General features: G+C 73.1%; 48 protein-coding genes and 1 pseudogene (2 of these 49 only partly in view). 31 read left to right on the forward strand and 18 right to left on the reverse strand.

Annotated elements, in window-relative coordinates; all coding sequences use genetic code 11:
• Window positions 1–1412, forward strand: partial view of an alpha-L-rhamnosidase C-terminal domain-containing protein gene (locus tag M8330_RS13890; protein WP_250056214.1) — the 3' portion only. It extends 637 nt beyond the left edge of the window; only the last 1412 of its 2049 coding nucleotides appear in the window; the start codon falls outside the window, past its left edge; it ends in the stop codon at window positions 1410–1412.
• Between the two features lie 263 nt (window positions 1413–1675).
• On the opposite strand, the gene M8330_RS22500 is transcribed toward M8330_RS13890, so the two are convergent.
• The 4 genes from M8330_RS22500 to M8330_RS13910 form a co-directional block, all read right to left on the reverse strand.
• The gene (locus M8330_RS22500) at window positions 1676–3055 is read right to left on the reverse strand and encodes a HupE/UreJ family protein (RefSeq protein ID WP_250827816.1); all 1380 of its coding nucleotides are present in this window, start codon (window positions 3053–3055) and stop codon (window positions 1676–1678) included.
• Complete coding sequence (locus M8330_RS13900) at window positions 3052–4287, reverse strand: DUF3500 domain-containing protein (RefSeq protein ID WP_250827817.1); 1236 nt, start codon at window positions 4285–4287, stop codon at window positions 3052–3054. The genes M8330_RS22500 and M8330_RS13900 overlap by 4 nt, the downstream gene beginning before the upstream one ends.
• A 245-nt stretch (window positions 4288–4532) precedes the next feature.
• The gene (locus M8330_RS13905; RefSeq protein WP_250827818.1) at window positions 4533–5321 is read right to left on the reverse strand and encodes a GntR family transcriptional regulator; all 789 of its coding nucleotides are present in this window, start codon (window positions 5319–5321) and stop codon (window positions 4533–4535) included.
• Between the two features lie 233 nt (window positions 5322–5554).
• Window positions 5555–6025, reverse strand: a complete 471-nt coding sequence (locus tag M8330_RS13910) for a MarR family winged helix-turn-helix transcriptional regulator (protein WP_250827819.1) — start codon at window positions 6023–6025, stop codon at window positions 5555–5557.
• 61 nt (window positions 6026–6086) lie between these two features.
• On the opposite strand from M8330_RS13910, the gene M8330_RS13915 reads away from it, so the two are divergent.
• The 15 genes and pseudogenes from M8330_RS13915 to M8330_RS13985 all read left to right on the forward strand — a co-directional run bounded on the left by M8330_RS13915 (window position 6087) and on the right by M8330_RS13985 (window position 24089).
• Window positions 6087–7103 (forward strand): NAD-dependent epimerase/dehydratase family protein, encoded by a 1017-nt coding sequence (locus M8330_RS13915; RefSeq protein WP_250827878.1) that lies wholly within the window; start codon window positions 6087–6089, stop codon window positions 7101–7103.
• Window positions 7104–7761: 658 nt separating this feature from the next.
• Window positions 7762–8451, forward strand: a complete 690-nt coding sequence (locus M8330_RS13920; RefSeq protein WP_250827820.1) for a TetR/AcrR family transcriptional regulator — start codon at window positions 7762–7764, stop codon at window positions 8449–8451.
• A gap of 159 nt (window positions 8452–8610) precedes the next feature.
• Complete coding sequence (locus tag M8330_RS13925; protein WP_250056181.1) at window positions 8611–10134, forward strand: ABC transporter substrate-binding protein; 1524 nt, start codon at window positions 8611–8613, stop codon at window positions 10132–10134.
• A 53-nt stretch (window positions 10135–10187) separates the two neighbouring features.
• The gene (locus tag M8330_RS13930; RefSeq protein WP_250827821.1) at window positions 10188–11129 is read left to right on the forward strand and encodes an ABC transporter permease; all 942 of its coding nucleotides are present in this window, start codon (window positions 10188–10190) and stop codon (window positions 11127–11129) included.
• Window positions 11126–12916, forward strand: coding sequence for a dipeptide/oligopeptide/nickel ABC transporter permease/ATP-binding protein (locus M8330_RS13935; RefSeq protein ID WP_250827822.1), 1791 nt, complete (start codon window positions 11126–11128; stop codon window positions 12914–12916). Before M8330_RS13930 ends, M8330_RS13935 begins: the two co-directional genes overlap by 4 nt.
• Window position 12917: 1 nt before the next feature.
• The gene (locus M8330_RS13940) at window positions 12918–13748 is read left to right on the forward strand and encodes an ATP-binding cassette domain-containing protein (RefSeq protein ID WP_250827823.1); all 831 of its coding nucleotides are present in this window, start codon (window positions 12918–12920) and stop codon (window positions 13746–13748) included.
• 11 nt (window positions 13749–13759) lie between these two features.
• The gene (locus M8330_RS13945) at window positions 13760–14101 is read left to right on the forward strand and encodes an EthD family reductase (protein WP_250827824.1); all 342 of its coding nucleotides are present in this window, start codon (window positions 13760–13762) and stop codon (window positions 14099–14101) included.
• Complete coding sequence (locus M8330_RS13950; protein ID WP_250827825.1) at window positions 14098–14982, forward strand: arginase family protein; 885 nt, start codon at window positions 14098–14100, stop codon at window positions 14980–14982. The genes M8330_RS13945 and M8330_RS13950 overlap by 4 nt, the downstream gene beginning before the upstream one ends.
• 32 nt (window positions 14983–15014) lie before the next feature.
• On the forward strand, window positions 15015–16223 hold the full coding sequence (locus M8330_RS13955) for a glycoside hydrolase family 1 protein (RefSeq protein ID WP_250827826.1): 1209 nt from the start codon (window positions 15015–15017) through the stop codon (window positions 16221–16223).
• Window positions 16224–16322: 99 nt separating this feature from the next.
• Complete coding sequence (locus tag M8330_RS13960) at window positions 16323–17255, forward strand: helix-turn-helix domain-containing protein (RefSeq protein ID WP_250827827.1); 933 nt, start codon at window positions 16323–16325, stop codon at window positions 17253–17255.
• Window positions 17256–17415: 160 nt separating this feature from the next.
• The gene (locus M8330_RS13965) at window positions 17416–18888 is read left to right on the forward strand and encodes a purine-cytosine permease family protein (RefSeq protein ID WP_250827828.1); all 1473 of its coding nucleotides are present in this window, start codon (window positions 17416–17418) and stop codon (window positions 18886–18888) included.
• Window positions 18885–19790: an arginase family protein gene (locus M8330_RS13970; RefSeq protein WP_250827829.1), complete on the forward strand. Its 906-nt coding sequence runs from the start codon at window positions 18885–18887 to the stop codon at window positions 19788–19790. The genes M8330_RS13965 and M8330_RS13970 overlap by 4 nt, the downstream gene beginning before the upstream one ends.
• Window positions 19791–20291: 501 nt before the next feature.
• A complete protein-coding gene (locus M8330_RS13975) occupies window positions 20292–21704 on the forward strand; it encodes a DUF3500 domain-containing protein (RefSeq protein WP_250827830.1) in 1413 nt (470 codons plus the stop codon).
• A gap of 517 nt (window positions 21705–22221) precedes the next feature.
• Window positions 22222–23367, forward strand: a complete 1146-nt coding sequence (locus tag M8330_RS13980; protein WP_250827831.1) for a glycerol dehydrogenase — start codon at window positions 22222–22224, stop codon at window positions 23365–23367.
• A gap of 36 nt (window positions 23368–23403) precedes the next feature.
• Window positions 23404–24089: pseudogene (locus tag M8330_RS13985) on the forward strand (MIP/aquaporin family protein).
• A gap of 78 nt (window positions 24090–24167) precedes the next feature.
• Here M8330_RS13985 and M8330_RS13990 read toward each other — a convergent pair.
• Window positions 24168–24587 (reverse strand): nitroreductase/quinone reductase family protein, encoded by a 420-nt coding sequence (locus tag M8330_RS13990; protein WP_250056120.1) that lies wholly within the window; start codon window positions 24585–24587, stop codon window positions 24168–24170.
• A gap of 87 nt (window positions 24588–24674) precedes the next feature.
• On the opposite strand from M8330_RS13990, the gene M8330_RS13995 reads away from it, so the two are divergent.
• Entirely contained in the window at window positions 24675–25094 is a 420-nt protein-coding gene (locus M8330_RS13995; RefSeq protein WP_250827832.1) for a response regulator, read from the forward strand.
• Window positions 25095–25145: 51 nt separating this feature from the next.
• On the opposite strand, the gene M8330_RS14000 is transcribed toward M8330_RS13995, so the two are convergent.
• Entirely contained in the window at window positions 25146–25361 is a 216-nt protein-coding gene (locus tag M8330_RS14000) for a hypothetical protein (RefSeq protein WP_250827833.1), read from the reverse strand.
• A 151-nt stretch (window positions 25362–25512) separates the two neighbouring features.
• Between M8330_RS14000 and M8330_RS14005 the strand changes: the two genes are divergently transcribed.
• Window positions 25513–26865 (forward strand): NAD-dependent succinate-semialdehyde dehydrogenase, encoded by a 1353-nt coding sequence (locus M8330_RS14005; protein ID WP_250056115.1) that lies wholly within the window; start codon window positions 25513–25515, stop codon window positions 26863–26865.
• Between the two features lie 52 nt (window positions 26866–26917).
• Here the strand turns inward: M8330_RS14005 and M8330_RS14010 are convergent, their stop codons facing one another.
• Complete coding sequence (locus M8330_RS14010) at window positions 26918–27508, reverse strand: TetR/AcrR family transcriptional regulator (protein ID WP_250827834.1); 591 nt, start codon at window positions 27506–27508, stop codon at window positions 26918–26920.
• Between the two features lie 80 nt (window positions 27509–27588).
• On the opposite strand from M8330_RS14010, the gene M8330_RS14015 reads away from it, so the two are divergent.
• The 3 genes from M8330_RS14015 (at window position 27589) to M8330_RS14025 (ending at window position 31775) form a co-directional block, all read left to right on the forward strand.
• Window positions 27589–29124 (forward strand): MFS transporter, encoded by a 1536-nt coding sequence (locus tag M8330_RS14015; RefSeq protein ID WP_250827835.1) that lies wholly within the window; start codon window positions 27589–27591, stop codon window positions 29122–29124.
• Window positions 29125–29216: 92 nt separating this feature from the next.
• Window positions 29217–30614: an aminotransferase class III-fold pyridoxal phosphate-dependent enzyme gene (locus M8330_RS14020; RefSeq protein WP_250827836.1), complete on the forward strand. Its 1398-nt coding sequence runs from the start codon at window positions 29217–29219 to the stop codon at window positions 30612–30614.
• 87 nt (window positions 30615–30701) lie between these two features.
• A complete protein-coding gene (locus tag M8330_RS14025; RefSeq protein WP_250827837.1) occupies window positions 30702–31775 on the forward strand; it encodes a LacI family DNA-binding transcriptional regulator in 1074 nt (357 codons plus the stop codon).
• 69 nt (window positions 31776–31844) lie between these two features.
• Here M8330_RS14025 and M8330_RS14030 read toward each other — a convergent pair whose 3' ends face one another.
• From M8330_RS14030 to M8330_RS14060, 7 genes are all read right to left on the reverse strand, one after another.
• Window positions 31845–33032 carry an MFS transporter gene (locus M8330_RS14030; RefSeq protein WP_250827838.1) on the reverse strand — a complete coding sequence of 396 codons (1188 nt, stop codon included), beginning with the start codon at window positions 33030–33032 and terminating at the stop codon, window positions 31845–31847.
• Between the two features lie 84 nt (window positions 33033–33116).
• Entirely contained in the window at window positions 33117–33785 is a 669-nt protein-coding gene (locus tag M8330_RS14035) for a GntR family transcriptional regulator (protein WP_250827839.1), read from the reverse strand.
• Window positions 33786–33907: 122 nt separating this feature from the next.
• Window positions 33908–34759, reverse strand: coding sequence for a formyltetrahydrofolate deformylase (gene purU, locus M8330_RS14040; protein WP_250827840.1), 852 nt, complete (start codon window positions 34757–34759; stop codon window positions 33908–33910).
• A gap of 72 nt (window positions 34760–34831) precedes the next feature.
• Window positions 34832–35650 (reverse strand): methyltransferase domain-containing protein, encoded by an 819-nt coding sequence (locus M8330_RS14045; RefSeq protein WP_250827841.1) that lies wholly within the window; start codon window positions 35648–35650, stop codon window positions 34832–34834.
• 57 nt (window positions 35651–35707) lie between these two features.
• Window positions 35708–37237, reverse strand: a complete 1530-nt coding sequence (locus M8330_RS14050) for a carboxyl transferase domain-containing protein (RefSeq protein ID WP_250827842.1) — start codon at window positions 37235–37237, stop codon at window positions 35708–35710.
• Window positions 37234–38478, reverse strand: coding sequence for a CaiB/BaiF CoA transferase family protein (locus tag M8330_RS14055; protein ID WP_250827843.1), 1245 nt, complete (start codon window positions 38476–38478; stop codon window positions 37234–37236). Before M8330_RS14055 ends, M8330_RS14050 begins: the two co-directional genes overlap by 4 nt.
• Before the next feature lie 75 nt (window positions 38479–38553).
• On the reverse strand, window positions 38554–39435 hold the full coding sequence (locus M8330_RS14060; protein ID WP_250827844.1) for a fumarylacetoacetate hydrolase family protein: 882 nt from the start codon (window positions 39433–39435) through the stop codon (window positions 38554–38556).
• A gap of 98 nt (window positions 39436–39533) precedes the next feature.
• Here M8330_RS14060 and M8330_RS14065 point away from each other — a divergent pair, with 98 nt between their 5' ends.
• From M8330_RS14065 to M8330_RS14080, 4 genes are all read left to right on the forward strand, one after another.
• Entirely contained in the window at window positions 39534–40217 is a 684-nt protein-coding gene (locus tag M8330_RS14065; protein WP_250827845.1) for a FadR/GntR family transcriptional regulator, read from the forward strand.
• A gap of 102 nt (window positions 40218–40319) precedes the next feature.
• Window positions 40320–41603, forward strand: a complete 1284-nt coding sequence (locus M8330_RS14070) for a DUF3500 domain-containing protein (protein WP_250827846.1) — start codon at window positions 40320–40322, stop codon at window positions 41601–41603.
• Window positions 41600–42034: a nuclear transport factor 2 family protein gene (locus M8330_RS14075; protein ID WP_250827847.1), complete on the forward strand. Its 435-nt coding sequence runs from the start codon at window positions 41600–41602 to the stop codon at window positions 42032–42034. Before M8330_RS14070 ends, M8330_RS14075 begins: the two co-directional genes overlap by 4 nt.
• A gap of 10 nt (window positions 42035–42044) precedes the next feature.
• A complete protein-coding gene (locus tag M8330_RS14080) occupies window positions 42045–42803 on the forward strand; it encodes an IclR family transcriptional regulator (RefSeq protein WP_250827848.1) in 759 nt (252 codons plus the stop codon).
• A gap of 51 nt (window positions 42804–42854) precedes the next feature.
• Here the strand turns inward: M8330_RS14080 and M8330_RS14085 are convergent, their stop codons facing one another.
• Together M8330_RS14085 and M8330_RS14090 are read right to left on the reverse strand one after the other, a co-directional pair.
• Window positions 42855–43655, reverse strand: coding sequence for a hypothetical protein (locus M8330_RS14085; RefSeq protein ID WP_250827849.1), 801 nt, complete (start codon window positions 43653–43655; stop codon window positions 42855–42857).
• A gap of 243 nt (window positions 43656–43898) precedes the next feature.
• The gene (locus M8330_RS14090) at window positions 43899–45191 is read right to left on the reverse strand and encodes an MFS transporter (protein ID WP_250827850.1); all 1293 of its coding nucleotides are present in this window, start codon (window positions 45189–45191) and stop codon (window positions 43899–43901) included.
• A gap of 262 nt (window positions 45192–45453) precedes the next feature.
• On the opposite strand from M8330_RS14090, the gene mhpA reads away from it, so the two are divergent.
• Entirely contained in the window at window positions 45454–47082 is a 1629-nt protein-coding gene (gene mhpA / locus M8330_RS14095) for a bifunctional 3-(3-hydroxy-phenyl)propionate/3-hydroxycinnamic acid hydroxylase MhpA (protein WP_250827851.1), read from the forward strand.
• Between the two features lie 122 nt (window positions 47083–47204).
• Here the strand turns inward: mhpA and M8330_RS14100 are convergent, their stop codons facing one another.
• On the reverse strand, window positions 47205–48836 hold the full coding sequence (locus tag M8330_RS14100) for an FAD-dependent monooxygenase (RefSeq protein ID WP_250827852.1): 1632 nt from the start codon (window positions 48834–48836) through the stop codon (window positions 47205–47207).
• Between the two features lie 63 nt (window positions 48837–48899).
• Window positions 48900–49730 carry an IclR family transcriptional regulator gene (locus tag M8330_RS14105; protein ID WP_250827853.1) on the reverse strand — a complete coding sequence of 277 codons (831 nt, stop codon included), beginning with the start codon at window positions 49728–49730 and terminating at the stop codon, window positions 48900–48902.
• Between the two features lie 177 nt (window positions 49731–49907).
• On the opposite strand from M8330_RS14105, the gene M8330_RS14110 reads away from it, so the two are divergent.
• The 5 genes from M8330_RS14110 to M8330_RS14130 all read left to right on the forward strand — a co-directional run.
• Window positions 49908–51503: an ABC transporter substrate-binding protein gene (locus M8330_RS14110; protein ID WP_250827854.1), complete on the forward strand. Its 1596-nt coding sequence runs from the start codon at window positions 49908–49910 to the stop codon at window positions 51501–51503.
• An 87-nt stretch (window positions 51504–51590) separates the two neighbouring features.
• Window positions 51591–52532 (forward strand): ABC transporter permease, encoded by a 942-nt coding sequence (locus M8330_RS14115; protein ID WP_250827855.1) that lies wholly within the window; start codon window positions 51591–51593, stop codon window positions 52530–52532.
• A complete protein-coding gene (locus M8330_RS14120; RefSeq protein WP_250827856.1) occupies window positions 52529–54592 on the forward strand; it encodes a dipeptide/oligopeptide/nickel ABC transporter permease/ATP-binding protein in 2064 nt (687 codons plus the stop codon). Before M8330_RS14115 ends, M8330_RS14120 begins: the two co-directional genes overlap by 4 nt.
• Window positions 54589–55602, forward strand: a complete 1014-nt coding sequence (locus M8330_RS14125) for an ABC transporter ATP-binding protein (protein ID WP_250827857.1) — start codon at window positions 54589–54591, stop codon at window positions 55600–55602. Before M8330_RS14120 ends, M8330_RS14125 begins: the two co-directional genes overlap by 4 nt.
• Window positions 55599–57181, forward strand: partial view of a glycoside hydrolase family 43 protein gene (locus M8330_RS14130; protein ID WP_250827858.1) — the 5' portion only. It continues 139 nt past the right edge of the window; only the first 1583 of its 1722 coding nucleotides appear in the window; its start codon is at window positions 55599–55601; its stop codon lies off the right edge, out of view. The genes M8330_RS14125 and M8330_RS14130 overlap by 4 nt, the downstream gene beginning before the upstream one ends.

Consider the following 57181-nt stretch of genomic DNA (forward strand, 5'->3'; position numbering starts at 1 on the left):
TCACTGGTGTCGGGACCAGGTTCGAGGCCTATCGCGCCACGGCTGCCAAGTACGAGGGCTACTTCCTGTCGAGCTCTCGGAAGCTCAACAAGATCTGGTACAGCGGGGCCTACACCCTGCAGACCAGCATGCAGCCGGCCGGGAAGGGGGCCCACCCGGAAACCGTGCCGGTCGTGCTGGACGGAGCCAAGCGCGACCGCGCACTCTGGGCAGGTGACCTGGCGATCGAAGGTCCTGGCATCCTCGCCACCCTCGGTTCCAACGGCCAGGAGTATGTGCGACAGACACTCCTGAAATTTCTGCGCACGACCAGCGCAGGCGCGGGCATCAATGGCCAGAACGCCCGCTCCGGGGCGATGGAGCCGTACTCGAACAGCTACTCCCATTGGGCAGCCATCGCCGCGGTGGACTACGTCAAGAGGTCCGGGGACATGCGCTTCGCCCGTCGGTTCCTTCCGGTTCTTCAGGGTCAGCTCGCGTTCGACCAGACCCTCACCCGCAAGAATGGCCTCGTCGCCACGAGCGACGACTCGTGGGATGTGGCCGGCGGATACGACTGGAATCCCTACGACGGTGCGAAAAGTGGGGTGGTGACGTCCTTCAACCTGTTGTACTTCGAGGCATTGCGGCAGACCGCCTATCTGGAGCAGCGGCTTGGTGACGTTGCGGCGGCCGAAGCCCACCTGGCCACGGCCTCGAAGGTCAAGCGCTCGATCAACCGAAGCCTCTTCAACACGTCCACGGGCGTGTACGACAATTCCGCGAGCGATCGGGGCACCGTCGCTCAGGACGCCAACTCGCTCGCAGTCCTCTTCGGAGTCGTGCCTCCGACGAAGCTCGCAGGGGTGCTCGCCTCGCTGAAGGGATTGTGGGGTCCCTATGGATCTGCGCCCTACTCGGACGCCGCCCACAGCACGTTGATCAGCCCCTTCATCAGCGCCTTCACCTCTGCGGCCCTGTTCGAGCAGGGCGATGTCGCCGCGGCCAAGGACTTGGTGAAGCGCACCTGGGGGCCGATGACTGAGGCTCGCAATCCGAGCTACACCGGCACGTTCTGGGAGAACGTGGCGTCGGACGGCACGGTTGCCGACGCCTCGACAAGTCTGTCCCATGGGTGGTCGGCGGGTGCCACGGCAGTCCTGAGCGACTACGTGCTCGGGGTCAAGGCGATCGAGCCCGGCTACCGCACGTTCGAGGTCGATCCCGCGTTCGAGACCGTGCAGTGGGCGCGAGGCGCGGTGCCGACGCCGCGTGGTGCGATCACGGTTCGGTGGCAAGCCGTCGGGGCCGGCCACGAGCTCCGAGTCCGGGTGCCTGCGCACAGCACGGCAAGGGTCAGGACCGATGGCCGACGATGGGTCACCGTCAAGGGCGGACCCGCCGGCGTGAGCCGGGTGTTCGTCATCAACTGAGCGACGTCGTGCAAGACCTGTTCGGCCGGCCGACGAAAATGGACGGTCGGGACAGGGCACGCACGCTGCCGACAAGCAAGACAGACCCACCCAGGCAGAGTCGCAAACGATCCCGGGCTGGGACGCCGCACCGCGTCGAGTGCAGCGTCTCGGCCCGGGATCACCTGCGTCAGACGAGTCATGCGACAGGAAGATCCCAGCGTCTCGGCGCGTGCCGACGACGTTCGGGTCGAGGCCGATGCCTCCTCACGCCAGACTTCGGGTCAGACCGCGACGGGGCGCCGTGGGTGTGTCCATCGCACGGCCAGCAGCGCGGCGGCGCCGAGTGCGAGCAGGAGTGCGACGCGCTCGGGGCTGGCGAGCAGGACAGCGACGACGGGCTCGAGCGGATTCCCGGTCGTGAGGCCACGTTCGATGGCCCAGGACGCGGCGACGACACCGATGCACCCGGCGAGCACGGTCGTGGCCACGCGGGAGCGGGCCAGCACCAGGAGAGGTGCGAGCACGAGGACGAGGGCGAGGACCTGGGCGGCCTCGAGACCGAGGTTGAACCCGAGGAGCGGCAGGACGAGGTCGGAACCCCGCAGCGACAGCTCACCGAGCGCGCCGGCGAACCCGAGGCCGTGGACGAGGCCGAAGACGGCCGTGAGGCCGAGCTCCCAGCGCCACGACAGCCGCGGGCGAGCCGCGTGCACGGCGGTGACGAGGATGGTCAGCGCGATCGCTGTCTCGACCCACCGGCTCGGCAGGTCGACGAGACCGGTGGCGGCCAGGGCAAGGCTGATCGAGTGGCCGACGGTGAAGGTCGCCGTGAGCAGGACGAGGCGTCGGACGGTCGTTCGCCATCCTGCCTTCACGGCTCCGGTTCCTGCGTCCGAGGCCTGGACCGACAGCGACCGTCGGGCCACGCCCAGGGCCAGCAGGCACAGGAGGAGCAGGTGGTCGGCACCGGAGCGGAAGTGCTCGAACCCGATCGCGAGCATCTCGCGGACCGTGCTGAGCGACGAGGCGGTGGGCTCCGCGGCCCCGGACGGGAGAGTGACGGTGAGGGACGTGCTCGGCTCGGCCTGGGTGAGGGTGGCGACCAGGGAGGTCTCGCCGTCGGTGCCCACGGCGCCGACGTAGACCTGGTGCGTCACGATGACGTCGGTGACCAGGCCCCACGTCAGTGCGAGGTCCGTGAGCTCGGTGCCGGTCGCGGTGTTCGCGGGCACGGCGCGCAGGACGACGCGGGCAGCGTCCACGCCCTCGACGGAGCCGGCGGTGACCCGCTGCACCGAGAGGGTCCATGCGGTGCCATCGGCGGCGGTGAGGGAGACCTTGCTCAGCAGCAGGTCGGTGATGGAGTCGGCGTCGGCGGTGACCGCGGCGTCGACTCCGTCGTCGGCAGCGTCTTGGGCGAAGGAGGTGCCATAGGCAAGGTCGAGACGGTCGAGCGGGACGCGGGCCACGAGGGTGACGACGGGGGACTCCGCGGTGGCGTCGGCGCCGAGCCGGGTGACCACGAGCGTGGGGGAGGCGCCGTGCGCGCTCGCCGGGACGGCCAGACCGACCAGCGCGAGCGCGGCGGCCGCGAGGCCGGCGGCCATCAAGGCCACCGACCTCGCGCACCGCTCCAGAGCCCCGGTGTCGGGAATGGTCACGACGACGTGCCCGTCCCGTAGTCGAGCTCCTTGTCGCGGTAGATCGTGTGCAGGTGGATGCCGGACTCGCCGGGGTTGTCCACGTTGGCCCACTCGATCCAGACCCGGGGACCGTCGATGCGCAGGTAGGAGCCGGTGGTGTCCTGGTCGACCTGGCCCGACCACGACACGTAGGTGTCCTCCAGCTGGGACTCGTAGAGGTCCAGCAGCGGCTGGGCGAGATCCTCGTCGTAGTCGTCCACGTAGCCCTCGATGACCGACCAGACGAGCTCCTGCTCCTCCTCGGTCAGGTCGCCGTAGGCCACGCCCTCGGTGTCGGGGTAGTCGGTGTCCGACTGCGGGCCCATGACCAGCTGGTCGTAGGTGCCACTGAGCTCGGCGGCCGCCAGGGTGTCGTCGTCCATCGAGGTGAACAGGGCGAAGAAGTTGTCCGCGAGGTCGCCCATCGCCTCGACGCTCTCGCCGTCCTCGTTGGTGTACTCGATCGGCTGGACGCCCTTGAAGTACGGCGTCACCGAGAGGGCGCCGTCGCCGACAGTGACCATGATGCCGAGGTGGTGGCCGCCGAACTGGATGGCCCAGGCGTCGTCGGTGGACGGGTCGCCGTAGAAGGCGATGTGGTAATTGGCGGTGCCGTAGGTGGTGTCGTCCTCGCCGGAGGACAGCGTCTCCTCGGAGCCCTGCTGGGCGGTGAAGTACTCCAGGCCCTGGTCGGAGAGCACGGTCTCGAGGATCGCCATCACGGCTTCCTGCTGGGCGTCGGAGAGGTCGCCCATCCGCAGGCCCACGCGGCCGCTGAAGAGACCGTCGGGGAAGTTGGACCAGCTGCACTCCTTGGTGGAGAGGTCGGCGAAGTCCTGGGTGACCTCGGTGACCTGGTCGTCGTCCAGCAGAGCGATCAGCGCGTTGGCGGCATCGACCGCCTCGGCGGTGACCTCGGTGGTGTCGGCGTCCGGGGTGGAGGCGGAGATGGTGTCGGTGTCGTCGGCCTCGCAGGTGGTGCTGCCACCCATTCCGCCGCCGTCACCGGGAGCCTCGCCGTCGCCCGGGCCGCCCGAGGGCATGCCATCAGCCGAGGCCGAGGTCGAGTCGCTCGCGGTGCTGTCGTCGTCCGACCCGCAGGCGGTGAGGCCGGCGAGGCCCAGGGTGGTGACGGTCGCGCCGACGGCGAGCCGCACGGCGAGGCTTGCACGCCGGGTGCGGCGCGCCGGCGCGATGAACGTGTTGGCCATGGAAGGGGTCTCCTGGTCAGAGTGGGTCGAGGCCCGGACGTGCCGGGTCGACGGCCCCGCGTTCTGGGGATGGCGCGACGGTAACGGACGTTCTTGTGCGAATCCTGTGGGCTCTCCGTGCGAGGCTCATGACGCCAGCTGGCCGCAGGCCTGCCACAGGCTGGTTCTCGCAGCGGGGCACGGTCGGGTTCCACGTCCGCCCGAGCGAGGCACGCGCCTCCGGCTCAGTGCCGTGGACGGCTGCCTCAGGTCCGGAGGAGTGCGGAGTGGAGCTGGTAGCGGCTGGCTGCGTAGAGGTGGTGGCCGACCTCGATGGCGCGTCCGCGGTCGTCGTAGGTGACCTGGTCGACCGTGAGCAGTGCGCTGCTGGGCTCCTGCAGGGTGTCGGCTTCCTCGGGTGTGGCTCGGCGTGCGCCGACGGTCTGGTTGGCGATGTGGGGGTTGACCGCCTTGGCGCGCAGGAGCCGGTAGAGGCTGGTCGTCTCGATCTCGGTGCTGGTGATCGGAGCCAGCTCTTCGGGTAGGTGGTTCGTCATCAGAGCGATGGGGACGTCGTCGGCGAGTCGGAGGCGGACGATGCGCAGGACGGGGCTTGCCGGGCGGACCTCGAGCAGGTCGGCCACCCGGTCGGTGGCGGGGGTCAGGCCGAGGTCGAGGACCTGTGTGGTCGGGTGGAGCCCGGCGCGCTCGAGGTCCTCGTGCAGGCTGGCGAGCTCGATGGAGCGGGACACGCGTGGGGGCAGGACCCGGGTGCCGATGCCTCGGCGTCGGACGACAAGCGCGGTGTCGACCAGCCGCTGCATGGCGCGTCGGATGGTCGGTCGGGAGACCCCGAGCATCTCTACCAGGGTCGGCTCGCTGGGCAGCAGGGTTCCTGGCGCGAGGTCACCGGAGGCGATGGCCTGCTGCAGGTGGGTGGCGAGCTGGTGGTGGATGGGGACGGGTGTGAGCCGATCGGGTACGAAGCCGGTGAGCACCGTCCGGGCTGGGCCGTCGGTCTCAGTGCGCGGTTCGGTCGGCCTGGCTCGGGGCATCTGTCTCGCCTTCGTCGCACTCGTGCAGCTTCGCCGCCTTGCCCCTGCATCAGCGGGTCGCTGGTGCTGAGGTTGTTCGATCGGGGCGAGGCTACGTCACTGCGCGCTGCCCGAGCCTGACGAACGAGCGCCCGACACCCGCTCTCGGTCGAGGCTCGGGGTGTGTGGACGCTCGATCGTTGTCTGCGACCAGGAGATCCGCTTGCGCGGTCGCGGTGGTCATCGGGTCGTCCTCACCTTCCGGCCGGCCGGGCCTCGAAAGGGCCCCCTGCGTCGCGGGCTGCTCGAGACATCTTGGAGAGGAGCTCGATCAAGGTGGCTCGCTCGGTGGGGGAGAGGCAGTCCAGGAACGCGGCTGCGTGCAGGCCGTCACGCATCGCGGTCCACAGGTCCTGGCCTCTTTCGGTGAGGACGAGCACGCGCTTGCGGCCGTCGCTCGGGTGGAGCTCGCGCGCCACAAGCCCGGCTTCCTGGAGTCGGTCGGCCACCAGCGTGGCGGTCGACGGGTCTCGGTCGAGTCGTCGTGCCAGGTCTCGTGGCGTCACGGGGTCGGTCGACGTGGCCAGGAGTCGGATGGTCGGCCCTGCGGAGGCGGGGGCCCCGAACGCCTGAAGGGTCTCGGCCACCAGGGTGCCGCCCCGCTCGGCCAGGTCCGTCAGGAGTGCGAAGACCTGTGCCTTCTCGTGGGTCTCTCGTGGGGTCACGGTCGGGATGCTACATTGTTCAAGTCAATGATACGACTCAATGAGATTGGTGAATGATGTGATGCAAGGAACGGACGGGCCGGTGTTGGTCACCGGTGGAACGGGCTACTTGGCCGGCTGGGTCATCGTTGAGCTGCTCGGACGAGGGTTCGCCGTCCGCGCGACAGTCCGCGACGTGCTCCGGGCGGAGCGCGCACGCGAGGCGTTGCTCGCCCACGGGCCCGCTGATGCGTCGCTGGAGCTCGTGGAGGCCGACCTGATGGCCGACGAGGGGTGGAGCGAGGCTCTCAGCGGCGTGAGCGCGGTCGTGCACACGGCTTCCCCGATGCCGTTCGACAGCAGTGTCGATCTTGTCGCGGCAGCGACGCAGGGCGCCTCGCGCGTGCTGCGGCATGCGGCAGCGGCGGGAGTGACTCGGGTCGTGGTGACGTCGTCAGGGGTCGCGGCGTACCCGCCGGACGCGTCGCAGGTGATGAGCGAGCGCGAGTGGACGGCGTCGTCCGGCGACCCCCTCCAGGCCTATCCCGACTCCAAGATCCACGCGGAGAGGCTGGCGTGGGACCTGGCGGACGAGCTCGGGTTGGAGCTGACCACCGTCCTGCCGTCCTTCATGCTCGGTCCGCCGGCAGGTGATGCCGACCGCTCGGGCACCATCGGCGTGGTGCGTCGGCTGGTCTCGGGAGGGGTGCCGGCTGTCCCCCGTCTGGGCTGGAACGTCGTCGACGTGCGGGACGAGGCTGTGCTGCACGTGCTGGCACTGCTCGACCCCGCCGCTGTCGGGCAGCGGTACCTGGGGGCCGGGGACTTCGTCTGGTACCGCGAGCTCGCCGCCACGCTGAGAGGAGGACTCCCGGACGTGCAAACTCGCATCCCCACCCGGCAGCTGCCCGACGTCCTGGTGCGCCTCATGGCGCGGCGCGACAGGCAGCTGCGGATGATCGTCGGAGAGCTCGGAGTGCAACGCCGTGCCGACTGCTCCAAGGCCGTCCGTGAGCTCGGCTGGCACCGAAGGCCGGTCGAGGTCACCATCCTCGACACCGGACACGCCGTGACCCAGGATGCGGGCCCCGCTGCGTGACCGGCAGGCGAGGTCGCCGGGGTGGGGGGATGTCGCCACCGTCGCCGGCCGGTCATCGCCGCGAGAACGTCCCCACGTATTCCGCACAGACTCCCGCTACTCGCCGAGTTCAGCCGTTGCGAGCCGGACAGCGCGGATGGGGCCCGGGGTGGCGGAACCCGCAGGTCAGACCAGCTTTCACACCTCTGACCTGCGCAGACGTGGTTGCGGGCATCTGCGCCCGAGCTGGATAGAGCAGCCGCCTCCTCAGCGAAAGGTCGTAGGTTCGACTCCTACCTGGGGCACCCGGAGAAATTCCCTCTGTCCTGGGCGGATGGTGTGCGGGTGTGGCGCCTGCGACTCCGGTGACGTGGCTCGATCGGGCTTCTGGCCAAGACTTCCGCACGAACCGATCGTCGACGACGCCACGGCCGCTGGCTCACCGGTCCCCACACGGGCCGAGCGCGCTTGGGTTCCGTCGCGGGCTACATGCCCGAGATGAACGTCCTGCTCGGGCTGGAGGACTTCAGCACCCAGAGCGACCAGCCGCTGATGAAGAACGTCCGCGTGCGGGTCTCTCGCCCTCGTCGACGGAGGGCGAGGGTCCTGGCTGACGTGCAGCCGGGACCGTCCCCGCCCGCCCCGGCTGTCGGCGCGAGCGCTGCCCTATGGTTGTCGGATGAGCGGTTCTTCTCCGGTGACCCGGCGGTTCCCGGGCCAGGACGCCGGTGAGGACGCCGCCGGCACGGGCGCCGACGCCGCCGGTCGGCGAGGCCGGGGTTACTCCAAGGGCCGCGCAGCGCGATCGCGGATCCTGCGCGTGGCGACCGAGGCCTTCGCCGAACGGGGCTACCGCGGTGCCTCGCTGGCCGAGATCGCCCGGGCCTCGGAGCTCTCGATGCCCGGCCTGCTGCACCACTTCGCCAACAAGGACCAGCTCTTCGCCGCTGTCCACGAGCACCTCGAGATCGCGGACCAGCGTCTCTTCGACGGGTTCGCCGGCGAGGACCCCAGCGGCTTCGGCGTGCTCGACGCCTTCGTGAGCATGGCCAGGATGAACCTCGATCGGTGGGAGTACGTGCAGTTCACCCACCTCATCGCCGCTGAGTCGGCTCCGGGTGGACACCCGGGGGCCCACACGTCCCGGGAGCACTTCCGGGCCGCTCGCCAGCTCCTGGTCGAGGGGTTCACGCGGAGCCTGGCCCAGGGGGAGATCCGGACGGGCGTCGACCTCGACAGGCTCGCCGTGGAGGTCGTCGCCATGGTGGAGGGGCTCCAGAACCAGTGGTTGCAGGAGCCCGAGGCCATCGCCTACGCCGAGCACTTCGCCACCTGGGTGGAGGACCTGAAGGCCTCGCTGCGTCCGTGACGCCGGCCGCCGTCGGGCGGTGTCGCACGACCGGCGCTGATGTCGCGCGCGTTGCGTTCCTGTTACGAGTTCTGTCACCTCTTCAAAACCGACAGACCTATCGGTAGTTTTTGGCGCACCGCCTCTCCGGCGGCCCGATCTCTCCCGAAGTGAGCACCTATGCGTACCTCTCGCCTCCACCTGGCCGCGGCGGTCGTGACCGCCCTCGGCCTCGGCGCCTCGCTGACCGGTTGCTCGAACGGCTCGACGGCGTCGTCGAGCTCCTCGAGCACCCTCACCCTCGGCTCCCAGGTCGACGTGACCTCGTGGGACCCGGCCGCCATCGGCGCAGGCCACTACCTGCAGTACATGCAGCCGGTCTACGACTCGCTGCTGCAGCTGGACGAGAACGGCGACGTGGTCGCGGACCTCGCCACCGACTACAGCTGGGACAAGTCGCGTACCCATCTGACCCTCGAGCTGCGCGACGACGTGACGTTCACCGACGGCACCGCGTTCGACGCGGACGCCGTGGTGGCGAACATCGAGGCCATGAAGAACGGCTCGGGCGCCGCGTCCGGCTCGCTCGCGTCCGTCACCGATGCCACAGCCGACGACGCGGACACGGTGACGCTGAACCTCTCCGAGCCCGACCCCGGCCTCGTGCAGAGCCTCACCGACAACGGTGGGTACATGGCGAGCCCGGCCGCGATCAGCGACGGCTCCCTGGACACCGAGCCCGTCGGCACGGGCCCGTACATGTTCGACGCCGGCTCCTCGACCACCGGCAGCGAGTACCACTTCGTCCGCAACACGGACTACTGGGACTCCGACGCCTACCCCTACGACGAGGTCGTCATCCAGCCGCTGACCGACGACAGCGCCCGCCTCGCGGCCCTGCAGTCGGGCGCCGTCGACGCCGCGTCCGGCCTGGCCCAGTGGGTCGAGCAGGCGGAGGCGAGCGACCTGGTCGTCCAACAGAACGTCGTCGACTGGAACGGCCTGTTCCTCGACGACCGCGACGGCACGATCAACCCCGCGCTCGGGGACGTCCGCGTGCGCCGTGCGATCAACTACGCCTTCGACCGCGAGGCCATCCTCGAGAAGTACCAGCTCGGCTACGGCAGCGTCAGCACCCAGGTGTTCAACCCGGGGTCGGAGGCCTACGACGAGTCGCTCAACGACTACTACGACTACGACCCGGAGAAGGCCCAGCAGCTCCTCGCCGAGGCCGGGTACCCGGACGGGTTCACCCTCACCCTGCCGTCCTCGGACTGGACATCGTCGTTCGACGCGGTGGTGCAGCAGCAGCTCGGCGACATCGGCATCACAGTGGAGTACGAGAGCATGCCCACCACCAACGTGCTCTCGCGGCTGCCCGACTTCGCGGCGCACAAGTTCAGCTGGTCCATGTTCGCCGACCCGTGGGGCGTCGTGCGGGACCTGGTCCTGCCCGATGGTGCTGCGAACTACCAGCACAGCACCGACAAGACCGTCGAGTCCCTGGTGGCCGAGATCCGCACCGCCTCCGAAGACGAGCGGGCCGACCTCTACCAGCAGCTCAACAAGCACCTGGTGGAGCAGGCCTGGTTCGCGCCCTGGTACGCCACCGACGTCATCTACATCCACTCCGACGCGGTCGAGGTGACCCAGCTGCCCGGCAACATCGTGCCGCCGCTGAGCCTCTACGCCCCCGCCTCCTGACCCGTCACGGGGGAGGGCGTCCGGTCGGGCGCCCTCCCCCGGGAGGACCACCCATGCTCCTGTTCCTCACGCGCAAGGTCGGCGCGGCGCTCTCCCTGGTCGTCGTCGTCGCCTCGATCACCTTCTTCATGCTCTACGCCTCCGGCTCCGACCCGGTCGCCAACCTCCTCGGCCAGTCGGCCACCGCCGCGCAGATCGAGACGCGCCGCGCCGAGCTCGGCCTGGACCGGCCGGTGCTGACGCAGTTCCTCGAGTGGTGGGGCCACCTGCTCCGGGGCGACCTCGGCACCTCGTGGACGAACCGGCAGCCGGTCATGGCGACGCTGCTGACCCGCGTCCCGGTCACCCTGAGCCTGGCGATCGCCGCCACCGTGGTGGCGGCCGTCGTCGGCACGGCCCTGGGCACGCTGGCCGCCCGCTTCCGCGGCGTCGTCGACGTCGTCCTCCAGCTCGTGGTCGTCGTCGGGTTCGCGCTGCCGGCCTTCTGGTTCGCCGTGCTGCTCTCCCAGACCTTCGCTATCCGGCTCGGCTGGTTCCCTGCGGTGGGGTACACGCCCCTGGTGGAGTCCCCGGCCGCGTGGCTCTCGAGCATCACCCTGCCCGTCGTGGCGCTGGCCGCCGGCGTGACCGCCTCCATCGCCCAGCAGGTCCGCAACTCCGTCATCGAGGTGGAGCGGCGCGACTTCGTCCGAGCCCTCCGCAGTCGCGGCATCGGGCCCGGCCGCATCCTGGTGGCCCACACGCTGCGCAACGCGGCCCCGGCCGCTCTCACGGTGCTCTCGCTGCAGTTCATCGGCCTGCTCGGTGGGGCGATCATCATCGAGAACATCTACGCGCTGCCGGGCATCGGTGCCCTGGCCATCTCCGCCACCAACGTCGGCGACGTCCCGGTCGTCATGGGCATCGTGCTCGTGACCGTGGTCATCGTCGTCGTCGTCAACCTCGTCCTGGACCTGCTCCAGGGCCTCCTCAACCCGAAGGCGAGGACGCGATGACCGGATCGACTGCCGCCCCCGTCCGCACCCCCTCGGACCACGTCGTGCGGCGCGCCCTGCGCAACCCGACCGTCGTGGTCTCCGGCCTGGTGCTCCTCCTCGTCGTGGCGGCCGCGGTGCTCGCGCCGCTCCTGGCGCCCCACAGCCCCACCGAGGCGGTCCTCGACGACGTCCTGGCGCCCCCCAGCGCCGACCACCCGCTGGGAGGCGACAGTGCCGGCCGCGACGTGCTCTCCCGGCTGCTCTGGGGCGCCCGCACCAGCCTGCTCGCCGGCCTCATCGCCATCGTCACCGCTGTCGTCGTCGGTGTGCCCGCCGGGCTCGTCGCCGGGTACCGCTCAGGTCGCTTCGACGCGGTGGCCGGCTGGGTCGCGAGCGTCCTCCTGGCCGTCCCGGGCATCGTGGCGCTGCTCGTGGTCGTCTCCGCGTTCGGCACCGCGATGCCGCCCTCGATGATCGCTCTCGGCGTGCTGCTCTCGCCCGCGTTCTTCCGCTTGACGCGCTCGACCGTCGTCAACGTCCGGGCGGAGCTCTACGTGGACGCCGCGCGTGTCGCCGGCATCAGCCCGGTCAGCATCGTGTTCCGCCACATCCTGTCCGTGGTCGCGACCCCGATCATCATCCAGGCCTCCCTGAGCGCCGGCGTCGCGATCATCGTCCAGGCAGGTCTCGCCTTCCTCGGGATCGGTGACTCGCTCGCACCCAGCTGGGGCGCGATGGTCAACGACGCCTACCGCAGCAACATCGAGGCCCCGCTCCTCACCCTGTGGCCGGGCCTTGCCATCGGCATCACCGTGGCTGCCCTCGCCCTTCTCGGCAGCGGTCTCAGCGACGTGGTCAACCGCACCGACGCGGTCCAGAGCCCCCGTCGCTCCCGACGGCTCGCCGCCGAGGCCGCCGCCGAGGTCGCGGCTGCGCCGAAGGTCGAGGCTCGGACCTCCGACGAGGCCACGCTCGTGGTCGAGGACCTGCACGTGCAGTACAGCCGCCAGGACGGGACCCGCGCCGAGGTGGTCAAGGGCGTCTCCTTCCACGTCGACCGCGGCGAGTGCCTCGGCATCGTGGGCGAGTCCGGCTCCGGGAAGTCCCAGACAGCGTTCTCCGTCCTGGGACTGCTCCCGCCGGAGGCGGTCCGGGTCGCCGGTGCGATCCGCCTCCGGGAGCTGGACCTGCTCTCGCTGGGCGAGCGCTCCCTCAACCACATCCGCTCCTCCCGGCTGGCCTACGTGCCCCAGGACCCGATGAGCAACCTCGACCCCGCCTACACGATCGGTGCGCAGATGGTGGAGACCATCCGCGCGCACGAGCGACTGAGCCGGCGCGCCGCCACCCAGCGTGCGCGGGCGCTGCTCGAGCGCGTCCTCATCGTCGATCCCGACAAGGCCCTGGGCTCCTACCCGCACGAGATCTCCGGCGGCATGGCGCAGCGTGTCCTGATCGCCATGGCGATCTCCTGCTCGCCCGACGTCCTGATCGCCGACGAGCCGACGACCGCCCTGGACGTCACGGTGCAGCAGGAGGTGCTCGACCTCCTCCGCGAGCTGCAGCGCGACCTCGACCTCGCCCTGGTGATCGTCACGCACAACCTGGGTGTCGTCGCCGACATCTGCGACCGGGTCGCGGTGATGAAGGACGGGCGCCTCGTGGAGACCCGCGACGTGTTCGACCTGTCCGCCGCGCCGCAGCACCCCTACACCCGCGAGCTGCTGGGCTCCACGCTCAGCAACGTGGCACCCCGGACCCGCATCGGCCAGGGGTCGCCCTCGACCGCCACGACGGAGGCCTGACATGCCCGTGACCACGAAAGCACCCCTGCTCGAGGTGCACGAGCTGCGGGTCGAGTACCCGCGCGCAGGGTTCCGCCGAGGCTCGTTCGTCGCGATCGACTCGATGAGCGTGCGCGTGCCCGCCGGCACCACGCTGGGCGTGGTGGGGGAGTCGGGGTCGGGCAAGTCGACGCTTGGTCGCGCGATCCTCGGGCTGGCGCCGATCACGCACGGCGGCGTCATCTTCGACGGCCGGGAGATCACCCACGCCGACGCGCGCACCCGACGGGCGCTGAGCGCGGACCTCCAGGTCGTCTTCCAGGACCCGTACTCCTCGCTCAACCCCGCCATGACGATCGAGGCGATCCTCGCGGAGCCGCTCGTGGCAGCGGGGACGAGCCGGGCCGCCGCCCGGGCCCGGCTCACCGAGCTCCTGGACATCGTGGGCCTGCCGGCCGACAGCCTCGCCCGACTGCCCCGCGAGTTCTCCGGTGGCCAGCGCCAGCGCATCGCCATCGCCCGCGCGATGGCGCGCGAGCCGAAGCTGGTCGTCTGCGACGAGGCCGTGAGTGCCCTCGACCTCTCCACCCAGGCGCGGGTGCTCGACCTGCTGCTCGACATCCAGGCGCAGACCGGCGTCGCCTACCTGTTCATCACCCACGACCTGGACGTCGTCCGCCACGTCAGCGACGAGGTCGTGGTCGTCAACCGCGGCGCCATCGTGGAGCGCGGCCCGGCGGCCCAGGTCGTCACGAACCCCACCGACCCCTACACCCGGCGCCTCGTGGAGGCGTCGCCGATCGCGGACCCGGTCGCGCAGCGTGCGCGCCGAGCAGCCCGCCACCCCACCTGAAACGGAGCGTCGTGTACACCATCGCCATCCTCACCCAGCGCAAGGCCGGTCTCAGCCGCGAGGAGTTCCTCGAGCACTACCGCACCACCCACTTCGCGCTCAGCTCCTCGCTGCCCGGTCTCGTCTCCTACCAGCAGCACGCCGCCGCGCACGGCGCCGACGCCTGGACCGACCCGGAGAGCGACGCCGAGTTCGACGCGCTGTCGGTCTACACCTTCGAGTCGCTCGAGGCCGGGCGGGCCGCCTTCGCCGGACCCGAGGGGCAGGCCGTGGACGCCGACACCGGCACGTTCATCGACTGGGACTCCGTCCGATTCTTCCCCGGCCAGCAGATCCAGCGGTTCGACCGATGAGTGACCCGGAGCAGACCCTGCGCCTGCTGTGGCCCCAGTGGCAGGGCGCGTCCCTCCCGGTCGTGGCCGAGCTGCTGCCCGAGGTGCCGATCGAGGCAGCCCGTACCGGCTACGCCGTCGGGACCGCCGTCCTCCAGGCCGTCCTCCCCTCCCACCCGGGCACCACCGCCCGCGTCCCGGTGGAGCCCACGGTGCCCGACGAGGTCACCGTCGTCGACGGCGTGGAGTCCAAGGACGTCGTCCTGCGGCAGCTCAGCGCCGGGCTGGCCACGATCGGCGAGCACGACCCCGCGCGCATCCTCACGCTCGGTGGCGAGTGCTCCGTCAGCGTGGCGCCGTTCGCCTCCCTGGCCGCCCGCTACGGCGACGACCTCGCGCTCGTCTGGATCGACGCCCACCCCGACGTCGGCCTGCCCGGCAGCGAGAACGCCGGCCATCACGCGATGGCCGTCTCCCTGCTCACCGGGCACGGAGACCCGGACCTCCTGGCCGCCCTGCCCGGTCGCCTCGACCCCTCCCGCGTCGCCCTGGCCGGGCTGCACTCGTGGGACGAGGGCGACATCGGGAACGTCTCCGCATGGGGCATCACCTCGTTCTCCCCGCAGGACCTGCGCGACGGCGCCGGGGAGCTCGTGGCCTGGCTGCGGAGCACCGGCTGCTCCCGGGTCGCCGTGCACCTCGACGTCGACGTCGTCGACAGCGACGAGGTGGTCCTCGGTCTCGGCATGGAGCCCGGCGGCATGCGCATCGACGAGGTGCGCGCGCTGCTGGCCGCCCTCGACGACGCGGCCGACGTCGTCGGTTTGACCGTCGCCGAGTTCATCCCCCGCCAGGTGCTGTTCCTGCAACGCCTGCTCGACGGCGCGCCGCTGACGCGCTGATGCCCTTCCAACCTGATCAAGGAACCAGAACCGTGTCTTTCCGACCCCTGCCCCAGCTCTCCACCCCGCCCGGCTTCCTCTGGGGCGCCGCCACGGCTGCCCACCAGGTCGAGGGCAACAACGTCGCCAGTGACTGGTGGGGCCTGGAGCACTCCGGCTCGCCTGTCATCACCGAGCCCAGCGGCGACGCCGCCGACCACTTCTCCCGTTGGCCCGAGGACCTCGACATCCTGGCCGGCCTGGGGCTGAACGCCTACCGGTTCAGCCTCGAGTGGTCGCGCATCGAGCCCGAGCCGGGAGCGATCTCGGCAGCGGCGCTGGACCACTACCGTCGCATGGTCGCCGGCTGCGTCGAGCGCGGGCTGAGCCCGGTCGTCACGCTCCAGCACGTCACCATGCCGGCCTGGTTCCGGCGTGCCGGTGGCTGGCAGTCGGACGGGGCGGCGGAGCGGTTCGCCGGCTTCGCCGAGACCGTGCTGCCGGTGCTCAACGAGGGCGCGGAGTGGGTGGCCACGATCAACGAGCCGAGCCTCCAGCCCCTCATGAGCGCGCTGCACCGCGGCGACCCCGCAGCCCTGAACGCCTGGCACGGCGGCCCCATGCCCCTGGCCACGCCGGAGGAGGTGGACGCGCTCGTCACCGCCCACCGCGCCGCCCGCGACGTGGTGCGGTCGGGCACGCAGGCCAAGGCCGGCTGGACCGTGGTGGTCCACGACATGCAGTACGGACCCGAGGGCGAGGTGCACGCCAAGGAGTGGTTCGAGGCGAACGAGGCCCCCTACCTGCGTGCCAGCGCCGGGGACGACTTCATCGGGGTCCAGAACTACACGCGCTCGCGCTTCGACGCCGACGGCGAGGTCCTTCCCGGGCCGGACGACCGGATGACCGGCATCTGGGAGTACTACCCCGAGGCCCTCGGCAACGCGGTGCGGTTCACCCGGTCCGTCGTGGGAGACGTGCCGATCCTCATCACCGAGAACGGGCTCCCGACCAACGACGACGCTGAGCGGGTCGAGTTCATCGACCGGGCGCTGCGCTCGCTGGACGGGGCCATCGCCGACGGCGCCGACGTGCGTGGCTACATCCACTGGTCGGCCATCGACAACTTCGAGTGGGCCCTGGGCTACGCGCCTCGCTTCGGGCTCATCAGCGTCGACCCCCGGACCTTCGAGCGGACGGTCAAGCCGAGCGCCCGGTGGTACGGCGAGCTCGCCCGCCGGCAGTCGTTCGCGGGAGTCTGAGACCCACCCCGGACGGGTTCCCGGCGACCGCGATCAGGCCGCTGGGAACCGCGGCGTCCGGGGAGACACCGAGCACCCGCCGGACCCACAATGTCAGCCATGGAATCCGAGCGCTTCGCCGCCGCTGAGGAGTGGGAGGACTTCGTCAGCCGCAGTTTCTACGCGCTGGCCATGGAGTCCGCGGTCGACCGGTTCACCGCTGTCGCGCGCTTGGCGGCGCTGAGCCGTGGAGTCCGGCTCTCGGAGGTCGCCACGAGCGCTCCCACGAGCCTGCGCCGGACCGCCTCGCTGGTACGCAGCAACCCGTCCGAGGACCTGCTGTTCCTCATCCAGCTCGCGGGCCGGTCGCGGCTCGAGCAGGCCGGCACCCAGCTGGTGCTGGGCGCGGGGGAGGCGACGTTCTGTGATCCGAGCGTGCCCTACACGATCGAGACGAGCGGGCACCAGGTCGTGGCGATGGTGCCGCGGCACGAGGTGCTGCCGGCGCGCGCGACCTCGGCGGCGGTGCGGTTGCGCCCGCTCAGCCTGGACCTGGCTCCGCTGCGCGTGTTCCGGCTGCTCGCGGAGGAGATGATCTCCACCCCGGGTGGTGAGCGGGACCTGGAGACGGGGTCAGTGGCGGGCGCCGCCACCGAGCTGCTGCGCAGCGCTGCACGCGCCGCCGTGGGAGACGACGCCGGCGCGCGCTCGCTGTCGCGCGAGCACCAGCTGAGCTCGGTCAAGGACTACCTCGTGACGCGCCTCATGGACCCTGGGCTCCGACTCGAGCAGGTCGCGGCGGACAACGCGATGTCGCTGCGTCAGCTGACGGCGGTCTTTGCGCCCGAGGACTCTCCGGCCGCCTACATCCGGCGCGAGCGGCTGCGACGGGCCCACCGAGACCTCACCGACCCCGGGTTCGCGGCCGTGCCCGTCGCGGCGGTCGCGGCGCGGTGGGGCTTCGCGGACGCCAGCACCTTCGGCAGGGCCTTCCGCCGTGAGTACGGGTGCTCCCCGCAGGCGGCGCGCGCGGAAGCGGGTCCGTCCCGCTGACGTCCCGCCCTCGACGTTCTCGGCGGTCGCGTCGACGTTTCCGGCACCAGCCGTGAACGTCTCGTTCCAACCATCCTCCTGGCGCTCGATGCCCTTCCTCGGTCGCCACGACCTGGGGTTGAGTGCGGCGACCGCACGAACCCAGCCCGGAGAGGTCCCCATGTCCAGCAGCCATCAGCACGGCGCCGTCGAGGCCCGTTCCTTCGACCACGTCCCCGAGTCCGAGCGTGGCGGGTCCGTCCGCGGCCAGGCGAAGTTCTGGTTCATGGTCAACGCCACGTTGATCACGGCCTACACCGGCGCGGTCGGTCCCCTGTTCGGCATGGGCCTGCCCGCGACCGTGCTCGCCATCGTCGTCGGCACGCTGTTCGGCACGCTCTTCCAGGCGTTCCATGGCGCTCAGGGCCCGCACATGGGGCTCCCGCAGATGATCCAGAGCCGGGTGCAGTTCGGCTCGCGCGGCGCGATCCTGCCGATCGCGGTCGCCGCCGTCGTCCCGATCGGGTTCGCCGTCTTCTACCTCCAGACCGGTGGCGGCGCCGCCGCCAGCGTGCTGCCTGGCACGTTCGAGGCCTGGCAGCTGGGGCTCGGCGTCCTCGCCGGGGTGCTGGCCATCGTGGGCTACCGGCTGATCCTGGCGGCTGAGGGCGTCATCGCCTACGTGATGCTGGCGAACCTGGTGGCCCTCACCGTCGCCGCGGTCACGGTGCTGCCGCTGGGCGACCTGGCGGCGGACGGCTCGTGGAGCGCTGTGGGCTTCCTGGCCCAGTTCGGCGCCTCGGCCGGCTACCAGATCGCGATCGCGCCGATCGTCTCGGACTACACGCGCTACCTGCCCTCGTCGACGCGGAGCGCGGCGGTCTCGGCGGCCGTCTTCGTCGGGACGGTCTGCTCGGCCCTGTGGATCGAGGTCCTCGGCGCGGCCGTCTCCTTGAGCTACCCCGACCTCGACGTCGTCGTCGCGATCGGGACCATGGGCGATGCGTGGGGGTTCGGCCTCGGCACGGTGACCATGGTGGTCGCCGCGATCGTCTGCCTCGTGACCGCCGCCGTGTCCGTCTACTCCGGCACCGTCTCGCTCCTCAGCGGGGCCGAGGCCTTCAAGGCCTTCGCCTCGACCCCCGCCCTTCGCGCCTGGACGATCAGCATCGCGACCGTGCTGGTCATCGCCGCGGCCCTCGCACTGCCCGGTGACGTGCTGCTGTCCTTCTCCACCTTCCTGCTGCTCCTGGGCTACCTGCTGATCCCGTGGACCGCAGTGAACCTGACCGACTACTACCTGGTGCGGCGAGGCGTCTACTCGGTCTCCGACATCCTGCGCACCGACGGCGGCATCTACGGCCGCTGGGGAGTGAGGGGCATGGCCAGCTACGGGCTCGGCGTGCTGTGCATGGTCCCGTTCGTCTCCACCACCCTCTACACGGGGCCGGTGGCGGCGAGCCTGGGCGGCGCCGACATCGCGTTCGCCGTCGGCCTGGTGGTCTCAGGCACTTGCTACGCGCTGCTCATGCGCTCGGTCGACCTGGCCTCCGAGCGGGCACAGGTGAGCTCGGCCGAGATCGCCACCGGGCGCCTGGGACGGACCTCTCGTCCTTCCGACAGTGCCGGCCTGGCCGAGGGGAGCCCTGCGTGAGCACCCAGCCTCCCTCCTCGCTCTCCCGGGACGAGACGACGCTGCGCCTGGTCTGGCCCCAGTGGCAGGGCGGCGGCCTGGCCTCGGTCACCGCGTTCTTCCCCGAGCAGCCCGTGGCCCGAGCCAGGCGTGGCTACGCAGTCGGGGCCGCCGTCCTCGAGGCCGTGCTCCCCGAGCACGCCGGACCGACCGCGCACGTCCCCGTCGACATGAGCGACGCAGGCCTGGAGCTCGTGGACGGGGTCGAGGCGAAGGACGCCGTCGTGACGGGTCTGGGCTCGGCGCTGAGGACGCTCGCCCAGCACCCCGACGCGAGCAGGGTCCTGACGCTCGGTGGGGAGTGCTCGGTCAGCGTCGCCCCGTTCTCGGTGCTGGCGGACCGGTACGCGGACGACCTCGCCGTCGTGTGGATCGACTCCCACCCCGATGTCGGGACGCCCTCCAGCGAGTACCCCGGCTACCACGCGATGGCGGTGGCCGCGCTGACCGGTCACGGCGACCCGGACCTCGTCGGTCAGCTCCCAGCCGTCCTGCCAGGCTGCCGAGTGGCGCTGGCCGGCCTGCACTCGTGGACAGATGACGACATCGGCAACGCCGCTGAGTGGGGCATCAGCACCTTCGCGCCCGGCGACCTGCGCGCCTCTTCGGACCCGTTGCTGGCGTGGCTCGCCGGGACCGGGTGCAGCAAGGTCGCCATCCACCTCGACGTCGACGTGGTCGACAGCGAGGAAGCCGTGCTCGGCCTGGGCATCGAGCCCCACGGGCTCACCACCACCCAGGTCCAGCGGGTCGTCGCCGACATCGCCGCACGGCATGACGTCGTCGGGCTGACCATCGCCGAGTTCATCCCGCGGCAGGTCATGCAGCTGCAGGACCTGGTGGACGGCATGCCTCTCGTGTGAGTGCCTGGCGCCGGGGGCCTGTACCCGCAGGCGTCCAACCTCTCAGAAGACGTGGTGTCGCGCGTCCCTGGGAAGTGCAGCCCCGCGACGCCGCCAATGCCGGGCGCGTCGTCCGCCGTGGTCCCGCACCCCGCCACTCGCGGTAGCGGCCGACCCCCACGCACCGTCTCCGCGCCCGCCTGGCTGGACAGAGCACCGCCTCCTGAGCGAGAGGTCGTCAGTTCGACTCCTGCCTGGGGCGCCGTAGATCTCTGAGGAGGGACGAAGCCCGGGAACCGACAGGTTCGCCGGGTCTCGCTAGGTCGTTGGTTGCTCCGTGGGTGCCGGTCCGGGCGGTCTGGCGACGGGTGGCTGGCGATGGGGCGGCTGGCGACGAGCAGGCCCGCTGGGGCGGAGGGCGCGAGTCTGTCGGCAGGGTGGAACTCTTCATCGGTCGGTTTCACAGGTGCGCCCTTGGCGCTCTCACAGGACGCTCCCGGGTCCCCTGCCGACGGTCGAGGCATGACGCACGACCACCCCGCCCACTCCACCCCCCACGAGACCGTCCGCGCCCTGCGCGAGGAGGTCGAGCAGGGGTCCGACGAGCGCGATGCGTTCGGCCACCGCCTCTACGCCCAGGGCTCGAGGATCCACCTCCGGCGCCGGGCCTTCATGAACCGGCTCTTCGCGACGACGGGGGCGGTGGCCTTCGCCGGGATGCTGGCGGCGTGCTCCGACGACAGCAGCACGACGTCGTCCGACTCCGCCTCCGGTGCCCCGAGCGGAGCCCCGACCGACGGCGGCGGCCCCGGCGGTGACGGCGGCGCCCCCGGCGGGATGAACGACACGATCACCGACGAGTTCGTCGGCCTGACGACCGACGGCACCGTGATCGAGGACCTGTACTCGATCGAGTCCACCGGCGTCAGCACGGACGCCGTCGTGGCCGCGGCGGCCGCCTGGCTGGCGAGCCTGTCCAGCGACCAGCAGGACGAGGTCACCTTCGACATCGACCCGGCCGACTACACCGAGGACGAGTTCCGCATGTGGAGCAACGTCGACGGCTACCAGCGCCAGGGGCTGAGCCTGGGGGACATGACCGACGAGCAGAAGACGCTCGCCATGGCCATCCTCGAGGCGGGGATGAGCGCGGACGGCTTCAGCAGCTCCGACACGATCATCAAGCTCAACCAGTACGCGGGCGAGCTGATCGGCAACACCGACCAGTTCAACGAGGGCCTGTACTGGTTCACCATCATGGGCACCCCGTCCTCCACCGACCCCTGGGGCTGGCAGATCGACGGCCACCACCTGGTGGTCAACTACTTCGTGCTCGGCGACCAGGTCGTCATGACCCCGACCTTCATGGGGTCCGAGCCGATGCAGGCCAACTTCGGCACCGACTCCGAGTACGAGGGCCTCTCCCTCTTCGACGCCGAGTTCACCGCCGCCATCGCGATGGTCAACGCCCTGGACTCCGACCAGCAGAAGGTCGCGATCATCTCCTCGGACAAGACCGGGGACGACATCAAGGCGGTCGCGTTCGCCGACAACTCCGAGGTGGCCTACGAGGGCCTGGTCGCCACCGCGCTCGACGACGACCAGCGCGAGAAGCTGTGGACGCTGACGAACCTGTTCGTCGGCAACGTCGACGACGGCCACGCCGAGATCAAGATGGAGCAGGTCAAGGACCACGTCGACGAGACGTACTTCTGCTGGATCGGCGGGACCGACGACGACTCGGTCTTCTACTTCCGCATCCAGAGTCCGGTCATCTACATCGAGTTCGACTGCGAGACCCCCGGTCCGGTCGGCCAGGGCTGGGGTGCCGACAACGAGGTGTCGCGCCAGCACGTCCACTCGATCACCCGCACGCCCAACGGCAACGACTACGGCAAGGCGCTGCTCGCGCTGCACCTGGCGCTCGACCACTGACGGGTGGTCCCGCGGGCGGCGAGCACCGCCCCCGGGGTCACACGTCCTCGGGCACGGCGACCTGCAACGACTCCAGGTCCGATCAGTCAGCGTAGGTGCGGGCCGCCGCTGAAGCGCGAGGATCTCCGCGCGGTCTGGATGCGCAGGAGGGGTGCTGCGCGATGAGGGGGAGTCGTCGGTCCGCCGTCCCCGGGTCGATCTCTCGGAGCGCGCGCCTCGGCTGCGTGGACGTCTCCCGCGGAGATCAGCCTGGCCGAACCTGCTCACTCTGTGCGGCCCCGCCTGACCCGACCCGACCCGGCGCGGCCCGGTCCAGGCGTCCCCGGCCCCCGTCTCAACGTGAGACGGGGGCCGGTCTCACATTGAGACACCGGGCCGGGTCGCGAGCCCCCACCGGACCCCTACGTTCGCCTGCGGAAAGTGTGACTGACGTCACTCCAGCGGCCGGTGATCCCGCGGGCTCCGCCCCGGTCGGTCCGCGTCGCTGGGCAGCACGTCGCGACCAGAGGAGCAACGCATGTCAAGCAGTGTCCGTACCGTCATCAGCCCCGGCCGCTACATCCAGGGCAAGGGGGCCATCCACCGGATCGGGGAGTACCTGGCCCGGCTGGGCAGCACGCCGCTGTTCGTCGCCGACGACCTCGTCTGGGGCCTCGTGGGGCACGACGTCGAGCCGTCCGTGAAGCAGGCGGACCTGCCGATGCGGCGCGAGGCGTTCGGGGGAGTGCCCAGCGCTGTCGAGGTGGACAGGCTCGTGGCCGTGATCCGGGAGGCCGGCGCGGACGTGGTGGTCGCCGTGGGTGGCGGCAGCGTCATCGACGCGGTCAAGGCCGCGGGCCACCTGGCCGACATCCGGTGGGCGAACGTGCCCACGGTGGCGTCCACGGACGCGCCCTGCAGTGCGCTCGCGGTGATCTACACCGAGAGCGGCGAGTTCGAGGAGTACCGGTTCTTCCCGCGCAACCCCGACCTCGTGCTGGTGGACTCCCAGGTCGTGGCCAACGCGCCCGCCCACCTCCTGGTGGCCGGCATCGGCGACGCGCTGGCGACCTGGCTCGAGGCGAGGGCCACGGCCCGCTCCCACTCCCAGACCATGGCGGGCGGGCTCCCGACGCTGGCCGGCACGGCGCTTGCCGAGCTCAGCTGGGAGGTGTTGTGGGAGAACGCGCTGCCCGCGATCGCGGCGGTGCAGGACCACCAGGTGACGCCGGCCGTGGAGAAGGTGATCGAGGCGAACACCCTCCTCTCGGGGCTGGGGTTCGAGTCCGGTGGCCTCGCCGCCGCCCACGCCATCCACAACGGGCTGACCGCGGTCGGCGCCACCCACGGCCTGGCCCACGGCCAGAAGGTCAACATCGGCTCGCTGACCCAGCTCGTGCTCGAGGCCGCGCCGACCAGCGACGTCCGCGACTTCATCGAGTTCACCACCAGGGTCGGGCTGCCGAACACGCTCACGGAGGTGGGGCTGCGCAGCGACGACCTCGACTCCCTGCGCGTCGTGGCGGACGCCGCCACCGTGCCGGGCGAGACCATCCACGCCATGCCCTTCGAGGTGGCCGGTGCGGACGTGGTCAGCGCGCTGGCCTCGATCGAGCGGTTCGCCGTGCGGGTCCGCGAGGAGGCCGGTCTGCCGGCCCCCGTCCCCTACGTCGCGGGGCACTGAGCCGTGGCACCGGGCGGCCTCTTCCTCAGTGAGCTCATGGGGTCCACGCTGCTCCTGCTCCTCGGCTGCGGCGTCGTCGCCAACGTCGTCCTGGCCGGGACGAAGGGCAACAGCGGCGGCTTCATGCTGATCAACCTGGGCTGGGGGATGGCGGTCTTCGCCGGGGTGTTCGTCGCCTTCCGGTCCGGCGCCCACCTCAACCCGGCGGTGACGGTGGGGCTCCTGACCTCCGGTGCCGACCTCGGTGGTCCGCTGAGCGTGCTGTCCTACCTGCTCGGGCAGCTCTCCGGCGCCTTCCTGGGGGCGGTGCTCGCGTGGCTCGTCTACCGGGACCACTTCAACGACGCCGCCAACGAGCCCGGGGCCATGCTGGCGGTGTTCGCGACCGGCCCCGAGATCCGGCGCGCGTCCACGAACCTGGTCACCGAGCTGCTGGGCACCTTCGTGCTGGTCTTCGTGGTGCTGTCCTTCGGCTCGACGCCCTCGGGCCTCGGTCCGCTGGGGGTGGCGCTGCTCGTGGTGGGCATCGGCGCCTCGCTCGGCGGGCCGACCGGGTACGCGATCAACCCCGCCCGCGACCTCGCGCCGCGGATCGCCCACGCGCTGCTGCCGATCCGGAACAAGGGCGGCAGTGACTGGGCTACGCCTGGGTGCCGATCGTGGGCCCCCTGCTCGGCGGAGCGGCGGCCGGCGTCCTCGCCGCGGCGGTCGGCCTCGTCTGAGAGCAGGCGCGAACGGACCCCGGGAGGCACGTGCCTCCCGGGGTCCGTCCGGTCCCGCGGGGCTGCCCGGCCCGACGCTCAGCGCGGGCTGAGCCGCAGGACGGGGATGGTGCGGGCGGTGCGGGCCTCGTACTCGGCGAAGCCGGGGCTGGCCTGCTTGAACCGCTCCCAGGCGGCGTCGCGCTCGGCGCCCTCGAGGTCGGTGGCGTGCACGTCGGTGCGGGTGATCGTGGTGCCGTCGCCGGTCTCGATCACGAGGTCGGGGTGGGCCAGGAGGTTGTGGTACCAGGCCGGGTTGTCGGGCGCCCCGGCCTTGGACGCCGCCACCAGCCAGCCGTCCCCGTCCTCGATCCCCATGACGGGGCTGACCCGCGGCGCGCCGGACCTCGCCCCCACCGTGTGCAGCACCACGAGGGAGTCGCCGAACGGCGCCGCCTCGGTGACCACGCCGTGCCGCTCGTGGAACTCGGCCAGGACCCGCGCGTTGAAGTCGGACATGGCTCGATCCTGCCTCCGGACGGCACGTCCCGCCACCAGCCCGGGGGACGACCCCGGCCCAGACCAGTGTCGAGACTTTGTCATGACATGGGTCAGCTGCCCGCCGTCCACGCCGATGAAGGAGGCATGAAGAACGTGCTGCTGGTGGAGGACGACGGCGACATCGCCGTGCTCCTCGGCTTCGCCCTCCGGGGCTCCGGGGTGCGCCTCGAGGTCGTCGCGACCGTGGACGCGGCCCTGGACGTCCTCGCCCGTCGCGAGACCGACCTGCTCGTCACCGACGTGCGGCTCGGCACCCGGGAGACCGGGCTCGACCTCGTCCTCCACGCCCGTGCGCTCGGGCTGGAGCCGCTGGACGGGGTGGTGGTGATCTCGGCCAGCGTCATGGCCGAGGACCTCGCCGCCGCCCAGGACGCCGGCGTCACCGAGTTCGTGGCCAAGCCGTTCGACGTGCGCGCCCTGGCCCGCCGGGTGGCCGCGGTGACCGGCTCGCCGCAGGCCGCCTGAGCCCGGGGGAGCGGTCCCGCCGGCTCCGGTCGGCCGACCGCCTCAGGTCGCTCAGCGCCGCCCGCGCAGCAGGTAGCAGACCGGCAGGACGCCGGCGGAGCTGACCGTGCTCAGCGCCAGCGCCCACAGTCGCCGCGAGCCGCGGACCTGCGCCGCGTCCCTCGCCCTGAGGTCGCGCAGGGCGACCAGGCGCAGGACGGCGTCGGCCACGCCGACGCCGATGACGACCCCGCGGGTGCGGGGGCTGAGCTGCTCGAGACGTGACACGGGGTCGACGGAGCCCCATCCTGCCCGACGGGGCCGACGTCACGTCCGCGGCGGGACAGGCGGCGTCCACGTCGCCCGGACGCACGGCGGGTGCGGTTAGGTGGGGCCAGCAGACGCGGCCGCGGCGCCGCCCGTCCCCGGAGGAGAACGCATGACCAGTCCCGCCTACCAGGTCCTCGACCCGAGCACCGGTGAGGTCGCCGAGACCTTCCCCCACGCCACGGACGCCGAGGTCGAGGGCGCGCTCGCCGCCGCCCAGACCGCCTACACGTCGTGGAAGGCCGTCCCGATGGCCGAGCGCGCCGTCGTCGTGAAGCGCATCGCCGCGCTGTTCGAGGAGCGCAAGGACGAGCTGGCCGCCATCGCCACGCAGGAGATGGGCAAGCCGCTGTCGGAGGGCGTCGAGGAGGCCGAGTTCTGCCAGGCGATCTTCGACTACTTCGCCACCGAGGGCCCGACCCTCGCGGCCGACCAGCCGATCAAGACCTTCTCCGGCGGCAGCGCGGTCATCCAGCGGCTGCCGATCGGCGTCCTGCTCGGGATCATGCCGTGGAACTTCCCCTTCTACCAGATCGCCCGGTTCGCGGCGCCGAACCTGATGCTGGGCAACACCATCGTGCTCAAGCACGCCGAGTCGGTGCCGCGCTCGGCGCTCGCGGTGGAGCAGATCATGAAGGACGCCGGCCTCCCCGAGGGCGCCTACGTCAACGTCTTCGCCAGCTACGACCAGGTCGAGACCATCATCGCCGACCCCCGCGTGCAGGGCGTCTCGCTCACCGGCTCCGAGCGGGCCGGCGCGGTCGTCGCCGCCCTGGCCGGCAAGAACCTGAAGAAGTGCGTCCTCGAGCTGGGCGGCTCGGACCCGATGGTCGTCCTCGACGCCGACGACCTGGACTCCGTGGTCAGCGACGCCTGGGACTTCCGCACCTACAACACCGGCCAGGCCTGCAACTCCAACAAGCGGATGATCGTGCGCTCGGAGGTCTACGCCGACTTCGTGGAGAAGATCGTCGCGAAGGCGAAGGCCGTGGAGGAGTTCTCCCCGCTGTCGTCGCGACGTGCCGCCGAGGCTCTGGACGCCCAGGTGCAGGACGCCGTCGCCAAGGGCGCCACGCTGCACGCCGGCGGCGTGCTGGGCGAGGCCCCCGCCGCCTACTACTCCCCGGCGGTGCTCACGGGCGTCACCCCCGAGATGCGCGCGTTCCGCGAGGAGCTCTTCGGCCCCGTCGCCGTCGTCTACGAGGTGGCCAGCGACGAGGAGGCCCTCGCCCTGGCCAACGACACCACCTACGGGCTCGGCGGCTCCGTGATCAGCAAGGACGAGGCACGCGCCCGCGCCCTCGCCGAGCAGCTGGAGGTCGGCATGGCCAACGTGAACTCCACCGCCGGCGAGGGCGCGGAGATCCCGTTCGGAGGCGTCAAGCGCTCCGGCTTCGGCCGCGAGCTGGGCCCGCTGGGCATGGACGAGTTCGTCAACAAGCGGATGTTCTACGTGGCCGACTGAGCCACGGCTGGCTGACCGTGGCCGGACCGACTGCCCGGGCCGGTCGCCCGCCCTACCAGGGGCGCGGCGGGCGGCCCGGCAACGGTCCGGCGTCGCGGGTGAGCGCCAGCAGCTCCTCGCGCAGCGCGTCGACCTCGCCGGCGTCGACGTCCCCGTCGAACAGCGACGCGGCCGAGACCCCGTCCGCGGCCCGCACGATCACGTGCGTGCGCCCGGCGTCCAGGCCGTCCGCGGCCAGCCGCTCGCGCCAGCGGTGCCAGGCGTCCCGCGCGTCCTGCGTGGCCTCGGGCACCGCGCTGATCAGCGCCAGCAGCGTGATCTCCTCGCGCACCTGCGTCGCGTCCAGCTGGTCCAGCGAGGCCCGGACGTAGGCCCGCAGCAGCCGCCCCGGGGCGTCGTCCTCCGGGTCGAGCTGCGCCTCGACGTGCTCCTCGAACTGCGCCTCCAGGTGCGCGCCCAGCGCGACCAGCAGCGCGTCCTTGCTGGGGAAGTGGTGCAGCAGGCCGCCCTTGGAGACCTCGGCCACCCGGGCGATCGTCTCGAGGCTCGCCCCGGCGCCGTGGGTCAGCAGCGCCCGCCCGGCCGCGTCGAGGATGCGTGCCCGCGTCTGCACCGGGTCCCGGGTCCGTCTGCCCTCGCTCACGCGGCCCAGCCTAGGTGGAGCGGGACGCGTGGCCGTCGTCGGGAGTTGGTTACCGACCGTCTGGACGGTACGTTATCGCCATGACCAGCACCCTGCCCACGACTCCGGTCGCCCGCCCCACGTCCTCGCCCGTGCCCGCCGGCATCGCGCGACGACCCTGGGCCGCGCTCGTGGTGCTGGTGCTCGCGGTCGTCCTGCTCTCGGTCGACGGCACCGTGGTGGCGCTCGCCGTGCCCGCGCTCTCTGCCGACCTCGCGCCCACCTCCACGCAGCTGCTCTGGATCGGCGACGTGTACTCCTTCGCCATCGCGGGCTTCCTGGTCACGATGGGAGGGGTCGCCGACCGGTTCGGCCGCCGCCGCGTCCTCCTCGTCGGGACGACGGCCTTCGGGCTGACCTCCCTGGCCGCCGGCCTCGCCCCCACCCCGGAGACCCTCATCGCCGCCCGCGCGCTCCAGGGCGTCGCCGCGGCCACCCTCATGCCCTCCACGCTGGCGCTGATCCGCGCGCTCTTCCCGGACGCCGCGCGGCGCACCCGCGCCGTGGCGATCTGGGCCGCCGGCGCCTACGCGGGCGCCGCCGCCGGCCCCGCGGTGGGCGGCCTGCTGCTCGAGCACTTCTGGTGGGGCTCGGTCTTCCTGGTCAACGTGCCGGTCGTCGTGCTGCTGCTCGTCGGCACCGTGGCGCTGGTCCCCGAGTCGCGCGACCCGCACCCGGGCCGGCTCGACCTGGTCAGCGCCGGTCTCTCCCTGCTGGCCGTGGTGCCCGTCGTCCTGGCCGTGAAGGAGGCGGCCGTGCACGGTGTGACCCCGCTGGCCGTCGCCGCCCTGGTGGTCGGCGTCCTGGCGGGCGCCACCTTCGTCCGCCGGCAGCGGGCGCTGAGCCGCGCCGGCCGCGCCCCGCTGCTGGACCTCGCACTGTTCCGTGACCCGACGGTCCGGGGCGCCGTGGGCTCCACGCTCGTGGCGGTGCTGGCCTTCAGCGGGCTGCTCTACTTCTTCTCCCAGTACCTCCAGCTCGTGCGCGGCCTCGGCCCGCTGCAGGCCGGTCTGTGGGAGCTGCCGCTGACCGCGGCCGCCGTGGCCGTCATCCCCTTCGCCGGCCGGGCAGCCGCACGGTTCGGCCAGGGCCGGGTGATCGGCGCCGGGCTGGCCGTCTCCGCCGCCGGGATGGCGCTGCTGGCCGTCGGCGAGAGCGCCGCCGGGTACGTCGTGCTCGCGGCTGCGCTCGTGCTGGCCGGGCTGGGGGAGGGGTTCGCCTTCACCCTCAGCACCGACGCCGTGCTCAGCGCGGTGCCCGCCGACCGGGCCGGTGCCGCCTCCGCCGTCAGCGAGACCGCCTACGAGCTGGGCGTGGCCCTCGGCATCGGCGTCCTCGGCTCCGGCCTGACGCTGCTGTACCGCTCCGGCCTCGACGGCCAGCCCGAGGAGGTCCGCGACTCGCTCGCCGGGGCCCTCGCGCACGGCTCGGACGAGGCGGTGCTGCTCGCGCAGCACGCGTTCGTCGACGCCATGCAGGCGGTCTCGCTGGCCGCCGCCCTGCTGCTGTCGGTGGCCGCGGTCGTGGCCTGGCGGCTCATCGGTCGGCGTCGTGACGAGGACGTGCTCGACTCGTGACGGCCCGCACGTGGCGCCACGTCGGCGCCGGGGAGCAAGATGTCGGAGTCCCGCAGTCGGCGGGAGCACGCACCACGGAGGTCGCCCCACCCATGTCCACGCCGCCGTCCACGCCGTCGTCCACGCCGCTCACGACCCACGACGCGCTCCAGGTGGGCGCGCGCGACCACCTGGTGCAGCACTTCGCCAAGCAGCAGGGCAGCGACCTGCTCGTGCTCGAGCGCGGCGAGGGGCCCTACGTCTACGACACGCGGGGCACGCAGTACATCGACGCGCTCTCCAGCCTGTTCTGCTCCCAGCTGGGGTACTCCTACGGCGAGGAGTTCGCGGAGGCCGCCACCCGGCAGCTCACCACGCTGGCGTTCAACACCAACTGGAACACCGCGCACCCGGCGTCCATCGAGCTGGCCGAGATGATCAGCGACCGGGCCCCGGCCGACGACTACAAGGTCATGTTCACCGGCGGCGGCTCGGAGTCGGTGGAGTCGGCCTGGAAGATGGTGCGCGAGCACTTCGACGCGCTCGGCCAGCCGCAGCGGGTCAAGGCGATCGCCCGCCGCACCGCCTACCACGGCGTGACGCTCGGGGCGCTCTCCTTCACCGGCGTCCCGGGCTTCAAGTCGGGCTTCGGCACCGCGCCCATCGAGGTCAGCCACGTGTCGTCGACCAACGCCTTCCGGGCGCCCGACGGCGACGACCCGGCCGCCTTCTGCGCCCGGCTGCTGGCCGAGGTCGAGGACGCGATCCTCGCCGCCGGCGCCGACGAGGTGGCGCTGATCATCGCCGAGCCGGTGCAGAACGCGGGCGGCTGCTTCGTGCCGCCGCCGGGCTACTGGCAGGGGCTGCGGGCGCTGGCCGACAAGTACGGCACCCTGCTCATGGCCGACGAGGTCATCACCGGCTTCGGCCGCATCGGCGAGTGGTTCGCCGTCGCCCGGGAGGGCGTCGCCCCCGACCTGATCTCGGTGGCCAAGGGCATCACCTCGGCCTACGCCCCCATGGGTGCGGTCCTGGTCCGCTCGCACGTGCTCGAGCCGCTGGTCGACCAGGGCAAGGTCTACCGCCACGGCATCACCTTCGGCGGGCACCCGGTCTCGGCGGCGATCGCCCGCAGGAACATCGAGATCTTCGAGCGCGACGGGGTGCTGGAGAACGTCCGCACGCTGGCCGGGCCGCTCGGCGAGAAGGTCGCCACGCTGCTGGACCTCCCGATCGTCGGGGACGTGCGCGGCGCGGGCTTCTTCTGGGCGATGGAGCTGGTCAAGGACGACGAGGCCACCCGGTTCGAGAAGGAGGAGCGCGACGAGCTGCTCCGGGCGTTCCTCCCGCGCCGGCTGCGCGAGGCGGGTCTCATCGCGCGCTGCGACGACCGCGGCGACGCGGTGCTCCAGATCGCCCCGCCGCTGATCAGCGACGAGGCGCTGCTCGAGGAGATCGTCTCCCGCCTGCGCGACGTGCTCGCCGACGCCGGCGAGCACATGAAGCTCTGAGCGCGGTCCCGGTGGCGGCCTCGCCCCCGGGGCGCGAGGACGAGCGCGGCCACCGCCCCCTAGGGTGAGGCTGTGCAGGGTGAACCCGTGACCGGTCCCGAGGCCGCGGCCGACGAGCCGTCCCCGCCTGCCCGCACGGCGGGTGGCAAGCCGCCGACGATGGCCGAGATCGCCGCCCACCTGGGCGTCTCGCGCCAGCTCGTCTCCGCCGCCATGCGCGGTGCGCCGGGCGCGAGCAAGGAGAACCGCGAGCGGGTGCGGCAGGCCGCGCTCGAGCTGGGCTTCGTGCCGAACCTCGCGGCCCGCGAGCTGCGCGCCTCGAAGGGGCGTCAGGTCGGCGTCGTGTTCAACCCCGCGCACTCCACCGAGGCCGACATCATCGAGGGCGTCTACGCCGAGGCGCGCGAGCGCGGGCTGGGTGTGGTGCTCAGCGCCGTGACCGAGCACCGCAGCCCCCGTGACGCCTTCCGCGAGCTCATCGCCCACCGCTGCGTGGCCGTGGCCGTCATCGGCTCCGACCTGCCTCGCGCCGACCTCGCCGAGCTCGCCGGGCAGGTGCCCGTGCCGGTCGTCGGCGTCGGGTACGGGCGCCGGGACGCGGCGTTCTCCGTCGTCCGCTCCGCCGGCGACACCGGCATCGCGCTGACCGTCGAGCACCTCGTGGGCCTCGGGCACACCGAGATCGCCTACCTGGACGCGGCCGGCCCCGCTCCGGCGGCGATCCGCCTCGCCGGCTACCGACGCGCGGTGAAGAAGCACGGCCTGGTCGAGGACGTCCTGGGCGACCTCACCCACCTCGGCCTGCCGACCTACCCCGAGGAGGTGGGTTCCTCCGTCGCGCGCCAGCTGCTCGCGCGGTCCAGCCTGCCGACCGCCGTGGTGGGCAGCAACGACCACGCCGCGGCCGCCCTCGTCTGGGCGCTGTCGCGGCGGGGGGTGCGGGTGCCCGAGGACGTCTCGGTCACCGGCTACGACGACTCCCCGCTCGCCCGCGTGAGCGCCAACGACCTGACGACGGTCAACCAGCGTCCGCAGGACATGGGCCGCGCCGTCGTCCGCTCCTCGCTCGCGGCGATCGAGAGCCCCACCGCCCCGCCGGAGCCGGTCGTCGTCGACGTCGAGCTGGTCGTGCGCTCCTCCACCGCGGCGCCACGCGCCTGAGCCCAGCCTCGGGACGTCATACGCACCGGAGACACGGGTCTCCGGGGCGTATGACGTCCCGGCGGCGGCTCAGCCCTCGTGGGCGGCGAGGTCGAGGTGGCGCGACCAGCCGCTGGCGCTGACCAGCGTGCAGGCCAGGCAGACCAGCGCGACGACGCCCAGCATCGCGGGCACCGAGAACCACGCGCTGAGCGCGGCGAGCAGCGCAGGCAGCAGGAACCCGACGTAGGCCAGCGCGTAGTAGACGCCGGTGAGGCCGGCCAGGTCGTCGGGGCGGGCGATGCGCTGCACCTCCAGCAGGCCCGAGACCACGGCGATGCCGTAGGCGGCGCCCAGCACCAGGGCCACCGGCACGGCGAGCACCGGGCTGCCGACGAGGGCGGTGAGCGCGGCCAGCGCCATGCCGAGCGACATCAGCACCATGGAGACGACGATCGCCCTCGCCGAGAGGGTGTCGTCCAGGCGGCGTGCGATCGGCTGCACCAGCACGCCGGTGACCAGGGTGGCCACGGTCAGGGCTGCGGTGAACAGCAGCTCGGCCGAGCCAAGCGAGCCCTCGACCGCCTGGGGCACGATCGCGTAGGCGACGCCCGCGGAGCCGAAGATCCAGGGCGCCATCGGCAGCACCACGTGCAGGAACCGTCGGTGCCCCGCGGCGGGCACCCGCAGCCGGTCGAGGAAGCGCAGGTCGCCGCGCTCACGGCGGGTCTCGGGGGCCGAGCGGGCGACCAGCGCGAGCACCGGCACCGTGAGCGCCACGTGCACCACGAACGGCCACAGCAGCGCCGGGTGGCTCCACTGGGCGAGCAGGGCCGCGGCCGCCGGGCCCGCGGCGAAGCCGAGCGTGAGCAGGATCGAGGAGCGGCGGGCGCCGGCACCGGGGCGGGCGGTGGCGTCCCAGGAGGGGCGCGAGAGCTCGCTGACCCAGGCGGTGCCCACCGACATGGCGACGCCGACGGCCACCCCGACGAGGGCGCGGCCCGCGAAGATGGCGGCGTACCCGGCGACGTCGCCGACGGCCAGCGCGATGCTGCCGAGCACGGAGGCGACCAGGCCGGCGAGCATGACCGGTCGCCGGCCCACGTGGTCGGAGAGCGCCGAGGCCACCAGCAGCCCGGGCACGAGCCCCAGCACGTAGGCGCCGAGGAAGACGTTCACGTCGACCTGGGAGAACCCCATCTCGACGCGGTAGACGCTGAGCAGCGGCGTGAACTGGTTGCCACCCCAGCCGATGACGAACATCGCCGCGGCCGGCACGCGCCAGGCGCGGGCGGCCCTCGCGGCGCGCGGGCCGGTGGCCGGCGCGGTGGGGGGTCAGGACGGCGGCCTCGACCTGCGTGCTCACCAGGCACCGCCCAGCAGCACCGCGTGGGTGCGGCTCAGGTGGCCGCGCAGGCTCGCCTCGAAGGCGTCCGGGTCGCAGGCGGCCACCTCCGCGGCCATGCTCCGGTGCTCCTCGGCCAGGACGACGAGGTGCTCGGTGTGGGCTCCGATGGAGCCGATCGCCATGCGGCGCTGCCGGTCGCCCAGGCTCGCGTAGAACCCGGTCGCGACGGCGTTGCCCGACGCCTCGACGATCGTGGCGTGGAACTCGGTGTCGGCCCGGGCGAAGCCGGCCACGTCGCCGGCCGCGGCCAGCCGCTCCTGCTCGGCGAGCAGGGCGACGACCGCCGTGGCGAGACGGTCGCGGGCCGCGTCCTGGCCGGGGGAGACGAGCCGACGCACCGCCGCGCTCTCCAGCGCACGGCGCACCTCGAGCACGTCGCGGGCCTCGCCGGGGGCGACCGGCACCACCACGGCGCCGCGGCGCGGCACCAGCTCGAGCAGGCCCTCGGCCTGGAGCCGGAGGAACGCCTCGTGGACGGGGGTGCGCGAGATGCCCAGCGGGGCGCCGACCTCGACCTCGCTCAGCAGGGAGCCGCCGCGCACGGCGCCGGTGAGGATGTCCTCCTTCACCGCGCGGTAGGCGCGCTCGGCGGCGGGGGCAGCGGGGTCGTCGATCGGTGGCACCTCAGGAACGTACAACCTTGCATGCAAGGAGTGCCAGCGGACGTGAGCGCCGTGACGGGCGGTGCGCCGGCAGCCGCATGAGCGCGCCATTCGGTTGCAGGGTCACCGCCCGTGCGGCGGCCTCAGCTGAAGACGACCGTCTTGGTGCCGTTGAGGAGCACCCGGTGCTCGGCGTGCGCGGTGACCGCGCGGGAGAGGGCGAGCGCCTCGAGGTCGCGGCCCATGGCCGTGAGGTCCTGGGGCGACTTGGTGTGGTCGACGCGGGTGAAGTCCTGCTCGATGATCGGGCCCTCGTCGAGGTCGGCCGTCACGTAGTGCGCGGTCGCGCCGATGACCTTCACCCCGCGCGCGTGCGCCTGGAAGTACGGACGGGCGCCCTTGAACGCGGGCAGCAGGGAGTGGTGGATGTTGATGGCGCGGCCCGACAGGTCAAGGCACAGGCCGTCGGAGAGGATCTGCATGTAGCGCGCGAGCACCACCGAGTCGGCCTGGTGCACCTCGACCAGCCGGCGCAGCTCGTCCTCCGCGTCCGCCTTGGTGTCCTTGGTGACGGGCACGTGGTGGAACTCGATGCCGTGCCACTCGACGAGCTCGCGGAAGTCGGTGTGGTTGGAGACGACCGCGACGATGTCGGCCGGCATCGACCCGGTGCGGGTGCGGTGCAGCAGGTCGTTGAGCACGTGCCCCTGCTGGCTCACCATCACCAGCATCCGGTGCTTGCGGGTGGGGTCGTGGAAGGCCCACTCGGCGCCCAGGTCGTCGGCCACCTCGGTGGCGAAGGCGGCGCGGATGACGTCGAGGTCGGTCGGCTCCAGCGCGGCCGCCCGCATCCGCAGGAAGAACAGGCCGGTCTCCTCGTCACCGAACTGCTGGCTGTCGCGGATCGAGAACCCGTGGGAGGCCAGGAAGCCCGCCACCGAGGCCACGATGCCGTGGCGGTCCTGGCAGGAGAGAGTGAGGACGAGCTCGGACATGACGACCTTTCGAGAGCGGTGCGCAGCGCGTAGACGGTAGCCGCAGGCGTCCTCACGCGCGTAAAGGCCGCCTCAGACCCGGATCAGCACCTCGCCGTGCACGAGGTTGAACCAGCCGTCCTCCTCGGCGGCCCACGCCTGCCAGGCCTGCGAGACCTCGACCAGGTCCTCGGGGTCGGCCAGCTTCTCGTCGACCAGCTGGGTGGCGATCGCTGACTGCAGGATGCGGTCGGCCCACGACCCGCCCCACAGCTCGCGCGCGTCGGGGTCGGCGTAGCACCAGGTGGACGACGTCGCGGTGATGTCCGTGGCGCCGGCTGCGCGGGCCCAGGCGAGCAGCCGCCGCCCGGCGTCCGGCTCGCCGCCGTTGGCCCGCGCCGCGGCCTGGTAGTAGCCGGCCCACTTCTCCAGGCCGGGGCTCTCGGGGTACCAGGTGAACGAGGCGTAGTCGGCGTCGCGGACGGCGACCACGCCGCCCGGCCGGGTCACGCGGATCATCTCGCGCAGCGCCGCGACCGGGTCGGTCACGTGCTGGAGCACCTGGTGGGCGTGCACGACGTCGAAGGAGTCGTCGGGCAGGTCGAGGGCGTGCACGTCCCCGATCAGCAGCTCGGCGCGGTGGGCGAGGTCGGAGCCGGCGCGGGTCAGCCCGGCCCGGGTCTGCTCCCGCGCCTCCTCGGCGACCTCGACCGTCACCAGCCGGCCCGGCGCGGTGCGGGCGGCCAGGCCGGCGGTGATGGTGCCGGGTCCGCTGCCGACGTCCAGGAGGTCCTGGCCGGGCCGCAGGTGCGGCAGCAGGTAGGCGGCGGAGTTCTCCGCGGTGCGGGCCAGGTAGGAGCGCTGGACGCTCTCGCCGTAGCCGTGGGTGTAGCGCGCGCCGGGGGTGCTCATGACGCGAACCTACGCCTGGAATCCCACGATGCAAGACTCCTGTCTTGCGATGTGGGATTAACGACCGCCCAGGACCTGGGCCGCGATCTGGGCGCGCACCTCGTCGGTGATGGCCCGGCAGAAGCCCACCGGGTCCTCGTGGGCGGGCACCTCCTCGGGCACCACCGCGTGCACGACGCCCGCCTCGGCGAGGTCGACGGCCCGCACCTGCTGGCGGCGCGCCATCTCGGGCGCCCGGTCGGGGGTGCGGAACAGGATGGTGGACGCGCCCTCGGGCGGCAGCGGGGAGAGCCAGGCGTTGCCGGCCGCGACCACCCGGCGGGCCGGCAGCAGTGCCAGCGCCCCACCCCCGCACCCCTCGCCGAGCAGCACGCTCACGGTCGGCACGGTCAGCTGCACCATGTCGGCCAGGCAACGGGCGATCTCGCTGGCCAGCGCGCCCTCCTCGGCGTCGGCCGAGAGGTCGGCGCCGGGGGTGTCGATGACGCAGACCAGCGGCTTGTGCAGCTGCTGGGCGATCTGCATGCCGCGCCGGGCCGAGCGCAGCGCGGCCGGGCCGAGCGGCCGGTCGGCCATCTGGGCACGGCGGTCCTGCCCCAGCACCACGCAGGTGGTGCCGCCCAGCGAGGCGAGCACGGTCAGCAGCGCCTCCTCGGACTCGCCCGCCTGCGTCCCGTTCAGGGGGACGACGTCGGCGGCCGTGTGCCGCAGCAGGTCGCGCACGCCAGGCCGGTCGGGGCGGCGGGTCAGCTCGATGGCCGACCACGCGTCGGCGGCGACGCCGGGCGTCCCCTCCGCGTCGCGGGCGGCCACGGCCCGGGAGGCCGGGACGTCGTCGAGGCCACCGAGCCGGTCCTTGAGCAGGGCCAGGCTGCGGGCGGCCACCTCGGCCAGGTCGTCGTTCTCCACGACGGCGTCGACGATGCCCCGGCGCACCAGGTTCTCGGCGACCTGGACGCCCTGGGGGAACGGCTTGCCCTGCAGCGCCTCGTAGACCACGGGCCCGAGGAACCCGATCAGCGCGCCCGGCTCGGCGACCGACACGTGGCCCAGCGAGCCCCACGAGGCGAAGACGCCGCCGGTCGTGGGGTGGCGCAGGTAGACGAGGTAGGGGAGGGCGGCCGCCTTGTGGTCGACGACCGCGCGGGAGATGTCGACCATCCGGACGAAGGCCGGCGTGCCCTCCTGCATCCGCGTGCCGCCGGACGCCGTCGCGGCGATGAGCGGCAGCCGCTCGGCCGTGGCGCGGCGCACCGCGGAGACGATCCGCTCGCCCGCGGCGCGGCCGATCGAGCCACCGAGGAACCGGAACTCGCCGACCACCAGCGCCACGTCGTGGCCGCGGATGCGGCCGCGGCCGGTGATCACCGACTCGTCGGTGCCGGCCTTCTCGGCCGCCGCGGCGAGCTCGGCCAGGTAGGCGTCGTCCGCGCCGGGGTAGTCGGCGGCGGTCAGCGGCCTGTCCCAGCTCACCCAGGAGCCGGCGTCCAGGTTGGCCTCGAGCAGGTCCCGGGCGCCGAGCCGGCGCCGCTTGGCGGGCCGGGCGCCCGCCGCGGCCTCGTTCTCAGGCGGTGCGGTGGTCGTCATGCGGAGAGCTCCGATGCGCGTCGCGAGGAGAGCAGGGGCGCGTCCAGCCAGGCACGGACGGCGGCGCCGTCGCTGCCCAGCACGGGCGGCGCGGCGTGGGCCCGACGCGTCGTCTCGGCCCCCACGGGGTCGAAGAAGCGCAGCGGCGGGCCGGGCAGCGTGACTTTCCCGAGGGTCGCGTGCTCGACGTCGAGGAGCAACCCCTGGCTCGCGGTCTGCTCCCAGGCGTAGACGTCCTCCAGGTCGCGCACCTTGCCCGCGGGGATGCCCACCTCGTCGAGCCGGGCCAGCAGCTCCTCGGCCTTCCAGCCGACGAAGACCTCCTCGACCAGGGCGATCGTCTCGTCGCGCCGCGAGACCCGTTCGGGGTTGGTGGCGAAGCCGGGCAGGTCGGGGTCGAGCCCGAAGCCCGCGCAGAACATGTGCCAGAGCTTCTCCGAGCCCACCGCGATCTGGACGGCCCCGTCGGCGCAGCGGAACAGGCCGTACGGGGAGATGGACGCGTGGTGGTTGCCGGCCGCGCGGCCCACCGTGCCCGCGATGGTCCAACGGGTGCCCTGGAAGCCGTGCACTCCGACGACCGCGGCCAGCAGCGACGTCCGCACCACCTGGCCGCGCCCCGTGCGCTCGCGCTCGTGCAGGGCGGCGAGCAGGCCGTAGGCGCCGTACATGCCGGCGAGCAGGTCGCCGATCGGCGTCCCCACCTTCTGCGGGTCGTCGGGGCCCGAGCCGGTGAGCGACATGAGCCCCGCCTCGCCCTGGGCGATCTGGTCGTAGCCCGAGCGGCCACCCTCGGGCCCGTCGTGGCCGAAGCCGCTGATCGAGAGCGTCACCAGCGCCGGGTTGAGCTCGGCCAGCCGCTCCGGCCCCAGCCCGAGGCGCGTGAGCACGCCGGGGCGGAAGTTCTCGACCAGGACGTCGGCGCGGATGATCAGCCGCTTGAGCACGGTGAGGTCCGCCGGATCCTTGAGGTCGAGGGTGATCGACTCCTTGTTCCGGTTGGCGGAGAGGAAGTAGGTGGACTCCGCCCCCTCGCCGTCCGGCCCGCAGGTGGCGAACCCGTCGTCGGTCGGCTGCACGAACGGCGGGCCCCAACCACGGGTGTCGTCACCGTGGCCGGGTGCCTCGACCTTGATCACGCGGGCGCCGAGGTCGCCCAGCATCATCGTGGCGTGCGGCCCGGCGAGGGCGCGGGAGAGGTCGACGACCAGCAGGTCGGACAGCGGACCGGTGGTGCTCACAGGAGTCTCCTGGGATGTCGGGGTGGGTCGGGCGGCGCGCTCGCACCGCCCGGGTGGGGCAGGTGGGGCGGTGGGTCAGGCGTGCCGGGCCGAGCCGTCGACCACGTGGTTGGTCAGGGTGCCGAGACGCTCGACCTCGACCTCGACGGTGTCGCCGGGCTGCAGCAGCCACGGGGGAGTGCGCGAGTAGCCGACGCCGGAGGGCGTGCCGGTGGCGAGCAGGTCGCCGGGGCGCAGGGTGAACGTGCGGGAGATGAGCGAGAGCGTGTCGCCGACCGTGTAGACCATCTCGTCGGTGCGCCCCTCCTGCACGGTCTCGCCGTTGACGCGGGTCAGCACCCGCAGGCCGTCACGCAGGTCGCCGACCTCCGAGGCGGGGACGATCGGGCCCAGCGGGCCGGAGGAGTCGCCGTTCTTGCCAAGAATCCACTGCGAGGTGAGCTTCTGGGCCCGCCGCGAGGTGACGTCGTTGAACGTCGAGTAGCCGACGACGGCCGCCAGCGCATCCTCGGGCGAGGCGTCCACGAGCGTGGCGCCCACGTAGGCGACGACCTCGCCCTCCCAGTCCAGGCCGTCCTCGTCGACCGGGACGGGGATGCCGGCGCCACCGACCGAGAGCGAGGCGGGCCAGCGGGCGAAGAGGGTGGGGTAGGGCGGGACGCCGTCACCGGCGTAGGAGCCCTCGGCCACGTGCTTGAGGTAGTTCAGGCCGATGCAGATCACCCGGGCGCCGGGCAGCACGGGCGGCACGAACGTCACCTCGGACGCCGGCAGGGCCGACCCGGTCGGCTCGAGGGCGAGGTAGTGCGCCGGGTCGCCCCAGAACTCCTCCAGGCCCGCGAGCACGCTCACCTCGTTGCCGTCGGCGGAGAGTGCGCCGACGAGGACGCCTCCCGCGGGGTCGGCGAGACCGACGACGCGGCGCTGGGGCTGGGGGTTCTCCGGCATCTCCTGCATGGGGTGTCCTCCTCGGACGGCGTGGGCGTGTGACGACGGTCGCACAAAACCTCTAAAACATCTATATCTTTTAAACGGTTGCTGGTAGAACTTCCCCTATGACCGACGTCTCACCCGATCTGACTCCGCGCTCCCGCGCCGAGCAGCTGGCCGCCGCGATCGAGCGCCGCATCCGCGGCGAGCGCCTGGCGCCGGGCACGAGCGTCGGCACCCTGGAGGACCTGCGGGCCAGCAGCGGCTTCTCCCGTCCGACCGTCTCCGAGGCCGTCCGGCTGCTGCGCGACCGCGGCATCCTCGTGATCCGGCCCGGGCGCGGCGGTGGGCTCTTCGTCGCCGAGGCCGGGCCCGTCGTCCGCCTGCGGCACACGCTGCTGGCCGTGGACGAGGACCCCACGACCGTCGTCGACGCCATCGAGCTGCGCGACCACCTCGAGCTCCTCGTCGCCAGCGGCGCCGCCCGCTGCCGCACGGACGAGGACGTCGTCGCGCTGCGGCACCTGCAGTCGCGACTGGCCGACGCCGACGGCTGGTCCGCCTTCATGGCCGCCAACTGGGCCCTGCACGAGCGGATCGCCGCGATCTGCCCGAACGCCATGGCGCGCGCCGTCTACACCAGCACGCTGGGGCACCTCACCGGTGCCGGGGCGACCTGGTCCGACGACGAGCGTCCCGACTACCGCCTCGAGCGCGTCGCGGTGCACGACGACCTGGTCGAGGCCATCGCGGCCGGCGACCTGGACGCCGTCGCCGCCGCCGTCCGACGCCACCAGCACTCCGACTAGTCACCCGCCGCCCTCCCGGGCGGCCGTCACCACCGCACCTCGGCAGGCCGCACGGCCGCCCGAGGCCCCGGCCGTACCCACTCACCGCCACCGGAGGACACCATGACCGCCACCCAGCCGACGCGCGCCGAAGCCGTGGCCGCCGACCCCTCGGCCTTCCGGCAGTTCCTCTTCGACCACGACCACCCGCGCTACGCCGACGTGCGGGGCCTGGACTGCTACGCCTACCGCGAGGCCGCCCGGCACGACGCGTTCACCGGCGGCCTGGTGCAGGGCTGGACGCCGCTGTACCTCAACGAGTTCCGCGGGGTCACCGAGGACGGCACGCTGCGCGAGGGCCTCTACGACCTGACCCCCGCCGCGCCCGGCGAGGAGGCCCCGGTCGCCGCGATGGTCGCCGCCGCCGAGCGACTCCTCGGGCTGCTCGACGACGCCGGGCGCGCCCGGGTCAACCACCCCGTGGACGCCCCCGAGTGGCAGACCTGGGCCAACCCGGAGTTCATGCAGTTCGACACGGGCCTGCGTCTGGAGCTGCAGCCGGAGGCCGTGCGCGAGGCGACGCTGGACCTGCTGCGTGCCTCGCTCAGCGAGGAGGGCTTCCACGCCGCGCACCGGATGATGGTGATCAACGGGTTCCTCGGGGAGGTCGTGGACCTGCCGAGCATCCTCAACGAGTGGAGCTACAACGTCGCGCTCTACGGCACCCCCGACCTGCGCGCCCCGTGGGGCTGGCAGCTCTTCGGCCACCACTGCGCGGTCAACTGCCTGGTCGTCGAGGGCCGGATGATCGTCTCCCCGATGTTCCTCGGCGCCGAGCCCGACTGCGTGGACGCCGGCCCGCACGAGGGCCCGGGCGTCTTCGGCGAGCGCATCCGTCTCGCCGAGGCGCTCATGGCTGCCCTGCCGGCCGAGCAGCGGGAGCAGGCGATCGCCTACGAGCAGATGGTCGACCCCGCGATGCCCGAGGGCCGCGTCCACCCCGGCGACGAGCGGCACCTGGCCGGGGCGTTCCAGGACAACCGCGTCATCCCGTTCGAGGGCGCTCCCGTGGCCGCGATGCCGGACGACGCCCGTGCGCTCGTCCTCGCCCTGGTCGAGGAGTTCTGCTCGGTGCTGCCCGCCGGTCCGCGGGCCGCGCGGGTGCGCGAGGTCGCCGCCCACCTCGACGAGACCTGGGTGTCCTGGATCGGCGGCTGGCAGCCCGGCGACGTCTTCTACGTGCGCGTGCAGTCGCCCGTCGTCATCGCCGAGCTCGACCACCACTGCGGCGTCTTCCTCGACTACGACACCCCGCAGACGTTCCACATCCACACGGTCCTGCGCACCCCGCACGGCAACGACTACGGCCGCGCGTGGGTCCGCCAGTGGCAGGAGGCCCAGCGGTGACGACCTCGCCGTCCTTCGTCGGCTTCACCAGCGGCGCCGCCGCCCGGCACGAGGTCGCCAACCTGCTGCACACCTACGTCGGCATCGCCGACGCCCGCGACGTGGGCGCCGGGGTGGCACTGCTCGGCGACGCGAGGGTCGTCTTCCCCGCCGGCGGCTTCGACCGCCGCGAGGACGCCTCGGCGTTCCTCGCCGGGCTGTGGGGCTCGGTCGTCGGCCACCGCCACGACGTGCACAACCTCGTGGTCGAGCCGGCCGTCGGCCCCGACGGGCAGCCCGAGCCCGGCCGCTGGCGCGCCCACGCCACCTACACTCGCTGGATGATCGACGGCGCCCCGCGCCTGCACACCCTGGGCGAGTACGACCTGGTCGTGGCCGAGGACCCGTGGCGGATCGAGGAGCTCGTCGTCACCCGCACCTGGACCGAGTGAGGGGGCCCGTGTGAGCGTGCTGCACCGCGCGACCCTGATCCTCGACGCGCTCGCCGAGAGCCGGCGTCCGCTGACCGTCTCCGAGCTGGCGACCCGCACCGGGCTGGCCCGCTCGTCGGCGCACCGCGTCCTGCAGTCCCTGGAGGAGGAGCGGCTGGTCGTGCGCTCGCCCGAGACCGTCGGGTACGTGCTCGGACCCGGCCTCCTGAAGTTCGGGATGGGCAGCCACCTGCGGTTGCTCGCCGCGAACCGCTCCCACCTGGCGGTCCTGGCCCGCGAGGTCAACGAGAACGTCGACCTCGCGGTCTTCTCCGGCCGGGAGGTGGTCGTGGTCGACCAGATCGCCAGCCCCGCTCGGCTGCGCGGCGTCACCAAGGTCGGGCAGTCCTTCTCGCTGCACGGCTCGTGCATCGGCAAGGCGTTGCTCGCCCAGCTGCCCGACGCGCGGGTGCGCGAGCTGCTCGAGGGTCCGCTGCGCGCCTTCACCCCGGCGACCATCACCGACGTCGACCGCCTGGTCGCTCAGGTGGACGAGGTGCGACGCACCGGGGTCGCCGTCGACCGCGAGGAGCACGACCGCGGCATCGCCGCCGTCGCCACCGCCTACCTCGGGCCGACCGGCGCGCTGCAGGCCGTCTCGGTGGTCATGGCCTCCCACCTGCTGGCCGAGAAGTGGGACCTCGCCGTCGGCTCGCTGGCCCGGCTGCCCGGCGCCACCGTGGACGTCGCGGCCGCGCGGGCCCAGCGCGCGCTCGCGGGCGCGCGCTGACCCGCCCGAGCCGCGCGCGGGACGTCGTCGTGCGGGACGGCGTCGTCCGTCTCAGGAGTCCTGGGGCGCCAGGGTGAACGCCTCGGTGTGCCGCAGGACCCGCTCGTCGTCGGAGACCTTCCGCGTCCACGCGAGGACGTAGGAGCGCTGCTGGGAGCCCATCCGCGCCTGGATGAGACCGGGGCCGCCGACGTCCGAGCCGTTGGCCTTGGTCAGCACCGTCCAGCCGCCGGCCTTCGTCGAGGCCCAGATCGTGAGCGTGTCGGCGTCCACCAGGTGCGTGCCGTGCTCGGTGAACCACCGGTAGCCCTGCCGACGCACGTAGGTGACGCCGTAGGTCTTCTCTACCTCGCGGCCGTCGGCCCGGGTGAAGGTCACGTCGAGGTCGATCGACTCGCGGGCGGCCAGCGTCCGGGTGGGCGTGGTGTCCATCGATGAGACCGGGTCGTCCCCGGTGACCGTGACCGGGTTGCTGACCCACCGCGGGGTCCTGAGCCGCACCGGGGTCGTCTCGTGGCGGTAGGTGACGCCGTCCAGCGTGCGCCGGAACGTCATCTTCCACTCCTTGCCGAGGCCCTTCGGGTGGATCCGCACGTTCGGGTAGACGAGGGCGACGTCGTCGCCGCGGCCGCGCCACACGCTCACCCAGCGGCCGTCCTCGGTGCTGTGCTTGATCCGGATGCGGTCGCGGTGCAGCACGTAGTGCGCGGCGAGCTTGAACCGCATCCGCTTGCCGTAGGTGAAGTACTGGAACGACACGTCGCTGTTCTTGGTGGTCCCGTTCGGGCGGGGCACGTAGAAGTCGGCGGCGGCGAGGCTGCGCGGCAGGGGACGTGCGTCGTGCTGGGTCATGCGTGCCTCCCGAGAGCGTGGTGGTCCTTCCTCGGCCGGCTGCAAGGGGGGAGTCGCCGGCCGAGGAAGCGGTGCGCCAGGAGGCTGAGACTCGTCCGGTGGCGTGGACGCTCCTCCCGGCGCGCGACGATGATGCACGGCTCGACCTCAAGCCCACGTCAAGACGACCCCAGGCCGACCGGGGTCGTGCAGGGTCGTGCAGGGTCGTGCAGGGAGGGAGTGCGGGGCGTGTCGCCGGAGGCGTCAGAGCGCCGCGGCCGCCGGAGCAGGCTCGAGGGTCTCGGCCGGGGCCGAGAAGTGCCCGTGGTGGGAGACGCGGTCGGCGAGCATCAGGCCGACGAGTCCGGCCAGGGTGACGGCTGCGGCGACGGCGTAGGTGCTGAACAGGCCGGTCGAGCCACCGGTCGCGATGGCGGCGCCACCGATGGTCGGCCCGAGGAAGGCGCCGATGAAGGAGGTCGAGTTCGACCAGCCGAGCGCGGTGGCACGGGCCGGCAGCGGGAAGATGTTCGAGGTGGTGGTGTGCACCAGGTTCATCGTCGAGTGGCCGCCGATGCCCATCAGGGCGATGCAGACCAGGGCTACCGCGACGCCGGTCGGCAGGAACGCCATCCCGAGCAGCCCGAGCAGGGTGCAGGTCCCGGTGACGACCGCGGTGCGGGCGGGGCCGGTGCGGTCCGCGGACCAGGCGGTGGCGAACGAGCCGATGACCGCGGCGCCGGTCAGCACGAACGTGAACAGCAGGGCGGCCCGCAGGGAGAACCCGAGCTGCACCATCGCCTCGGCGGCCCAGACGTTCAGGCCCTGCCAGGCGACCATGTTGCCGATCGCGCAGACGGCCACGAGGACGGCGACGACCAGGCCGCGGCCGGTGAGCACCGAACGCAGCTTCTGCGCCGTCGTCCACCCGCGGCCGGCGACCTCCTGCGGGGAGTCCGTCGGGATGGTCATCAGCGCGACGGCGACCGCGATCGCGGCGGCCATCGCGGCGCCCACGAAGAACATCGGGCGCCAGCCGAACGCGGGCAGCACCGGCACGGCGAGCAGGGCGGCGACGACGCCGCCCAGCGGGATGCCGGCCATGGTGATCGTGACGACGAGGGAGGCGCGGCGGGAGGAGGCGCTGTTGCGCGCGACAGTCATCGCGGTGGTCAGCGCGCCGCCGACGCCGAGACCGGCGAGGAAGCGGGCGGCGCCCAGCACGCCTGCGCTCTCGGCGAGGCCGGTGAGCAGCGCCCCGCCGGCGAAGACGAGGATCGCGGCCATCAGCACCTGCTTGCGGCCCAGCCGCTCGGCCAGGAGCGGCGCGAGCAGCGCGCCGAGCACGGCGCCGATGTAGACGAGTCCGCCCACCGTGCCGATGGACTGGGGCGTCACGCCCAGGGACGGGTCGTCCAGCAGCAGCGGCACGACCGAGCCGAAGACGATGAGGTTGTAGCCCTCGATCACCGTCACGACCATGCACAGGACGATGACGGCGGGGTTCGAGCGGTGCTCGAGGGACGCCTGGTCGGCGCCGGTAGCGGGGACGTGCATGTGGGACCTCCACGATGAGTCGGGCGGGCGGGGGAGCGGCCTGGCCTGGGCGGCCGGGACGGACGACCCGTGAGCCGGTGTGACGGAGGTCATGGTGCTCACCGGACGGAGGTCACCGATATGGGCTCGTCCCGGAATCCTGGACGGTGAAGTGACGCGGGCCACACTGCGCCGCATCGTGGTGGACGCCACGTCGCACGGCCCGCCGGCGACGTCCCCGATCTCCTCGCCCGTCCGTCACCGAGCCCCTCGGAGGTGCCCCGTGCCCACCCCTGACACCACTCCCGCCGCGACCTCGGCCGCCGCGCCGTCCGGCGCTGTGCCCGCCACCGCCGACGTCGCGATCGTCGGCTTCGGCCCCGTCGGCAAGCTGCTCGCGCTCCGGCTCGGCCGGGCCGGACACCGGGTCCTGGTCGTCGACCGCAACCTGGCCGGCTACCCGCTGCCCCGCGCGGTCACCCACTGCTCCGACTTCGCCCGCATCCTGCAGTCGGTCGGGCTGGGCCCCGACACCATCGGCGAGGTCACCCAGCCCTACGACGACATGTACGTGTGGCGCGACGCCGAGGGTCGCTCGCTGGTCGAGGTCGACTGGTCGGGCCTGGGCGAGTCGGGCTGGTACAACACCTACTTCTTCTCCCAGCCCGCACTCGAGGACAAGCTGGACGACCTGGTCGCGCAGCTGCCGAGCGTCACCGTGTGCCGCGGGTGGCAGGCCACCGGCATCGAGCAGGACGCCGACGGCGCGACCCTGTCGCTGCGGGCCACCGACGGCGACGAGGAGGCGGTCGTCCGGGCGTCCTGGTTGATCGGCGCCGACGGTGCGAACTCGGCCGTGCGCCGCTGGAGCGGCATCGAGTGGGCCGACCTCGGCTTCTTCTACGACTGGCTCGTCGTCGACGTCATCCCCGACCCCGCGCTGGAGTTCCCGCACGTCGCCCGGCAGAACTGCGACCCGCACCGCCCCGCCACGATGGTGCCGGGCGGCCCGGGTCGGCGCCGCTGGGAGTTCATGCGGCTGCCGCACGAGACCAAGGACGAGCTCAACCGCGCCGAGACCGCCTGGAAGCTGCTCGAGCCGTACGGGCTGACCGAGGAGAACTCGGTGCTGGAGCGGCACTCGGTCTACACGTTCCAGGCGTGCTGGGCCACGCGCTGGCGCGACGGCCGGGTCCTGCTGGCCGGCGACGCCGCGCACCTCATGCCGCCGTTCGCGGGTCAGGGACTCGGCGCCGGCGTGCGTGACGCGATGAACCTCGGTTGGAAGCTGGACGCCGTGCTCAGCGGCCGCGCCCCGGAGGCGCTGCTGGACACCTATGGTGCCGAGCGCCTCCCGCACGCCCGCGCGTTCATCGACTTCTCGGTCGGCCTGGGCAAGGTCATCTGCCTCACCGACGAGGCCGAGGCGGCCGCCCGCGACGAGCGGATGATCGCGGAGTGGGCCGCCGGCATGAAGCCTCCGGCCCCGCCGCGGCCGGGCCTCGGCGAGGGTCTGCACGCCGGCGAGCACGGCGGCGCCCTGGCGATCCAGGCGCGGCTGTCGGTGGGCGGCGAGGAGCCGCGGCTGGCCGACGACGCCCTCGACGGCCCCGGCGCCCTCGTGGTCAGCGACGCCGCGCAGCTGGCCGGGCTCGACGCCGACACCCTGGCCGGGCTCCGCTCGCTCGGCATCACCCCGGTCGCGCTCGACGGACTCCCCTCACCCGAGGTGCTCCTCGCCGAGGACGTCGACGGCACCTGGACGACCTGGCTGGCCGACCTCGGGGTCAGCGCCGTCCTCGTCCGCCCGGACTTCCACCTCTACGGCGCCGGCGACGACGCGGTCGCGCTGGCCACCGGGTTCCTCCGGGCCGTCGCCACCTGCGGGCAGGAGGCGCCCGTCCCGGCCTGAGCACCGGTCAAGGCTGAGCACCGGCGCCCACGTGCAGGAAGGCCGCCGACCCGAGGAGGGTCGGCGGCCTTCGCGCGTCCGCCGGTGCCGTCTGTGCCGGCAGGTGCCTGCGGTGCCTGGCCTCAGGCCGGCTGCACCCGGCTGCTGCGCGACCCGGTCACCTGCGCGAGCACGCCCGCGGCGACTGCCTGGTCGAGGGCGTCGCCGCGCCAGGCGACGTGCTGGTCCGGGCGCACGAGCACGAGACCGGCCCCGTAGCGCGACCGTTGCGCGGGGTCGAGGTCGACCACGGCGAGGGGGACGCCGCAGGCACCCGCGGCTGCCACGACCGCGTCGAGGGAGGCCGTCGGGTCCAGCCGGAGCAGCGTGAACCCGGCGCCGAGCACGTCGTAGACGGATCGACCGTCGCCCAGCCAGTGGTGCGGAAGACGAGCGCCGGGGTGGGCGCTGGGAACGTAGTCGGTCACGGACGCGGCCGGCGCGTCGGACCCGTCGGCCACGACGGCGTCCGAGCCGGCGTAGTCGTAGCCGAGCACCAGGCCGAGGGAATGGAACTCGGGACGCTTGGCGGCCAGCGCGGCCTCGGCATCGGGGCCGGTGAGGCTCGGTGCGAGGAAGGCCTCCTGCGCACCCGCGGCCGCGATCGTGGCCGCGGCGACACCGCGCCGCTCGGTCTCGTAGGTGTCGAGCAGGGCCTCGTCGGCCCAGCCGGCCAGCACGCCGGCGAGCTTCCACGCGACGTTGACGGCGTCGGCCAGGCAGGTGTTGAAGCCGTGGCCGCCCCACGGCGGGTTGAGGTGCGCCGCGTCGCCCACGAGCAGCACCCGCTGCCCGCGGTAGCGGTCGACCAGGAGCATCCGCGCGTTCCAGGGATCGGTGGCCAGCACCTCGACCTCGAGGGAGTCGTCCCCGACCAGCGCCCGGACGAGGGCGGCCGGGTCGTGGCCGGCCCCGTCGGTGCCCTGGACGATCGCCCACCAGGTGCCGTCGAGGTCGAGGCGGCCCATGAGGCCGCCGGGCTCGCCGACGACCCAGTAGTGGATGCCGAGCGCGCACGGCTGCGCGGTCTCCAGCGCCGGCGCGCGGAAGGTGATCGACAGGTTCGGGCGGGCGCCCGAGGAGCCCTCGTAGCGGGCGCCGACGGCCTTGCGGCACAGACCCGCCGAGCCGTCGCAGCCCAGGAGCCAGTCGGCGCGGACGCGGTGCTCGCTGCCGTCGGGGGCGGCCAGGACGGCGTCCGCGTGCTGCGGCCCGTCGACCACCGCGACCGCCCGCCAGCCCTCCAGCACCCGGACGCCGGGCGTGCGCCGCGCGGCCTCGAGGAGGACCTCCTCGACCACGGGCTGGGGCGCCTGCTGGCCGGGCTCGGCGAAGTCGTCGTGCCGCTCGGGGCGCAGGCCGAAGGCGTGCGGGAACCGGGTGATCTCCTCCCCGAGCAGGGCGGTGCAGAAGACGACGTCCTGGGCGTGGGAGACCGGGATCGGTGCGGCTGCGCGCAGCGCCTCGGCGAGCCCCCAGCGGCGCAGGTGCTCCATCGTCCGCACGCTCGTGGTCTTGGCCCGGGGTCGCAGGGCGTCGCGCTCCGTGCGGGGCTCGACCAGGAGCACCTCCACCCCACGCCGCCCGAGCTCGATCGCGGCGGCGAGCCCGGAGGGCCCGCCGCCGACGACGAGGACGGGCACGTCGGTGGGTGCGGTCCAGGCGTCGGTCGCCGAGGCGGGGAAGTGGCCTGTCGAGGGCGTGGTCTGCGTCACGTCGGACAGGGTGGGTCCCGCTCGCCACCTGCCCGACCCCTCGTGCCGGTCAATGAAAAGTGGTCAGGTCGTGCGGCCCACTGCCCGCTGGGCGCCGAGCGCGCGGGAGATGGCGCGCGCGGCGGTCTGCACGGCTGGTGCCAGTCGGCGTGCGTCGAAGGTCTGGTCGGGCACCACGACGGAGAGCGCGGCCGCGACGGTGTCGTCCGCGTCCCAGATCGGGGCCGCCACGGAGAGGACGGGGCTCGGCACGGCGCGACGGAAGATCGCGATCCGCTCCCGACGCACCTCGGCCAGGGTCCGACGCAGCCTGGCCTTGTCGACCAGCGTCTGCTCGGGGTCGTGGCGCAGCGGCAGGTCGAGGTACGGCTCGGTGAAGTCCGGCTCGGCGAAGGCCAGGAGCACCAGGCCGACGCCCGTGGAGTGCAGGGGGAGGCGCCCGCCCACCCGGTAGAGCACCTCGGTGGCGCGGTGCCCGGAGATGCGCTCGACCAGCAGGCCCTGGCGCTCGTCGCGCACCGCCAGCAGGACGTGCTCGCGCGTGGCCTCCGCCAGGTCGTGCAGGTAGGGCAGCGCCACGTCGCGCAGCCCGTGGCCGCGCGGGGCGAGGGAGGCGACCTCCCACAGCCGGACACCGATGCTGAACCGGCCGGCGTCGTCCCGCTCCAGCGCGCCCCAGGCCATCAGGCGGCCGGCCAGGCGCAGGGCGGAGGACGCCGGGATGCCGCTGCGCCGCGACAGCTCGCCGAGCGTGAGGAACCGGTGGTCGAGGTCGAAGCAGTCGAGCAGGGCGAACGCCCGGTCGATCACCGGCTCGCCCTGGGGTGGGCGCTTGCCGCGCGCCCGGGTGGCGGTGCCGTCGTCAGCGGGCAGGTCCTGCTCCACCTGCGTCATGTCGCCCCCTGTCCGGCCCGAGGGCCGACGTTCCCCGTTCCCCGACAGCCGTGCCGGAGTTCCATTGGTCGGCAACATGGTACGCGTCACGGTGAGACGCGCATCACTCTCGGGGCCAACCGGTGCGGCGACGACCGCCGCCCGACGACGAGCACGACGAGTCCGAAAGGCCCCGCAATGACGCCTCGACCTTCCCTCTCCCGAGCACCCCGCCGTGCACCCCGCCGTGCACCCCGACGTGCGCTGGCCGCCGCCTCGGTGGCCGTGCTGGCCGCCGGCGCGCTGGCCGCGTGCGGCGGCGGGTCCTCCGCCGACAACGGCTCCTCGGCGGACGACGGCGCCCTGGCCTTCGCCTACGACTACGACCCGGCGCCGCAGGGCTACGACCCGCTGCTCTACGCCGGCGACTCCCAGCGGCTGATGTTCGGCTCGCTCTACGACTCCCTCTTCGTCATGGACGAGAACGGTGACGCCCAGCCGAGCCTGGTCACCGACTTTTCGTTCAACGACGACAGCAGCGTCCTCACCCTCACCCTCGACACCAGCGCGACCTTCAGCGACGGCAGCACGCTGAGCGCCCAGGTGGTCAAGGACAACCTCGACCGCCGCGACGACCCCACCCTGGCCGCGTACGTGGGCTTCGCCGCGGGCGGCGAGACCGAGATCAGCGACGTCACCGCCGAGGGCGAGGACACGGTCGTCATCACCTTCGCCGCGCCGCAGGGTGGCGCGGCCGCCCTGCTGGCCGACCAGCCCGGCATGATCGTCGGCCCGGACGGCCTCTCCGACCCCGACAGCCTGGCCACCACGCCCGACGGCTCGGGTTCGTACACGCTCTCCGACGAGACCGTGAAGGGCTCCTCCTACGTCGTCGACCTCGTCACCGACGACCCCGACGCCGGCGACTACGGCTTCGACGAGATCACGTTCACCCCCATCGTCGACCCGCAGGCCCGCGCCAACGCGTTCGTCTCCGGCGAGGTCGACGCCGTGCTGCTCGACCCCGAGACCGTCTCGTTCGTGGAGGGCCAGGGTGCCGCCATCGTCGAGAACGGCGGCCTCGTGACCGGCCTGCCCGTCTTCGACAAGCTGGGCGCCACGTCCGAGCCCTTCGCCTCGGTCGAGGTGCGCCAGGCGCTCAACCTGGGCGTCGACCGCGAGGCCATCGCCGCGCTGCACGACGGTGCCGTGCCCTCCGCCAGCCTCTTCCCGGCCGGCGCGGACGGCTTCGACGACACCCTGCTCGACGACTACGCCTACGACCCGGACGCCGCCAAGGCGCTGCTGGCCGACGCCGGCTACCCCGACGGCTTCTCGTTCCCGATGATCACCCTCGGCCAGAACGACACCGACCTGCAGGCCATCCAGGCGCAGTGGGCCGAGATCGGCGTCGAGATGCAGATCGAGAAGGCCGCCTCCACCGAGGCCGCGTTCGCCTCGGTCAACACCACGCCGCTCGGCTTCGGACAGTTCGCCATCGGCAACCCGCTGGGCTTCGTCCAGGGCGTCGTGGTCGGCGGGTTCATGAACTTCCAGGGCGCCAGCGACGACGCGATCACCGCCGCCGTCGGTGCCGCGCAGGGCGCCGAGGACGACGCCGCCCGCACCGAGGCGCTCACCGCCCTCGACCGGGCCATCACCGACCAGGGCTGGTACGTGCCGCTGTACGAGTCCTTCACCTCGGTCGGCTACGACGCCGACAAGCTCGCCGAGCCGGTCTTCCCCGGCACCCTGAGGTACCCGCTGCTGACCAGCTTCCAGCCGGCCTCCTGAGCCGCACGCCCGGCCGCGTCGACCGCTGTGACCAGCGGCGACGCGGCCGGGGCCCGCACGTCCCCGACCCCTCCCGGGAGGACCCTCGTGACCGCCTTCGTCCTGCGCCGCCTGCTGATGGGCGTCGCCACGCTCGCCGCGGCGGTGCTGATCAGCTTCCTGCTGGTGCACGCCGGCTCCGGCTCGCCGGGCGCCGTCGTCCTCGGGCCGTCGGCCACCCCGGAGGCGATCGCCGCCAAGAACGCGGAGCTGGGGTGGGACGACCCGCTCCTCGTCCAGCTCGGCGACTACGTCGGTGGCTTGCTCACCGGCGACCTCGGGGTCTCGCTCGCCGACAGCCGCTCCATCGCGGACGACATGGCCGCCCGCCTCCCGGTGACGGCCAGCATCGCGGCCCTGGCCACGCTGGCCTCGGGCATCCTGGGCGTGCTGCTCGGCGTCACCGCCGCGGTGCGGGGCGGCTGGGTGCGACGACTGGCCACCACGGGCGCCGGCATCGGCCTCTCGCTGCCGCAGTTCTGGGTCGGCGTCGTCCTCACCTACGTCCTCGCGATCCGCCTCGGGCTCGTCCCGGCGACCGGCTACACCGCCCTGGGCGAGGACCCGGCCGGCTGGGCCCGCAGCCTCGTCCTGCCGGTGCTCACCCTCGCTGTCGGCGGCGCCGCGATCGTCGCACGCACCGCCACCACGGGGCTGGAGGAGGCGCTGCGCGCCGAGCACGTGCGGACGCTGCGGGCGATGGGCACGCCGGAGTGGAAGGTCCGCTACGTGCACGCCCTGCGCTACGCCTCGGTGCCCGTCGTGAGCGTGCTCGGCATCCAGTTCATCGTCCTCTTCGGCGGCTCGATCATCATCGAGCAGCTGTTCGCCCTGCCCGGCCTCGGCCAGGCAGCCGCGGCCGCGGTCTCCTCCAAGGACGCGCCCGTCGTCCAGGCCGTCGTCATCGTCGCCACGCTCGTCGTCGTCCTCGTGAACCTCGCGCTGGACCTCGTCGTCGCCGCCCTCGACCCGAAGGTGAGGACCGCATGACCAGCCCGACCGACCAGCGTCCCGACCTGCCGGCCGCGACGCCGGTGCCGCCGGCACCCGGAGCCCAGGCCATGCCGGTCCCGCCGCCCCCGGAGCAGGTGCGCCGCGTGCCCCGGGGCCCGCGCCTGGCCGCGCTGCGCCGACCCGGCCCGGCGATCGGCCTGACCTGGCTGCTGCTGGTGCTGGCGGCGTCCCTCACCTCGCCGCTGTGGCTGCCCTACGGCACGGCGGAGCAGGACCTCGCCCGCCGCTTCGAGGGCCCCTCGGCCGACCACTGGCTCGGCACCGACGACCTGGGTCGCGACCTGCTCACCCGCATCGTGGCCGCGGCCGGCGTCGCGCTCACCGCCTCGCTGGTCACCGTGCTCGTGGCGCTGGTGATCGCGGTGCCGCTCGCCCTGGCCGCCGCCGAGCGCGGGCCCCGCGTCGAGCGGTGGACCAGCCGCGTCTCCGAGGTTCTCCTGGCGCTGCCGGCGACGATCATCATGCTGGCGGTCATCGGCGTGATCGGCGTGCGGACCTACTGGATCATGGCCGTCCTCGGCGTCCTCATCTCCGCCGCGGTCTACCGGGTGCTGCTGGGCGTCGCCCAGTCGGTGCGGCAGCGGCTCTACGTCGACGCCGCCCGCGTCGACGGCCTGCGGTCCTGGATGGTCAACGCCCGGCACGTGCTGCCCGGCATGGCCAGCGTCGTCGCCGTCCAGGCCGCGCAGCTGTTCGGCGTCGCGATCCTCATCCAGTCCGGCCTGGCGTTCATCGGCTTCGGCCCCGCCGACCCCGAGCCCAGCTGGGGCGGGATGATCGCCGTCGCCTCCCGCTACGTCTACACCGCGCCCTGGATGATGGTGCCGACCGGCGTCGTCCTGGCCCTCACCGTCATCGCCGCCAACGCGGTCGCCGACGGGATCGCCGCGCACGCGGCCTCGGTCTCCGGGCACGCGAGCAGCGGCCGCCGGTCCGGGCGGGTCACGCTCCTCGGCGCCACCCACGGTCGCGCAGACGACGTCCGCCTGGCCGTGCCCGCGGGCGCCGGCACCCCGCTGCTCGAGGTCGAGGGCCTGCGCGTGGCCACGACCGAGGGCCCCGAGCTGGTCACCGGGGTGTCCTTCTCGGTGGGCGCCGGCCGCGTCGTCGGCCTGGTCGGGGAGTCCGGCTGTGGCAAGTCGATGACCGCCCGCTCGCTGCTCGGGCTGCTGCCCACGGGCGTGCGGCTGACCCAGGGCGCGCTGCGCTGGGAGGGCACCGACCTGCTGGCCGGCGGTGCGTCCGCCGACAAGGCGCTGCGCCGCCTGCGGGGGCGCGAGATCGCGATGATCTCCCAGGAGCCGATGGTCGCGCTCGACCCGATGTTCTCCGTCCGCTCCCAGCTCGTCGCGCCGCTGCGCCGCTTCCGGGGCGTCTCGCGCCGCGAGGCGGTCGGCCTCGCCACGGACCTGCTCGCCCAGGTCGGCATCGTGGACGCAGCGCGCGTGCTCGACTCCTACCCCCACCAGCTCTCCGGCGGCATGGCCCAGCGGGTCGCGATCGCGCTGGCCCTGACGGGCGAGCCGCGGCTGCTGGTGGCCGACGAACCGACCACCGCGCTGGACGTGACGGTGCAGGCCGAGATCCTCTCCCTGCTGCGCTCGCTGGTCACCGACACCGGCCTGTCCGTCGTCATCGTCAGCCACGACCTGGGTGTGATCGCCGACCTGTGCGACGACGTCAACGTCATGTACGCCGGCGAGGTCGTGGAGTCCGGGTCCTGCGAGGCCGTCCTCGCCTCGCCCGCGCACCCCTACACCGCCGCCCTGCTCGAGGCGAACCCGCACGTGCCCGAGGGGGAGGCCCTGCCGCACCGGCTGCCCTCCATCGGCGGCACCGTGCCTGCCCCGGCGGCGTGGACCTCCGGCTGCCGGTTCGCCGGACGCTGCCGCTTCGCCACCCGGGCGTGCGCCGAGCCGCTGGTGCTCACGGCTGCGCCGGGCGTCCCCGTCGGCGCCGTACCCGACCACGCCGTCCGCTGCGTGCGCGCGGACGACCTCTCCCTGACCGCCGCCCCCGAGGAGGACCCCCGATGAGCGCCACACTGCCGACTCCCGGCCCCTCAGCCTCGGCCGTCGTCCCTGCGCTGGAGGTCCGTGACCTCGTCGTCCGCTACGGGCGGGCGCCCGGGCGCCTGCGCCGCCGCGCGTCCGCGCCGGCCGTCGACGGCGTCGACCTCGTGCTGGCGCCCGGGCGCACCGTGGGTCTGGTGGGGGAGTCCGGATCGGGCAAGTCGACCATCGCCAAGGCCGTCCTCGGCCTGCAGGCCGTCAGCGACGGCACGGTGACCTTCCGCGGGCAGGACCTGACCTCCGCGTCGGCACGCGAGCGCCGCGCGGTGGCCGCCGACCTCCGGGTCGTCTTCCAGGACCCCTACTCCTCCCTCAACCCGACCCGCACCATCGGCGACACCCTCGCCGAGCCGCTGCGGCTGCAGGGCCTCGGGGCCGCGCAGGCCCGCGAGCGCGCCGTCGAGGTGCTCGAGCAGGTGGGCCTGCCCGGCGAGGTCGTCGACCGCTACCCGGGCCAGTTCTCCGGCGGTCAGCGCCAGCGCGTGGCGATCGCCCGGGCCCTGGTGTGCCGGCCTGAGGTCGTCGTCCTCGACGAGCCGGTGAGCGCCCTGGACCTCTCCACGCAGGCCCAGGTGCTCAACCTGCTGGCGGACCTGCGCGACGAGCACGGCTACTCGTTCCTCTTCGTCGCCCACGACCTCGGGGTCGTCCGGTTCCTCTCGGACGACGTCGTGGTGCTCTACCGGGGTCGGGTGATGGAGTCCGGGCCGGCCGAGGAGGTCACCCAGCGACCCCGGCACCCCTACACGCAGGCGCTCGTCGCGGCCTCGCCCGTGCCGCGGCCCGGCGAGCAGGCCGAGCGACGCCTCGCGCGCGAGCGGCTCGGGGTGGGCTCGGCGTCGACCGCGTCGGCCGACCCCGCGGGCTGCCCGTTCGCCTCGCGCTGCCCGCTGGCCACCGACACGTGCAGCACCGAGCGGCCCGCCCTGCGGCTGCTCGGCGAGGCGCAGGTGTCCTGCCACCACGCGTCATGACGCTCGCGTCGCCGCCGGCCGCTGCACCCGCCCCGCTGGTACCGGCCCTGCTGGGCTCGCCCGTCGGCACCGAGCCGGTGATCCCCGGCTTCCACCCGGACCCGACCGTCTGCCGCGTCGGGGAGTGGTTCTACGTCGCCTCGTCGAGCTTCGAGCTCACGCCCGGGGTGCCGATCCACCGCTCGCGCGACCTGGTCACCTGGGAGCTGGTCGGCCACGCCCTGGCCGAGCCCGCCCACCTCGACCTCGCCGGGGCGGCGCCGTCCTCAGGGGTCCTCGCCTGCACCCTGCGCCACCACGACGGACGCTTCTGGCTGGTCACGACGAACTTCGCCGACGGCGGCTGGCAGCTGATCACGTCCGCGGTCGACGCGGCGGGCCCCTGGCGCACCCCGGTCCGCGTGGCCGCGCCCGGCATCGACCCCGACCTGACCTGGGACGACGACGGCACCTGCTACCTCTCGCTGGCCGGGTTCGGGCCCGGCGGTCCGCAGGGGCCGGTCCAGCAGCGGGTCGACCCGTGGACGGGCTCGCTGCTCTCCGAGCGGGTCGCCCTGTGGCGGGGGACGGGCGGGCAGTTCCCCGAGGGACCGCACCTCTACCGCCGCGGCGAGCACTGGTACCTGCTGATCGCCGAGGGCGGCACCGAGCGCGGCCACGCCGTCACCCTCGCCCGAGGACCCTCGCCCCAGGGCCCGTGGGAGCCCTGCCCGCACGGCCCCCTCCTCACCACCCGCGGCACCGACCACCCCGTGCAGAACGTCGGCCACGCCGACCTCGTGCCGCTCTCCGGCGCCTTCCCGGGGGCGGAGGTCGACGACTGGGCGATCGTCTTCCACGGCGTCCGACCGCGCGGCTCCAGCCCGATGTTCCACGTGCTCGGCCGCGAGACGTTCGCCTCCCGGGTGACCTGGGTCGACGGCTGGCCGGTGGTGACCTCGCCGTTCGTGCCCCAGCCACAGGCTTGCTCCGACGTCCTGCCGATCGGCCGGGACCCGCGCCTCCCGGCGACCTGGTGCGTGCCGTCGTCCTGGTGGCGCCCCGAGCCCACCGAGCGCGGCTGGCTGCTGCGCGCCGAGACCCTTCCCGACGGCACCCAGCGGTCCCGGTTCGTCGGACGTCGCCAGCAGCACGCGTCCTCCCGGCTCACCGCCACCCTCGAGCTGACGCGCCCCGGTGGTCGAGGTGCGACGAGGCCCGGCGAGGAGCCTCGAGACGGCCGCAGGCCCGCACCCGCGTCGAGCGCCGGCGTCCAGGCGCGCATGGACCCGCACCACACGTTCTCGGTGCTGGCCACGACCGTGTCGGACGACCCAGCGGGGTCGACGCTGGTCCGCTGCGTCGCCACGATCGGCGGCCACGAGATCGAGCTCGGCCGTCGGACGCTGAGCACCACCGACCCGGGCACCACCGACCTGGGCACCACCGACCTGGGCACCACCGACCTGAGCAGCACCGACCCGGTGACCCTGGTCATCGAGACGGTCGACGACGACGGCCCGTTCCACGCGCCGACGACCGGCCCGGACGTGCTGCGCGGCCTGGTGGTGCTCGACGAGCAGGACGTGCTGCTCGGAGA

This window comes from Nocardioides bruguierae (assembly GCF_023656415.1).
Classification (GTDB): domain Bacteria; phylum Actinomycetota; class Actinomycetes; order Propionibacteriales; family Nocardioidaceae; genus Nocardioides; species Nocardioides bruguierae.

Bases quoted from the DNA above. Each gene is read 5' to 3' on its own strand.
- M8330_RS14020 (WP_250827836.1), top strand. From the start codon at position 29,217: ATGTCCACGCCGCCGTCCACGCCGTCGTCCACGCCGCTCACGACCCAC.
- M8330_RS14050 (WP_250827842.1), bottom strand. From the start codon at position 37,237: ATGACGACCACCGCACCGCCTGAGAACGAGGCCGCGGCGGGCGCCCGG.
- M8330_RS13990 (WP_250056120.1), bottom strand. From the start codon at position 24,587: ATGTCCGACTTCAACGCGCGGGTCCTGGCCGAGTTCCACGAGCGGCAC.
- M8330_RS14120 (WP_250827856.1), top strand. From the start codon at position 52,529: ATGACCAGCCCGACCGACCAGCGTCCCGACCTGCCGGCCGCGACGCCG.
- M8330_RS14110 (WP_250827854.1), top strand. From the start codon at position 49,908: ATGACGCCTCGACCTTCCCTCTCCCGAGCACCCCGCCGTGCACCCCGC.
- M8330_RS13995 (WP_250827832.1), top strand. From the start codon at position 24,675: ATGGGTCAGCTGCCCGCCGTCCACGCCGATGAAGGAGGCATGAAGAAC.
- purU (WP_250827840.1), bottom strand. From the start codon at position 34,759: ATGTCCGAGCTCGTCCTCACTCTCTCCTGCCAGGACCGCCACGGCATC.
- M8330_RS13905 (WP_250827818.1), bottom strand. From the start codon at position 5,321: ATGCCCCGAGCCAGGCCGACCGAACCGCGCACTGAGACCGACGGCCCA.
- M8330_RS13980 (WP_250827831.1), top strand. From the start codon at position 22,222: ATGTCAAGCAGTGTCCGTACCGTCATCAGCCCCGGCCGCTACATCCAG.
- M8330_RS14125 (WP_250827857.1), top strand. From the start codon at position 54,589: ATGAGCGCCACACTGCCGACTCCCGGCCCCTCAGCCTCGGCCGTCGTC.
- M8330_RS13920 (WP_250827820.1), top strand. From the start codon at position 7,762: ATGAGCGGTTCTTCTCCGGTGACCCGGCGGTTCCCGGGCCAGGACGCC.
- M8330_RS14105 (WP_250827853.1), bottom strand. From the start codon at position 49,730: ATGACGCAGGTGGAGCAGGACCTGCCCGCTGACGACGGCACCGCCACC.
- M8330_RS14015 (WP_250827835.1), top strand. From the start codon at position 27,589: ATGACCAGCACCCTGCCCACGACTCCGGTCGCCCGCCCCACGTCCTCG.
- M8330_RS13925 (WP_250056181.1), top strand. From the start codon at position 8,611: ATGCGTACCTCTCGCCTCCACCTGGCCGCGGCGGTCGTGACCGCCCTC.
- M8330_RS13960 (WP_250827827.1), top strand. From the start codon at position 16,323: ATGGAATCCGAGCGCTTCGCCGCCGCTGAGGAGTGGGAGGACTTCGTC.
- M8330_RS13965 (WP_250827828.1), top strand. From the start codon at position 17,416: ATGTCCAGCAGCCATCAGCACGGCGCCGTCGAGGCCCGTTCCTTCGAC.
- M8330_RS14070 (WP_250827846.1), top strand. From the start codon at position 40,320: ATGACCGCCACCCAGCCGACGCGCGCCGAAGCCGTGGCCGCCGACCCC.
- M8330_RS14085 (WP_250827849.1), bottom strand. From the start codon at position 43,655: ATGACCCAGCACGACGCACGTCCCCTGCCGCGCAGCCTCGCCGCCGCC.
- M8330_RS13930 (WP_250827821.1), top strand. From the start codon at position 10,188: ATGCTCCTGTTCCTCACGCGCAAGGTCGGCGCGGCGCTCTCCCTGGTC.
- M8330_RS13900 (WP_250827817.1), bottom strand. From the start codon at position 4,287: ATGGCCAACACGTTCATCGCGCCGGCGCGCCGCACCCGGCGTGCAAGC.
- M8330_RS13935 (WP_250827822.1), top strand. From the start codon at position 11,126: ATGACCGGATCGACTGCCGCCCCCGTCCGCACCCCCTCGGACCACGTC.
- M8330_RS13915 (WP_250827878.1), top strand. From the start codon at position 6,087: ATGCAAGGAACGGACGGGCCGGTGTTGGTCACCGGTGGAACGGGCTAC.
- M8330_RS14065 (WP_250827845.1), top strand. From the start codon at position 39,534: ATGACCGACGTCTCACCCGATCTGACTCCGCGCTCCCGCGCCGAGCAG.
- M8330_RS14045 (WP_250827841.1), bottom strand. From the start codon at position 35,650: ATGAGCACCCCCGGCGCGCGCTACACCCACGGCTACGGCGAGAGCGTC.
- M8330_RS14090 (WP_250827850.1), bottom strand. From the start codon at position 45,191: ATGCACGTCCCCGCTACCGGCGCCGACCAGGCGTCCCTCGAGCACCGC.
- M8330_RS13940 (WP_250827823.1), top strand. From the start codon at position 12,918: ATGCCCGTGACCACGAAAGCACCCCTGCTCGAGGTGCACGAGCTGCGG.
- M8330_RS14005 (WP_250056115.1), top strand. From the start codon at position 25,513: ATGACCAGTCCCGCCTACCAGGTCCTCGACCCGAGCACCGGTGAGGTC.
- M8330_RS13950 (WP_250827825.1), top strand. From the start codon at position 14,098: ATGAGTGACCCGGAGCAGACCCTGCGCCTGCTGTGGCCCCAGTGGCAG.
- M8330_RS14060 (WP_250827844.1), bottom strand. From the start codon at position 39,435: ATGCAGGAGATGCCGGAGAACCCCCAGCCCCAGCGCCGCGTCGTCGGT.
- M8330_RS13975 (WP_250827830.1), top strand. From the start codon at position 20,292: ATGACGCACGACCACCCCGCCCACTCCACCCCCCACGAGACCGTCCGC.